This window comes from Curtobacterium subtropicum (assembly GCF_030362975.1).
GTDB classification, from domain to species: domain Bacteria; phylum Actinomycetota; class Actinomycetes; order Actinomycetales; family Microbacteriaceae; genus Curtobacterium; species Curtobacterium subtropicum.
The window spans coordinates 226993-278466 of record NZ_JAUCMM010000004.1 but is presented as its reverse complement, the minus strand read 5'-3'; the positions used below and the strand labels follow the sequence as shown (position 1 = coordinate 278466).

Below are 51474 nucleotides of genomic sequence, written 5' to 3'. Positions count from 1 at the left end.
GGTCATAGCGAGAGGGAAACGCCCGGTCACATTCCGAACCCGGAAGCTAAGCCTCTCAGCGCCGATGGTACTGCAAGGGGGACCTTGTGGGAGAGTAGGACGCCGCCGGACTCAACGTTCAGCAACACCAGGAAACCCCTGACCGTGACCGGTCAGGGGTTTCCTGCGTTCCCGGCGGCGATCATCGTGCTGAGACCTTCGTCGCGTGTTTGTAGTCGCGGGCGGCCGGCGGAGAGAATGGGTCTGTGGGGGCACTGGTGATCGTGATGTGCGTCGGGGCGGTGTGTGCCGTGGCGGGGGCGCTTGCGTACACCGGGCTCTGGCGATCGTGGATTCGACGGAACGCCTCGACGCAGATCTTCGGGCTGGGGTGGCTCGGGCTGTCGGTGCTGTCCCTGGGTGTTGCGATGACGCAGTTCGACGGTCCCTTCCTGACGCTGGCCGGTGTCCTCATGATCGTTTTCGTCGTGTCGGGCATCGTGGGGTTCTGTCTGTCGCTCGGCATGCTGCGATGGGCGACCCCGCGCTGGTACCGCGATCGGACACGACGGTGAGCCACGGGGAGCCGAGACTGCCGTGGCCGGACGTGCGGTGGGATCGTCTGGCGATCGTCGGTGGTCTCGTGCTCGAGGTCCCGGACGGCTGGACGGCGGTCGCACGCTCGGGAGCGGTCGAGCTCGCACGTGCCGGGTCGACCATCACCCTGTGCCCCGTCGACACCCTGGGAGCCGACCCTGCGCTCGACTTCGCAGCCGTGGCAGCGGAGGACCCGGACGCGTTGCTCGTGGAGGGCGTTCCGGACCGGCTCGTCGTCCTGGGGAGTACCGACACGTTCCAGGACGTCCGGTACGCCGAGGTCGGCCTCACAGCGGTGGGCATCACCGCACGCGGTCGGGTGCGCGAGTGGCCGGCGGTCACGCAGGTCGTCGACGGCGTACTGCGGTCGCGGTGGTCGTCCCCGTCGTCTCGGCGAACAGCGGGGAAGTCGGAGACCGGCCGCGACACCGGTGTCGGGCTCAGTGTCAGCGCGTCGAGCGGCCCCACCGCAGCGAAGGTGCGCGACCGGGCGGCTGCTCCGTTCACGGTGCGCGGCCCGAACGGGTTGTTCGAGCACCTCGTGCAGGTGGAGGACCGCGGGATCGTCCCCGGACGGCTGCGTCGATCCGAGGTGGGCATCGCTGCGCGCACGGCGGGACTCACGTGACGATTCGGCGCGCTGACGGCCACCGGGTCTGCACTGCTGCGCCCGGCGCACGGCCCGGACGACCTGCTCGTCGTCGAGAGCCGGACGCGCGACGTCGTCACGAGGCGATGGCGTGCGTGGCTCCGGGACGGTGACGCCCTCGTCGTCGAGGACGGCGACGGGGGGAGCGCGATGGGTGTGCTCCCTGACGGACAACTCGTGCGGGAGCTGCTCGGCTGGCTCGGCGTCGACCCTGCCTGGGTGGTCGCCGGAGCGGAGTCGGTCTCGGTCCCGCTCACTGCCCTGGACGACCGTGACGGCCCGTGCCCGTGCGACGTCGGGTGGATGCGGGCAGCGTGGCGCGTCCGTGACTGGCACACCGTCCGCGGTCAGGGCGAGCGACGTCAGTACGGCGTGCTGTCGATCGTGGTGCCGGGCATCGGGGTGTTCGATCGGGAGGTCGACGGCGACACGCTCACGCTGCAACCGTCGTCGCCGGCGGAGCTCGCACGGGACGTGGTCCGGTTCCTGACGGCCGAGCGGCGCGACGAGGCCTGAGCGCGAGCGTCTGCAGCTCCTCAGCGCAGGATGCCGAGCTCCATCGCGCGGGTCACGGCACGGGTGCGGTCGTTCACGCCGAGCTTCTCGAACACGTGCCCGAGGTGCGTCTTCACGGTGGTCTCGCTGACGAAGAGCGCGCGGCCGATGGCGGGGTTCGAGTTCCCCTGCGCGACGAGCTGCAACACCTCGAGCTCACGTGGACTCAGCGCCGGTCCGACCGGGGCCTTCGCGGTGGTCCGGCGGACGAGCGCCGCGGCCGCCGAGGGAGCGAGGGCTGTCTCACCCCGAGCGGTCGCCCGCAGCCCGGCGAGGATCTCGGACTCCGGAGCGGCCTTGAGCAGGTATCCGGACGCGCCGGCCTCGATCGCGGCGAGGATCTGGTCGTCGGACTCGTACGTGGTGAGGATGAGCACGCGGACGTCGGGCGCGCGCGCGAGGATGCGCGCCGTCGCCTCGTCGCCGGTGCACCCGGGCATCCGCAGGTCCATGAGCACGATGTCCGGCCGCTCGGCCAACGCGGTCGCGACGGCGCCCTCGCCGTCGCTGGCCTGACCGACGACCTCGACGTCGTCGGTGTCCTGCAGCAGGGCGACGATGCCCGCGCGGACGATGGGGTGGTCGTCCGCCACCACGACCCGGATCACCGTACGGCTCCGGTGACGGGAGGCTGCGCCGGCGCGGCCTGGAGGCCCGGCTCGGCTCCGGCGGGCACGGCTGCCTCGATCGCGGTGCCGGCGGGTACGGCTGCCTCGACCACGGTGCCGGCACCCGGTGCCGACGTCACCGCGCAGGTCCCGCCCGCCAGGGCGAGCCGGTCGTGGAGCCCGCGCAGGCCGCGCCCCGCGGTCGGAGCCGCGGCGTCGAACCCGGTGCCGTCGTCCTCGACACGGAGGACGACCTGCGGACCGTCAGCGTGCAGTGCGACGCGGGCCGAGGTCGCGCGGGCGTGCGCGCGGACGTTGGCCAGGGCCTCCTGTCCGACGCGGAGCAGGACCACCTGCGCGTCGCGGTCGAGCGGGCAGTCCGGGGCGTCGACCGCGACCGGGACGCCCGTCTCGCGGGTGAAGCGTTCGCCGAGCCGGTGCAGCGCAGCGCCGAGGCCGTCGCTGGCGACCCCGGCGGCGCCGGCCGCGACCAGGACCCGCGATTCCTCGAGCGCGGTCCGTGCGGAGTCCTCGAGCACGGCGAGGCGCTCGCCGAGCCGGTCGACACGGTCAGCAGCGAGGTCGGCCCGCGCCCGCTCCGTGAGCATGACGATGCCGGCGAGATCCTGCGCGACGGTGTCGTGGATCTCGCGGGCCAGGCGTTCGCGTTCGCTCGTGATCCCGGCAGCGCGGTTCGCCTCAGCGAGGGACTGCTGCGTCGCCTCGAGCTGCTCGATGAGCTGGCGGCGCTCGTCGGACAGCCGGGCGATGCGGGAGATCCAGAGCCCGAGCGCGCACGCGCCGAGGACGCTGATCGCCTCGATGACGATCGTGCCGGCGAGGGCATCGGGGCCGGATGCGATCTGCAGGCCGACGCCCGACGCGATGCCGATGGCGACCGAGACCCAGACGGCGGTGCGGATGCGCTCGATCTGGCACCATGCCACGGGGAACAGGACGGACTGGATGAAGGCGGTGCTCGGGACGACCGCGGGCAGCACGAGGGCGACGATCACGAGCAACGGCACGAAGGCTGCGGCGGCGCGCGGCTCGTCGTACCCACGCCAGCCGTACGTCACGTACGCCAGCGTGAGTAACCCGAGGGCGACGAAGGCCGGCCAGCGTGACGGCCAGGGCGACCAGTCGGTCGCGGCGATCACCGACACGAGCGCGACGGCGACTGCCACCGCGACGTGCAGTCCCCAGTTGCGGTGCCTGGTGATCCGGTCCATGCCGACAGCATCCCATCGAGTGCCGCCGTTGCGAGCGTTCTCCACAGGCACGGTCAGGAGTCCCGCCGGTTCCACCGGAACGTCAGGAGGCACGCGACGGTGCCGACGACCAGCCATGCTGCCAGGACGAGGGCCCCGAGCCCGAGGTGCCACGCGCCTCCCGGCTCGGCGGACGCGAACGCGTCCGGCAGGAAGACCGAGCGCATCCCCGATGCCATCCAACGCAGGGGGAACACGCTCGCGACGGTCTGCAGCCAGTCGGGCAGCTGGGTGAAGGGGAGGTACACACCGGAGATGAACTGCAGGACCAGGACGACGGGGACGACCGTGGCGGTGGCGCGGCGGCCCTCGCGGGGGAGTGCCGAGATCGCGATGCCGAGGACGCTCGCCGTCGCGACACCCAGGAGCATGATCCCGGCGAACCGCGCCCACGCACCGCCGTCGGTCGGCAGGTCGACGCCGAAGACGACGCTCGCGACGACGAGGAGCAGCGCGGTCTGCGCGATCGAGGTCACGAGGACCATGCCGATCTTACCGACGAAGTAGCTCACGACGGGGAGCGGGGTGCCGCCCAGGCGCTTGAGCGTGCCGTCGCTGCGCTCGCCGGCGATGTCGACGCCGAGGGCCTGCGTGCCGGAGAGCAGGAAGCCCGTGGCGACGAGTCCGGGCAGGTAGTAGGTGGCGTAGTCCACGCTGACGTCCGGGCCCGCCTGGATGTCGGCGGCGCTGCTGAACGCCACCGAGAACAGCGCGAGCATGACGATCGGGAAGAGGAAGGTGAAGAAGACCGAGTCGGGCGCGCGGAAGTACGACCGCAGCTCGTACGTGATGCGGTGGGCGCCGAGGCGGATGCCGAGTGCGGGGTTCATGCTGCGTGCTCCGAGATCATGGTGAGGTAGACGTCCTCGAGTGCGGGGCGGATGACCTCGAGTGCGTGCATCGGGGTCGTGGTGCTCCGGACCAGGGCGGTCGGGTCGGTCGTGCGGCGTTCGTGCCGTGCTCCGGTGTCGTCCTGCCACCGGACGATCGGTGTGCGTGCGTCCGGTCCGCCGATCGCGTCGATCGGCGCGACGTCGAGCAGGCGGCCGCCGGCGAGCACGGCAGCGCGGTCCGCGAGGTGCGCGGCCTCGTCGAGGTAGTGCGTGGTGAGCAGGACCGTGGTGCCCTCGGCGCTGACGTTCCGGATCAGCTGCCAGAACTGCCGACGGGCCTCGGGGTCGAAGCCGGTGGTCGGTTCGTCGAGGAACAGCACCTCCGGTCGGCCGATGATCCCGAGGGCGACGTCGACGCGGCGGCGCTGCCCTCCAGAGAGGCGACTGATGCGGGTGTTGCGCTGGGCCTCGAGTCCGGTGGCGGCGAGGAGTTCATCCACCGGACGGCTCCGCGGGTACAGGTGGCGGAAGTGCTGCAGCTGCTCGGCGACGGTGACGTTCGGGGACTCAGCACTGGTCTGCAGGACGATGCCGATGCGGGCGTTGTGGCTGCGACTGGCGCGCGCGGGATCGTGCCCGAGGACGCGGACCTCGCCGCCGGTGCGGGAGCGGAACCCCTCGAGGATCTCGACCGTGGTGGACTTGCCTGCGCCGTTCGGCCCGAGCAGGGCGAACGTCTCGCCGGGCTCGATCGTGAAGGAGACGTCGTCGACGGCCCGCTTGCCGTCGGGGTACTGCTTCGTGAGGTGCTCGACCGTGACGGCCGGTGTGGTGGTCATGCATCCAGCCTGACGGGCGGGCGGGCTCCGGCGCATCGGAGGGGCGGGCGGAGGTGCATCCTCCGATCGGGGGATGTCGTGTCCGGTCGAGCCGGCTGGCCCCACCGCGGCGGAGCCGTTCCGCGTCCGGCGCGTCGGTCGGCTGGTTCGGACGATCGATCTCGTCGGCGTGGTGACGATCCTGGTTCGCGCGACCCGGGTTCCGCGAACCAGGATCGTCAGTTGCCGTGTCGGAGATCGAGTGCCTGCGGGATTGCTCCCGGCAGTGGACCTGGACGCGGGTGGCGGACGGACGGGTGGCGGACGGACGGGTGGCGGACGGACGGGTGGCGGACGGACGGGAGGCGCGGGGCGGGCTGGTCGCGCGCCTCCCGTCCGTCCGGTGCGCTGACCGGTGTGCTCGGTCGCGCGGCCGCCCCTGTGGTCGCCTCGGCGTTCGTGTCAGTGGTCACGCTGACCGGGCTGCCCCGGTCGGCGTCCGAGTGCGGCCGGGCTGCCTCGGTCAGCGTCCGAGAGCGGTCCGCAAGTACGGCGCGGTCCGGCTCGCGGGGGACGCCGCGACCTCGCTCGGGGTCCCGGAAACCACCTGACCGCCCTCGTCACCGCCGGCCGGGCCCATGTCGATGACGTGGTCCGCCTGCGCGACGACGGACATGACGTGCTCGACCACGACGACGGTGTTGCCCGCGTCGGTGAGCCGCTGGAGCTGCGCGGTGAGGAGTTCGACGTCCGCCGGGTGCAGGCCCGTGGTCGGCTCGTCGAGCAGGTAGAGCGTGTGACCGGTCCGGGCGCGTTGGAGTTCGGTCGCGAGCTTGATGCGCTGGGCCTCGCCGCCGGACAGCTCGGGCGCGGGCTGCCCGAGCCGCAGGTAGCCGAGGCCGACGCTCCGCAGGGCGTCCAGCGCGCGGGCCGCTGCGGGCAGTTCGGCGAGGGCGTCCGATGCCTCGTCGACGGTCATGCCGAGGACGTCCGCGATGGTCGATCCGTTCCGGCGGACCTCGAGCGTCTCGGCGTTGTACCGCGCGCCGTGACACTCGGGGCACGGCGCCCAGCTGCCCGGCAGGAACAGGAGTTCGACGGAGACCGACCCCTCGCCCTGGCAGACCTCACAGCGGCCGCCCTCGATGTTGAAGGAGAACCTGCCGGCGGTCCAGCCGCGCTCCCGGGCATCATCGGTCGCGGCGAAGGCCTGGCGCACCGCGTCGAACATCCCCGTGTAGGTCGCGAGGTTGGACCGCGGCGTGCGGCCGATCGGCTTCTGGTCGACCTCGACGACGCGGGTCACGAGCGGGTGCTGCGTCGCGACCGACGGCAGGACCCCTCCGACGAGCGAGGACTTGCCGGAGCCGGAGACGCCCGTCACCGCGGTCATCACCCCGAGGGGCAGGTCGACGTCGAGCCCGTTCCCGTCCGAGCCGCGCAGGTTGTGCAGGGTGAGGTCACGGAGCTCGAGTGTTGCCACGGGTTCGCGCTGCTCGTGCTCGACGGGTGCGGTCCGGGGCTGCAGGTAGCGCCGTGTCACGCTCTCGGGGACGTCGGCGAGCCCCTCGGGCGGCCCGCTGTAGAGCACGCGTCCACCTCCCGAACCGGCACCGGGGCCGACGTCGACGATCCAGTCCGCACGTCGGACGATGTCCATGTCGTGCTCGACCACGAAGACGCTGTTGCCGCTCGCGCGCAGGTCGCCGAGGACCTGCACGAGCGACTCCGCGTCGGCCGGGTGCAGCCCCGCGCTCGGCTCGTCGAGCACGTAGACCACGCCGAACAGCCCCGACCGGAGCTGCGTCGCGATCCGGAGGCGCTGCGTCTCACCGGGGGAGAGCGACGGCGTCGCGCGGTCGAGCCCGAGGTACCCGAGGCCGAGTCCGACGAGCACCTCGACCCGGCCGAGCAGGTCCGCGGCGATCGACTTCGCGACCTCGGACCGCTCCCCGGAGGTCACCCGGCTCTGCGCGGGCGACGGGTCGGTCAGCTCGGCTGCCGGGCGCAGGACCGCGGCGACCTCGGACAGCGGCAGGGCGTTGAACTCCGCGATGGAGCGGCCGCCGAACGTCACGGCGAGGGCTGCCCGGGTCAGCCCGGAGCCGTGGCAGAGCTGACACGGGCCGGACTCGACGAAGCGCAGGGCCTTGTTCCGCTGGGTCTCGCTCTGCGAGTCGGCGAGGGTGTGCAACGTGTACTGCCGGGCGCTCCAGAACCGACCCTTGTACGGCTTCGCCACCCGGTCGCGCTTGGGGTGGACCTCGACGACCGGCTGCTCCTCGGTGAAGAGGAGCCAGTCGCGGTCCTCGCGCGGGAGCTCGCGCCACGGCCGGTCGATGTCGTAGCCGAGCACCGCCGTCACGTCGCGCAGGTTCTTGCCCTGCCAGGCGCCGAGCCAGGCGGTGATCGCGCCCTCGCGGATGGACAGCGACGGGTCGTGCACCGCCGAGGCCTCGGTCACCTCGTGTGCCGTGCCGAGGCCGTGGCAGCGCGGGCACGCACCGGCGACGGTGTTCAGCGAGAACGAGTCGGAGTAGAGCTGCTCGGCGCCTTCGGGGTAGGTGCCGGCGCGGGAGTACAGCATGCGCACCGAGTTGCTCAGCGTCGTCAGCGTGCCGACGGTCGAGCGGGTGCTCGGGGCTCCGCGGCGCTGCTGCAGGGCGACGGCCGGGGGCAGGCCGGTGATCTCGTCGACGTGCGGGGTGCTGCCCTGCGCGATGAGCCTGCGCGCGTACGGCGCGACCGACTCGAGGAACCGCCGCTGCGCCTCGGCGAACACCGTCCCGAACGCCAGGCTCGACTTGCCGGAGCCCGAGACTCCCGTGAAGGCGACGATGCGGTCGCGGGGGATGTCCACGTCGACGTCCTGCAGGTTGTGCTCGCGGGCGCCGCGGACGCGGATGAACCCGTCGTGGGACGGCGGCTGGTCGGCAGGGTGGTGCGGTGCGGACATCCGTTCGAGCGTAGGCGGAAGCGTCGCCCGGTGTTCCGGAGGCGACCGCGAGGCGGACGGGAGACGCGGGTCGGGCGGATCGCGCGCCTCCCGGCCGGCACGTGCGGACGGGAGGCGCGGGGCGGGCTGGGCACGTTCCTCCCGTCCGATCGGTACGGTGGTCGTGGGGAACGGGGGATCGATGGTCGACGACGTCGCGTGGTCGCCGCCGAGGCGGCGGAACGGCATCTGGTGGATCGTGGCGAGCGGGTTGCTGCTGCCCGCGGGGTGGGTGATGTGGCTGCTGGTCGCGCTCGCCGGGTACAACGGCGCCGGGAACTCGACGCACACGCTCTCGAACCAGACGATCGGGAGCATCATCGTCACGGTGGTGTGTGCCGGGGTGCCGCTGGCCGGGGTGGTCGTGCTGCTGGTGCAGCGGCGGCGGAACCGGTCGGTGACGCTGGTCGGGCCGGTGGCCTGTGCCGTCTTCGTGGTCCTCGCGGCCGTGTCGCTCGGGTACCCGACCATCGGGATCGCGCAGGCCTGGGCCGAGGAGGAGCAGCAACGGGCGCAGCCGCTGACCCCGCTCGAGACGAGCAGGACGCAGGCGCAGGCCGAGCAGGACCTCACGGCGGTGGGGGAGCGCGCGGTACGGGCGATGGGAGCGGACCCCGGTTCCGGGGAGATCGGGCAGTACACCGCGGCGTGTCCGCTGTCGAACCTCGACCAGGGCACGCAGTACCGGTGGCGGTGGTCCGCCTCCTCGGTGCCGGAGGACGACCCGCGATCCGAGGCGGAGCGCGAGGCCGACGAGCTGCCGGCGGCGGAGCTCGAACAGCGCATCGCCCCCGTGCGCGAGGTCTTCCGTGATGCCGGCCTCCGCGACGCCGACCCACTCGGGTGGGACGTCCGTGGGTACGGCGACGGATGGCTGCACGAAGCGTTCGTGGGCGTGACGAAGGTCTCGGGGGACGTGTCGCTCGAGACGAGCTGCCTGGCGGGCGGACCGGGCGACGGGTACGACGAGGATGAGTGAGCACGTGTCTGTCGGTGCGCCGAGGCGTCGGGCATCCGTGGGTGTCTGGATCGCACTCGTGGTGGCTGCCGGGTGCACCGTGTACGAGCTGCTCGCGGGTGCGCTCGTCGAGTGGACCGGGCTCGGCTTCGTGCCGCTGCTGTTCGTGCCGCCGCTCTACCTGGCGGCGATCCTGCTGCTGATCTGGGTCGGACAGCAGGGGATCCGAGTGGCGCGGACGCTGGCGGTCGTCGTGGGGGTCGTGCTCGCGGTGTCGTTGCCGGTCGCGGTGGTCGTGGCGATGCGGACGTGGAACTGAGGGGGAGACGTGACGGCGGACGACGGCGGGGCCATGGACGACGGCCAGCTGAGCGGCGAGGGTCGACCGCGCGGTGAGGACCCCGCGAGCACGGGGTGGGTCGCGGGCAGCATCGTCTCGCTCCTGATCGGGTGGTCGCTGGCACTGGCGTCGATCTTGTCCACGTCGGGTCCCTCGTCGAGCCAGTGGCCCGACGGAGGCAGGGTCCTCCTCGCCGTGATCGCCGTGGCGATGGGCATCGGGGTACCCGCCCTGGGATTGCTGCGCGTCCGGCGGCAGGAGCGGCTCGGCCGGCCGACGAGCGATGCGGTGCCGGCCGTGTGCGCGGTCGTCATGCTGCTGGGCGTCTGCACGCTCCTGCCGATGCTCGTCCTCCAGGTTGCCCAGGTGCTGTCCTAGCAGCCGCTGCCGCGGGTGTTCGCTCCTGCAACGTCCGCTGAGTCCGCACCGTCCGGAGCGCGTAGACCGGAGGGCATGAAGGTCGTCGGAGTCGAAACGTTCGGAGGGCCCGAAGCCCTCGCCGTCCACGAGGTCCCGGAGCCGCACGCCGGCCCGGGCACCGTCCGCATCCGGGTGCAGGCGTTCGCCGTGAACCCCACCGACACCGGGGTGCGTGAGGGGCAGCGAGACTCGTCCGAGGCCTCGCCGCCGTACGTGCCCGGGATGGACGCCGCCGGGGTGATCGACGAGGTCGGACCCGACGTGACGGACTGGCAGGTCGGCGACCAGGTCATGGCGATGGCCCTGCCGCTGTCCGAGCACGGTGGCGCGTACGTCGAGCACCTCGTCGCACCGGTCGGGTCCTTCACGCGGATCCCGGCGGGCCTGTCGATCGAGGAGGCCGCGACCGTGCCGATGAACGGGCTGACCGCGCTGCAGATCCTCGGACGCGCCGGACTCTCCGAGGGCGACACGCTCGCCGTCACCGGCGCCGCCGGGCTGCTCGGGAACTACGTCGTGCAGCTCGCGAAGCAGCGGGGGATCACGGTCGTCGCCGACGCTGCGCCGAAGGACGAGGACCTCGTGCGCTCCCTCGGGCCGGACCACATGGTGCGCCGCGGCGACGGGTTCGCGGCAGCCGTGCGGGGCATCGTGCACGACGGCGTCGATGCGCTCGCCGACGCCGCGGTGCAGCGGGACGAGGTCGTCGACGCGGTGCGGGACGGCGGGTTCTTCGCGGACGTGCGGGGGTGGGAGGGTAACGGCGCTCGCGGCATCCGGTTCGAGCGGATCATGGTGTTCTCGGAGTACACGTCGTTCGACCTGCTCGAGGAGCTGCGGCGGGCCGTGGAGGACGGGGTCCTCACGCCGCGGGTGGCGGAGGTGCTGCCCGCATCGCGGGCTGCGGAAGCGCACGAGCGGCTGGCCGCCGGTGGGACGCGTGGGCGGTTCGTGCTGACCTGGTGACTGCGGGTCGCGAACGCGACCCTGTGTCGGACGGGAGGCGCGGTGCCAGCTGACACCGCGCCTCCCGTCCGTTCCCCTCACAACTGCTCGATGTACCACACTTCGTGCTCGGTGTTCTGGTTGCTACGGTGGCGCGACCGACGGGAACACCCCCGTCGGAGTGAGGAGCAACCGTTGGGAAGAAATCGGTCATCGTGGCGGCTGCCGCGCTCGTCCTGGGGATCGTCGGGCCTGTCGGAGCAACCGCAGCGGTCGCGGCGGAGGCTCCGTCGTCGGCCGAGCACGTCGTCGAGGGAGGTGCACTCGCGGATCACGTCGGCGGCACCAGGAACGGGACGGCGTACCCGGAGGGCGGCACCTGGAGCTGGGGCGTGTGGAGCGGCGAGGTGCACTCCGTGTACCAGCACGACAACTCGACCCACCGCGCGTCGGTGAAGTCGAACGGCGTCGTGACGCGATCTGCGTGGCAGCCGCCGACGAAGGTCGCGTACGCCCACCGCCAGAAGGCGCTGTCCGGGAACCAGGCGTTCTGGGCCCGACGCGGATGAGGAACTTCGCGGCTGCCACCGTGCTCGCGGTGGCAGCCGTCCTCGCGCTCTCAGCGGCGCTCGCGGTGTCCGTCGTCCGCGAGGTCGAGGCACTCGGACTCCTCGTGGGGAGGGCGACGCTCGAGCTCACTGAGCTACCGGTCGGCGAGACCAAGGCTGAACACATCCGCGAGATCACCGCTGCGGCAGACCGCGCGGACGTCAGCGTCTTGCTCATGGCGCCGGACCGTGGCGGCCGACCCGGTGTGTGGACCGCCTACTCGTTCCGCGGAGTCGCTTCACAGCCGGGTACCGGGGCGACCATCAGGACTCGGCCGATCGGTGACGGCGGCACGCTCGACCTGTCGGGCCCGATGGCGGTCGACGGCGACAGGAGGTCGGTCCGACTCTTCACGGACGAGCTGCGGAGAGCCGGGTACACGAGCGTCGACACCACACCCGCTCCGATCGGGACGCTCGTCGTCGTCCTGACGCGGCCGACCGTTGCACCCGTCGCGGTGGCGGTCCTGCTCGGGCTCGCGATCGCGCTCGTCGCTGAATCGAGACGGCGGATCGGTCGGCAGGACCTCCGCTCACGAGCGGGCTGGTCTGCTGGGAGCGTGGTGTGCGCAGAGGCGCTGGATCTCGCTCTCGTGGCGGGACCGATGGTCGTCGCCGTCTGCGCGGGGCCTCTGGTGGCGCTCGCCGTGTGCGGGGCTGGCGCCCCGACGACCCGGTTCGCGGCGATCGTCATCGCGGTGTCCGTCCTCGCGGGGTTCCTGGTCGTCCTCCTGCTCCACGTCGTCTGCTCCTTGTTGAGCGTCGCGTCGGCGCCACGCGCTGCGGAGTCGCGCTGGCCGACGGTCCTGGTGTCGGCGGCGGGGATCGCGCTCGTCACGCTGACGGTCACCGACGCGACGCTCGTCGACGACGGGCACCGTGCGGCCGCCGGCGTGGAACGGTCACTCGTCGCCGAGGCTGCGCACGGGGACGACGTCGTCCTCGGTACCGCGTCGACGACCCTCGAACAGGACCAGGCGTTGGGACTCATCGCGACGGCAGCGCTCGAACGAGGGAACGCCAGCATGGCCTACTCGTCGTTCACCGACCGGTTCACACTCGTCGGGGACGCCAGCGCCGCCCTGCGCGGCCTCCTCCCGCGCACTCCTCCCCGGCACGGGCAACCGGTCCTGCTCGTCCCCGACGTGCTCGCCGCCGAGAGTGATGCCCTCCGCGCCGCAGCAGCGGCGGACATCGCAACCGGGTGGCAGGTGGAGGGGCGTCAGCCCCCGCGGCCGCTCGAGATCGGGATCCGACCGGTGCGTTCCACCGCGGCCGTCACCGAGTCCACGATCCTCTGGACGAACGGGATCGAACCGCTGCTACCGACGTGGCCGGACATCCCCGTGCTCGTCGTGCCCGATCCGACCGACCTCGCACCGAACCAGGTCGGGACAGGTGCCGCGAACGGGGAGGTGCGGTTCGCGGACCGTGCGGGGCTCGAACACCAGCTGCGGGCGGCGGGGCTCACGGACGTCGTCCTGCAGGTCGATCGCGTCGGGGCCCGAGTGGAACGGCAGCTCGGAGAGCTCAGGACCGAGCGCCACACGCTCCTGATGGCCGTGGGTGCTGCACTGGTGGCACTCCTGCTCGCGGCGACGTCACTCGTGGGCGAACACCGTGTCCGTACCGCTCGACCCGGGCGGGTGCAGTTCCTGGTCGGGAGACACCCGATGGTCCGGCACCGGTGGTTCCTCGTTGGCGCGAGCTGCACCGCCGCAGCGACCGCTGCCGGGACGGGAGTGTTGCTCGGTGTCCCGGCCGACGTGGTCCTCGCGGCAGGCACGGTCAGCGGAGTCGGGGCACTCGTGCTGCTCGGGGCCGTGCTCGTCGTGGTTTCGGACCCCGGTGCAGGAACCTGGAGGAAGACGTGGTGAGCGGAGCGCCGGTGCTCGAGGTCGACGGAGCGGGCTTCGACGTCGGGTCCCGGACGCTGTGGAACGACCTGTCGTTGTCCGTCCGCGCGGGCGACGCCGTCGCGGTCACCGGACCGTCGGGGCAGGGGAAGAGCACGCTGCTCCGCTGTCTCGGCGGGTTGCAGCCCCCGGCTCGAGGGAATGTCCGGTTGCTGGGCGAGGACGTGCACCGGAGTGCTCGTCGAACGCGGCGACTGATGCGGCGCGACCGTGTGGGGTTCGTCGTGCAGGACCACGCCGTCGTCCCACAGTGGACCATCGAGCAGAACCTGGGCGTCGTCCGGCCGAGCGGCGTCCCTCGGCGTGAACGCGACGAGCGGATCCATGACGCTGCGAACGCGGCGGGACTCGGGGGTCGGCTCCAGGTCCGGGCGGGTTTCCTCAGCGGTGGTGAGCAGCAGCGCGTCGCGGTGGCTCGGGTGCTCGTGCAGCGACCGGTGCTGGTGCTCGCGGACGAGCCCACGGCATCGCTCGACGAGATGAGTGCTGCGCTGGTGCGGGACGGACTCGAGCGGCTCCGGAGTGCGGGGAGCGCGATCGTGGTGGCGACGCACGACCCTGGGCTGCAGGAGTGGGCCGGCGCCGAGATCAGCCTCTGACGCGGGTGGAGTGTGGTCGGGGGAGGCGCGGAGTCGGGGCTCCGGGCCTGGTCAGCGAGAGTCCCCGACCGGCCGCACAGCATCGCCGGCGTGAGCCGGACGTGGCCCAGCTGCGTCGAGCCTCTGTCCGCGGTCGTCAGGCGGTGGTCCTCCGCGCGCGGAACACGCCCGCCCGGACGAGCCACACGTACATCAGGCACCCGATGCAGACGTCGAAGACGGCGTTGAGGAACGCGGCGACGAGCGCGATGGCGGCGCCGATCGGCGCCGCGTAGGGGACGCCGACCAGCGCCAGCACGAGGGCGAGTGCCGTGATGACCAGGCCGACCCGCTGCGCGAAGGTCGGGGGCTCCGGCGCCTCGAGTTCGGCGGGCGGACCGAGCCGCGGGCGGACGAAGCGGCGGAAGAGCACACCGTACGGGTGACGACGGATCCCGGCGATGCCACCGATGGCGAAGAGCACGACGATCACGGCGAGCAGGACGATGCCGACGGGCCACGTTGCGGGGACGAGGGTGAGGACGATCGTCGCCGCGAGGAGCACCGTCGTGATCGCGGCGCCGAAGCGGGGGGAGCGGGGGTCGATCCCGCGCGCGGTGTCGTTCGTGGTGGTCATCGTGTCTCCGGGGAGTCGGCGGTCAGGACGGAGTCGAGGGCAGCAGCGAGTTCCGCGGGGCGGCGCGGCCCACCGAAGCGCGTCCGGACGGTCCGCTGCGCGTCGAGGAGCAGGACCGTCGGTGTCTGCATGACGTCGAAGCGCTCGGCGAGCTCGGGGCGTTCGGCGAGGTCGAGTTCGATGCGACGGACACCCGTGTGCCGGTCAGCGAGGACGTCGAGTTGGCGCCTGGTGGCGGGACAGCGTGCGCAGGTGGGCGTGGAGAACTGCACCAGCGTCGCCGCGGTGCCGTAGTCCGCATCCGCAGCAAGGTCGTCGGCGGCGAGTGCGGCCGTGCTGCGGGCACGACCCGTCCGGCGTCGGAGCACCAGGCCGAGGACGGTCGCGAGGGCGAGCACCCCCACGAGGACGGCGATCGCTGCTCCGACGGTCATGCGGCGACGGTACGCCTGACCAGCGGCGCGCGCGACACCGTGACCCGATGTGACGGGTGCGGCTTCCGTGAGGGCCACGCACCTGTCTGCGGAGTGCTGCGCCTCGGACTGGGCAGGAGGAGCCGGTCCGTTGCCTACTCGGGGAGTCCGAGCCGCTCGCACTCCGCCCACTGCTCGGGCCGCCGCTCCGCCAACCACGCAGTGAACTCGTCGTACCCGCGGAAGTTCGTGAAGACCAGGAACTGTTTCTTCTTGCGGTCGTTCCAAGCGTTCAGGCCGACGAAGGTCGGACCACCGCCAGCCGACTGCGTGCTGTACCGGAGCACGTGGATGTCGTCGACCTCGCGACGACGGGCCTTCCCGAAGCCGGACTTCACGAGGTAGTGCCGGTCGAACACGGTCACACGTCCGGCTGCCAGCGCGCGACCGATCAACAGGAACACGGCGCCCATCAGGCCGATGAGCACGAACGCGGTGCTGTCCGCACCCGGGACGACCAACTGCTCGATGACAGTTGCGAGCAGCCCGAAGGCGGCCACGACCCCGCCGAGCACGATGAAGATCTGCTGCGGGAACCTCGGCCGCTGGACGACGAACAGCGGCTCGCCGTCCGCCTTCGCCTCGGTGCCACCCCACGTGTTGATGCTGTCGCTCATCGTTCCCCCTCCGCGGGCCACCGTACCGAACGGGTCCTCGGCTCGACCGCTCAGTCCTCGGGGATCGTCCGGACCCACTGCTCGAAGGCGACGGCGTCCTCGTCGCTGAAGACCGCGGACGGCCGAGCGTCCTGCTGGCCGGTGAAGAGGAACAGCGTGCCGTCCGCCAGCCCCGGTGTCGCATCGTCGAGCACTGACGACTTCGATGCAATGCCCTTGCGCGTGAGGAACGTCAGCTGTTCCCCGTTCGTGGACTCCGCGATGCCCTTCTCGCCGTCGAAGAACGCCGCGAGGTCCATCACGAGGAACACCGTTCGGCCGTCCTGCGTGGTCACGAGGACGGCGGGCTTCGCGTTCGGTCGTCCGAACGGGCGCTCCGTGACCGCCGCGGTGACGCCGGATCCCGACCAGGGGCGGACCTGGTCGAGGGGCAGCTTCGCGACCGAGGACGTCGAAGCGCGCTTCGCGGGGAAGACCGCCTCGGCGAGCAGCGCGCCGACGATGACGGCCAGGAACCAGGCGGGGGCGGAGAAGGTCTTCGTCGCGATCAGGAGGAAGAAGACGCCGAGGAACCCGACCCACACGAGGTTCGGCCACCACCCGGAGCCGCGCCGCATCCCGATCGGCCACACCACGGTGCCGTAGGCCAGGCCGACGAGCGTCGGCACCCAGAACGCCGACGGGCGGATCGTACCGGTGTGGAAGTGCAACCAGGCCGAGACCGCCGCTGCGACGAGCGCGATCACGGCGAGCACTATGCGCCCGCCGCGACGGTCCCGCTCCCGTGTGCTGAGCGTGGTCATGTCGTTCCCCCTCGTGCTGTCGAGCTGTCGCGCGTCGGCGCGCTGCGCCGCCGTCGTTCCCCCTGGTGCCTCCAGTCAAGCAGGACCCGCGGTGCTGGTCCGCCGGGTGGAACGCGACCGGGTGGCGGACGGGAGGCGCGGTGGCGGGCTGCTGCGTGCCTCCCGTCCGACGGGTGGTCACCTCTCGATGGCTGGTGGCGACGGGGAGGAGCCATACGATCGTGCGGGTGAGCAGCGACGTGACCCCTGGGCGGTACCGGCACTTCAAGGGCGGGGAGTACGAGGTGGTCCTCGTGGCGAAGGACGTCGAGACCGAGGAGCCGGTCGTCGTCTACCAGGCGCTGTACGGGGAGCGGGGGCACTGGGTGCGGTCGCTCGCGGACTTCACCGCGCACGTGTCGCGGGACGGGTACGAGGGGCCGCGGTTCGTCCGCCTCGACTGAGCGATGGCGGACGGGAGGCGCGGTGCCAGTTGGCACCGCGCCTCCCGTCCGTCGTGTGGTTCCGTACCGTCCGCGCGTCGGCGCCGGTCAGTCCCGTCCCGGTCAGTCCCGTCCGCGTCAGCTGAGCCGCGTGGAGGCGATGCCGCCGTCGACGTCGATGGTGCCGCCGGTGACGAACGCGGCCTGGTCGGAGACGACCCAGCGGACCGTGCGGGCGATGTCGACCGGCTGCACCGGGGTGCCCGCGGGGGTGCCCTTCGTCATCGCGGTGAGGACGTCGGCGGAGTCGGCGTTGCCCGGGGTGGCCGTCGCTCCCGGCGCGACGGTGACGACGCGGATGCCGCGGTGCCCGTACTCGGCGGCCCAGGCGCGGGTGAGCTGCTCGACGGCGGCCTTCGTGGCGGGGTAGAGCGCCATGAAGGGGACGCCGACGCGGGCCATCCACGAGCCGATGTTGACGATGTGGCCGCTGCCGCGCTCGGCCATGCCGGGGGCGAGGGTGGCGACGAGGACGTGGGGCGCGCGGATGTTCGTGGCGAGCAGGGCGTCGACGGTGTCGTCGTCGAGGGATTCGGTCGGGCCTCCCGGGTAGACGCCGGCGTTGTTCACGAGGACGTCGACGTGGCCGCCGAGCTGAGTGCGGGCCTCGATGGCGAGTGCGCGGACGACGTCGGGGCCCTGCGACAGGTCGGCGGTGAGGGCGACGGCGCGGCCGCCCTGGCGTTCGATGTCCTCGGCGACGGCGCGGGTGCGCTGCTCGTCGCGGCCGTGCACGGCGACGGTGCAGCCGGCGGCGGCGAGCTCGCGTGCGATGGCCTCGCCGATGCCGCTCGAGGCGCCGGTGACGAGGGCGGTTCGGGGTTCGGTCTGGGCGGTGGGTGTGGTGGTCATGGGTCGATGGTCCGGCGCTCCCGGTCGCTGCGGCTTGCCCGGATCCGCGAGGAGCTTGCCGGATCCCGCAGCGGGATGGCCGAGCGCTGTCGGGGTTGCTGGCGCATGGGTAGCGTGGCGGTGTGGACGAGCGGATCGCGCAGCACCTCGACCGTGCGGCGGCGACAGCGTCCGCGCATGCAGCGGTCCTCGGGCGGGACCGGCAGGACGCCGTCGCTCGTGTCGGATCGGCGCACCACGCGGAGACGCTCGGGCTGACCGTGTCGAGGGTGCACGAGTCGACCGGGTTGTTCGACCGGCGGTACGAGCCGTCGATGTCGGTCGTGCTGCGCGGGAGGAAGCGCTCGATCGTCGGGGACGACGACCAGGTGTGGGGGCGGGAGCGGTTCATCATCACGCCGGTGGACCTGCCGGTCGTCGCCGGGGTCGTGGACGCAGCGGGGGAGGACGGCTTCGTCGCCGTGGTGTGGCGGCTCGACCCGGCGGTGGTCGGGGAGGTCGTGGCGTCGATGACGGTGCCGGCTGGTGTAGCGGTTGCTCCTGGTTCTCGGCCGTCCGGTGCGGTGTCGTCGTTACCTCGGCTGGGCAGCTGGACGGCGCCGCTCGCGGACGCGTTCGCCCGGCTGGTCGGGTTGCTCGACGCGCCGGAGGACATCCCCGTGCTCTTCCCGCTCGTGTCGCGGGAAATCGTGCTGCGGTTGCTGCAAACGGAACAGGCACCTCGAATCAAGGCGGCGCTCGACGGGACCGGGCCTTCGGTGGTCGCCGGAGCCACGGCGCTGCTCACCGACCGGATGGCCGAGGGGTGGTCGATGGAACGGCTCGCACGGGAACTGCGGGTGAGCGAGTCCACGTTGTTCGCCCGTTTCAAGGAGGCGACGGGGATGACGCCGGCGCAGTACCTCAAGCGGACGCGGCTGGGGGAGGCCCGGCGGCGGATGGTCGTACACGGGGACACTGCGGCGCAGGCTGCGGCTGCGGTGGGGTTCCGGAGTGCGTCGCACTTTTCGCGGGACTACCGGGAGGCGTACGGGAGGCCGCCGGCGGCGGATGCGGTGGCGGTGCGGGGGCAGTTGGCGGTGGCGACGGCGCTGTAGTCAAGCGGGGACGGCAGGACGCACCGGAGGCGCGGGGCAGCGCTGCGGGCCGTCTTCGATCCGGCAGGTGGTGCGGCAAGCAAGGTCGCCGGGCGACCATGCGCGTGCCGGCAGGTCAGCCGTGTTCGCCGCCGGGGAGTGGGGCGCCGTCGAGGAAGGCCTCGTAGTCAGCGCGGGCATCGTTGTCGACGGCGGGGGCGCCGTGGCCGTACCGAGCGTCAGTGCGGTTGCGCTTCGGACTGGAGAGCCAGAACCACATGTCGGTGTCGTCGCTGCGTACGTTTGCGTCTGTCCCTCGCTCACGGCGAGGCTGCGGTCGTGAGAGTAGGCGGTGTTCCACATCTTCGTGAAGCGCACCCGCTGAGCCAGGCAGGCCGGCGTCGGTGGCACGGACCAATCATGTCCGGCCCTGCAAGAAGATCCGACCGTGCGGAACAGGCGAGGGATCCGTAGTCCAGCGTCCCCACTCAAAGAGCTCTAGGATGCGCGCAAAACGATCTGCATTAAGCCACGCGTGTCGAGAACGACGGTGCGCTTGCTCTCGAGAGAGGCAAAGTAGGCGGCATAGTCGAGGTGCTCGAAGCTAGCGCGCTTCTGTTGAAGCAGGAGTCTTGGCCTTGGGTGCTGAGTCCAGCTACCCGCCACAACGCGGTCCGAGAGCGTCGAACGCCTTGGAGGTGATGCCTTGAGGGCCAAGGCTGCCCAATGGGTGCCCATGTCGGCGAGCTGAGCGTGAAGAGTCGATTAAAGGTAACTGCCGCATCAAACTGTTGCCCTGCTTCTCACGCACCTGCGCTTGACGTTTTGGTGAGATTCATGGGTGGAACGCGTCCAGTGACCGATGCGAGTCAGCGGGAGCGCGTGAGGTCGTGGGCGCCCCCACTCTACGCCACCACGGAGACGGACAGCCGCCCCATTTCGTCGCTTCGGCGTGAAGGCAACGTGCTGATGCACGTGCCGTCCGCGAGGCCGGCGCGGTGTGCCGTCGCCTCTCGTCGCCATGCGATACTAGCGCGGATGAGCAGTGGGACGAGAGATCGAGAAGCGCAATGACGATGGTGGGGGACGAGTCGACTGTAACGGAACCCTCGATCGTCGATGGCGTCAAGCCCGTGTTGCGATGGGCCGGCGGTAAACGCTGGCTGGTACCGCGTCTCGAACCGTTGCTTGCTCAGGCAGACTTTGCTCGATATTTCGAGCCGTTCGTCGGCGGGGGCGCTGTTTTTTTCGGCGCAATTGCTGGAGTGCCAAGTCTACTGAGTGACGCTAATGAGGACCTCATTCGGACCTACCAAAGTATCAAAGACGATCCCGATGAGGTCTTCGCCCACTATTCGGTGCTCGAGAACGAAGCTACTAGGTATTACGAAGTGCGCAGTCGCGAGCCCTTCGATGCCGCAGAATCTGCGGCGCGGTTCCTGTATCTCAATCATCACTCCTACAACGGCATCTATCGAGTGAATCTAAGCGGGAAGTATAATGTCCCGTTCGGATCGCGAGCAGCGCCGAACATGCCAACGCTTGCTCACCTTCGAGAAGCATCCGCTCGGCTCGCATCAGCACAACTCACTGCTGGCGGATATCAAAGTCAAGTCGCCGCCGCCGGTGCGGGGGATTTGCTTTTCGTCGATCCGCCCTACGTTACAGCCGAAAGCTCGCAGGGCTTCACTAAGTACACTAAAGACAAGTTCGATTTCGAGAACCAGCGTGAGCTCGCAGAGCTGACTCTCGGAGCGGCGCGACGGGGTGCACAAATTATTTTGACGAACGCCGCGCATCCGTCGATATCGGCTCTGTTCCGCCCCTTGGGGTACATGTACCGTCTATCGCGCCGTAATTCTATCGGAGGTCGGAAGGCAACTCGGGGTAGTGCGGACGAGTACCTCTTTACAAACATCCGGGTCAAAGGAGGCATCTCGTGATCAAGGGACTGTTCACGGAGGGGGCTGCGCTAAAAATCGAGGCAACAAAACGTCTGTCGCTCGATGTGAAAGAATCTTTTCGGCCTTCCCTGGTCGAAGAGCTGCAAAGCGAAGGCTGGTTCGTCGACCGGCAGATGATAAAAAGCGTGCGAATGCGACGGCCTAAAGCGCATGACGTCGCTTTCGAGGATCGTGTTTGGGCCATGTTCGCTCGTCTGGGCTTCGAGCAGCTGAACAAGGGTCGCGATTTCCGCCTCGTGTGGGGAGAATCGGACAATGAATCTCGGCAGGTCGACGTCTTTGCGATGGATGCTGAAACTATCGTGGTGGTCGAATGCAAATCGAGCGGCGCGGCACAAGCACCTGCAGAGACCTTCAAAGACGTTGCAGAAATTATTCGCGGCAGTAGAGAGTCGCTTATGCGCAAACTGGCATCAGCCTTTCCTGGACGCAAAGTCAAGTTTGTGCTTGCCACCAATAACTTCTCCGTGTCGGCGGAGTCGATCGATCGCATAGAAGCAATGCAGATCGCCTATCTTGACGAGCTGGCCGTCGATTACTACCTCGAGCTCGCCAACCACATCGGTGTGGCAGCCAAGTATCAGCTTCTCGGGCACTTATTTCGAGGTATGAAGATACCAGGACTCGAGGGGAAGGTTCCGGCGATCCGTGGACGGATGGGTTCCAAGACCTATTACTCATTTATGATCGAGCCAGAACGCTTGCTCAAGTTGTCCTACATCCTGCATCGCAGTGTTGGCGGCGGTCGGTCGACGGACGCCTATCAGCGCGTTATAAAGAAAGCCCGTCTGAAAGCGGTTCAGAAGTTCGTTGACGGAGGAGGTTTCTTCCCCAACTCGATCGTGCTCAATATCGATGCCGACGTGTCGCGCCTCAGGTTCGACGATGCTGGTGTGCGCGAGGGCGAATCTCGCCTCGGTGTACTGCATCTGCCCCAGACTTACGCCTCCGCTTATGTTATTGATGGTCAGCACCGCCTTTACGGTTTTGCTGGCTCGAAACGGGCTGACAGCGAATTGGTGCCAGTGGTCGCTTTTGTCGACATGTCGCCAAGCGATCAGGTGCAGCTGTTTATGCAAATCAACGAAAACCAGCAGGCGGTCCCCAAGAATCTCCGCAATACTCTCAACAGTGACCTCTTATGGTACTCCCATAATAAGCGCGAGCAGGCAAAGGCGCTTACTTTGCGTGTTGGGCAATGGCTCGGTGAAGAGAAAACGTCCGTCCTCAAAGGGAGAGTGGTGCTTGGGGAAGATAAGGTTACCAACCTTCGTTGTATCTCTCTCGACGCGGTCAGGCGGGGGCTCGATAAGGGCGGGTTTATCGGCGAGTTCACAGCGTCAGAGATGCGTCGGGCGGGGACTTTCTACAGAGGTAGCGTCGAGCCGACGTTACGGCCGCTCTCGACCTTCCTCGAGCTTGCGTTTGAGCGACTCGCATCAGGCCTGCCCGTCCAATGGGACCTTGGAAAGGCCGACGGGGGTTTTGTCTTCATCAACAATGGTGTAGAGGCTTTGATTCGGATACTGGGTGAAATCATCCAGCAGTACGAGCGAGAGAATCGATTCAACGCGAAGCGGATTTCGCCGAAGGAAGTCTTCTTGCATCTCGAAGATAAAATCGACGCAATCATCTCAGGGCTCTCAGGGCTCTCCGCGGAGGAGGGTGCTGAATTGAAGAAGACATACGGCGGCAGTGCTGGAAACGTGTTTTGGCGGAAGTTGCAGGAATTTGTCAAAGCTGCCGATCCAGAGTTCGAAGCAGAGGGGCTGGAGGAATGGCAGCGAGCGCAAGCTAAGCAGTTCAACACCGAATCGTTTGCGATGATCCGGGATATTGAAACATTCTTGCATGACGACGTTCGGCTCAGACTTGAGAAGCAATACGGGGCGAGTTGGTGGAAGGTGGCAGTGCCACCGGAGGTGGTGCAGGACGCGCATGCCCTGAAGATCAAGAAGGAGCTATCGGGCGAGAATACTGAGCCCGTCGACTGGTGGGACTGCTTGCATCTCAGCGCTTACCATAGGATTCTTGCTTATAAGCAAAAAATTTGGGACGAATGCTTCAGTGCGGATTACACCGCTCCGAGTGCAAAGCGCAGCGGAGGCAGTTGGAAGGACAAGTCGTCCTGGATGAATGAGCTAATCCGAATTCGTAACACGAATTCCCATGAATATTCGGTCACTGAGGATGAGCACAAGTTCTTGGTAGCTTTGCATTCGTGGCTTGGTCTAGCTGATTCTGATTGAGAGCTCGACCGACCCAGAACGTTGCCGTCGGCGTCTAGCTGGGAGCGTGCGGCGTTGAGGCGGCCTCTGCGTGAGGCCTATTCGTGACTGATAAGAACAGCTCAATAGGCAGTGGGTCACCTGCTAGGTGGAAGCCGACGACGTGGCAGACCGGGCTTTGCCCCCGCTCTCGACTCGTAGCAGGTATTACGTGATTGGGTTCAGCGTGGGAGTGGAACACTCTTAGCTCGGGTCGCTGCGCTGTCCGCCTCCCTATCGTGTTGGTTGCGGGTGCCTCCCACCCAACCGGTTTCCCGGACCTCGCCGCTCCCGTCCGCGGCTCTGAACACCGGTACCAACGCTCACTGGAACGGGTCCGGCGGAACCGTCTCGTGCGCGACGATCTCGGCGACGTGGACGGATAGAATCCGAACCCCGCTGATGCCGCGCGCGGGAACAGCGACTTGATCCCCGTCGCAGCGGACGCAGGCGACGGACGCGTCCTCTGGCGCGTCGCGATCCGCCACGCGTTACTGCGGATGAGCTTGACACGCTACGCGGGCAAGTGTCCAGTGACGGCTACGAGGGACCGCGGTTTGTGCGGACCGAGCCCGTCAGCGGCCGCTCGTAGGCTCGTAGACGCACCAGACAAAGCGGGGGAGCCCATGCAGATCACCACCGACAGCCAGGTCCTGCTCAGTCCGAGTGACCTGAGCACGTGGGCGACCTGCGAGTGGGCGTTCCTCCGCAGGCTCGATGCCAAGCTCTGCCGCGGTGGCCCCTTGCCTGACGAGCACGACGACATGCTCGAGCGCACCGCCCGCCTGGGGGACCAGCACGAGCTCGATTACCTCGAGATCCTGAAGCAGACCCGCGACGTCGTCGAGTTCGACCGTCCCGCACCGCAGGACTACGCCCGAGCGGCCGCCGAAGCACGAGCAGCCTTCGCAACGGGCGCCGACGTCCTCTACCAACCCACCTTCCACGAGCCGCCTACCCCCGAGCACCCGGGATTCATCGGCTTCGCGGACTTCATCATCCGCAACCACCGCGGCGCGTACGAGGTCTACGACACCAAGCTCGCCCGACACGCCAAGATCAGCGCCCTGCTCCAGCTCGCCGCCTACGCCGAGCAGATGCAGGCGCACGGCATCCCGACCGGTGAGCAGGTCCACCTCGTCCTCGGCGACCGGACGACCACCACGCACGACCTCGCCGACATCGCCCCGGTCTACCGGACGCAGCGCGCCGAGCTCGAGCGGGTCATCGCCGAGCGCATCGCAGCGGACGAGGAGCTCCGTTGGGGTGACCCCCGCTACTCCAGTTGCGGCCGCTGCGCCATCTGCCAGACGCAGGTGCAGCAGCACCGCGACCTGGTCCTCGTCGCCGGGATGCGCCTCGACCAGCGCACGAAGCTGATCCGGCAGGGGGTGCGGACGATCGACGACCTGGCGGACCGCACCGCGGCCGTGCCCGGCATGCCGCGGTCGACGCAAGACAGGCTCGTGCGTCAGGCGCGCCTCCAGACCGAAACCGAAGCCGATCAGCAAGCGGGCCGAGCGAACAAGGCCAAGCCGCGCTTCGAACTCCACGACCCTCGCGCCCTCGACGCGATCCCGGAGCCGGACCCGGGCGACGTGTTCTTCGACTTCGAGGGCGACCCCCTGCACACCGAGGACGGCGTGCACTGGGGCCTGGACTACCTGTTCGGCCTGGTCGACGACCGCGCCGACTTCACCGCCTTCTGGGCACACACCATCCGCGACGAGCGGCAGGCGCTGACCGACTTCCTCGCGTTCCCGAACGCCGACGATCATCGCAAGCCGGCCGCTGCCCTCAGCGCGCGCCGATCTCCGTCTGCACCGTGAACGCCACGTCCGGGCACGTCGCCCGGACAGCGGCCGGGACGTTCGTCGCCCGGGTCAGGAGCACCGCGTCCGATCCGAGGCCCTCGAGGGTCCGGCAGACCTGCTCCGGTTCGTGGGCGGGTGTCCCCGCGTACTCCCGGACGATGTCGTCCGGGCCGTCCGCCACCGCGTCGGTCGTCCAGAGGTTGAGGAGGTCGTCGAACGCCGTCGAACCGTACAGCCACGCGATCGTCGGGCGACCGCTGTCGGCGACGCGGAGGACGTCTCGCGCTTCCTCTTCCGCCCCTGGTGCGATGCCGTTCGCGACCTTGAGCGCCGGCCACCGGTCCTCCGGGGTGGGGCCGTCGTCGACGGGCAGGACGACGAGCGTGACGGCGGCGACGGTGACAGCGGTGACGAGCACCCTGAGGGCGACCCACCGTGTGGCGTCGAGGGCGCCGGCGAGCACGAGCGGCACGGCGGTCACCACCAGGATCCACATGAGCTTCTCCGGGTAGTACGTCCAGAGCGACTGCCCCGCGGCCGCGGCCAGTCCGACGAACGCCGCGACGGATGCCCCACCGGCGAGCACCAGGACGACCGCGCGCCAGTCGGTACCGCCGTCGGGCACGGTGCCGTCGCTGCTCGGCTTGTGGAGCCACCGGCGCGTCACCGCGAGCAGGAGGGCGAGGCCGCCCACCACGAGACCGATCGTGGGCGACATCTCCGGGAAGCCCCCGCCCTGGGTGAGGTTGCCCCCGTCGGAGCGGAGGTCGGGCAGGACGACCAGCACGACGTACCCCAGACCTGCCACGAGCGTCAGCACGAGGGCGGTCAGCTGCACGGGTGCTCCACGGACGACCGCGAGGGCACCTGCTGCGCGGGACTCACCGCCGGTCCGCTGGCGCACGGCGTCGAGGACGGCCCGGACGAGCGCGACGACACCGAGCGCGGCGGGAACGACGGCGAGCGGCGCCCAGCTCGCGAGGAGCAGGACCGCTCCGACGACGAGCACCGCGATGCGCATCATGACCGTCGTCCGAGCGCCGCGCGCCACGAGGAGCACCGACCCGAGCAGGGCGACCGAGAGCGGCACGTTCGCGAAGCCGTAGGTCATCGACAGACCGAGGACGAACCACGAGTACACGAACCCACCCGCGACGAGTGCTCCCAGCAGTGCGACGACCGGCTGTCGCACGGACGAGGCGACGAGCGCAGCGGCCACGGCGGCGGCGAGGACCGTGCCACCGAGCCAGACGGCCTGGTACGACCAGAACAGGTCCTGTACGGAGGCATCGGGACGGACACCGAGTGCGACGAGCCCCTGGAGCAGGTACGCGGGGTTCGGGTGTCGGCCGGGATCGACACCCCCGTCCTCGAGGATGAACCGGGCGAACATCACGTTGTTCGCCGAGTCACGTCGGGTCGCCCAGGCGACCGCGGCCACCTTCGGCGCAGCGGCCACGACCGCGATGGACACGAGTCCGAAGAGGACCGGCACCGCGACGGAGACGGCGCGCACGACGGTGCTCGGCGCGGTCCGGGGCCGCCGACCGGCGACGACGTCGACCCACCCCACGAGCGTGACGGCCCACCAGAAGACGACGGCGAGGAGGCCCGGGTCGACACCGCAGACCGGTCCGAGTCGGAGCGCCAGCAGCGCCGGGGCGAGACCGACGAGCACGGCGGTGCCACCGGCCGCCGACCAACCGATGCGGCGTGCGGTGGCGAGCAGGACCGCCGCCGCGGCCGCGAGCGCCGAGGGCCAGGGCGAACCGGTGGACAGGGTCGTCGCGACGAGGGCCGTGGCCACGACGGCGACCACCGTCGCACCGACCGGGCCGGTGCGACGGACGGTTCGTCCTCGGTGGAGCGCAGCAGCGCGCGTGGTGACGGCGCGGGTGTCGGTCATCGGGTCGGGTCCTGTGATCTGATCCGTCGCCCTCCGGGTGGAACGACCGTTCGATGATAGTGGTTCCGCGGAGGACGCTGCTGTCGGACCCCGCCCCTAGGCTCGTCAGGGCACCAGACGACACGGGGGAGCGCATGCAGATCACCACTGACGGGCAGGTCCTGCTCAGTCCGAGTGACCTGAGCACGTGGGCGTCCTGCGAGTGGGCGTTCCTCCGCCGCCTCGACGCCAAGCTCGGTCGCGGGGGCTCCTTGCCTGACGAGCACGACGACATGCTCGAGCGCACCGCTCGTCTGGGGGACCAGCACGAGCTCGACTACCTCGAGATACTGAAGCAGACCCGCGACGTCGTCGAGTTCGAGCGACCCGCTCCGCGCGACTACAAGACAGCAGCGCAACAAGCCTTAGACGCCTTCCATGAAGGCGCCGACGTCCTCTACCAACCCACCTTCCACCAGCCGCCTACCCCCGACCGCCCGGGATTCATCGGCTTCGCCGACTTCATCATCCGCAACGCCGAGGGCGCCTACGAGGTCTACGACACCAAGCTCGCCCGACACGCCAAGATCAGCGCCCTCCTCCAGCTCGCCGCCTACGCCGAGCAGATGCAGGCGCACGGCATCCCGACCGGTGAGCAGGTCCACCTCGTCCTCGGTGACCGCACGACCACCACGCACGACCTCGCCGACATCGCCCCGGTCTACCGGACGCAGCGTGCCGAACTCGAGCGGGTCATCGCCGAGCGCATCGCAGCGGACGAGGAGCTCCGTTGGGGCGACCCCCGGTACTCGAGCTGCGGCCGCTGCGCCATCTGTCAGACGCAGGTGCAGCAGCACCGCGACCTGGTCCTCGTCGCCGGGATGCGCCTCGACCAGCGCACGAAGCTGATCCGGCAGGGCGTGCGGACGATCGACGACCTGGCGGACCGCACCGCGGCCGTGCCCGGCCTGCCGCGGTCGACGCAAGACAGGCTGGTACGGCAGGCGCGCCTCCAGACCGAGACCGAAGCCGAGCAGCAAGCAGGCCACACCAACAAGACCAAGCCGCGCTTCGAACTCCACGACCCCCGCGCCCTCGACGCGATCCCGGAGCCCGACGCGGGCGACGTGTTCTTCGACTTCGAGGGCGACCCCCTGCACACCGAGGACGGCGTGCACTGGGGCCTGGACTACCTGTTCGGCCTGGTCGACGACCGCGCCGACTTCACCGCCTTCTGGGCGCACACCATCCGCGACGAGCGGCAGGCGCTGCTCGACTTCCTCGCGTTCGTTCGAACACGACGAGAAACGCACCCGGGCATGCACATCTACCACTACGCGGCGTACGAGCGGACGCACCTGCTGTCCCTCGCGGCCCGCCACGGCGTGGGGGAGGACGACGTCGACGACCTCCTCCGCGCCGGCGTCCTCGTCGACCTGTACCCGATCGTCCGCAAGGCCCTGGTGGTCGGCAGCCACAGCTACTCGATCAAGAAGCTCGAGCCGCTGTACATGGGTGAGGACCTCCGCCTGAGCGACGTCACGAACGCCGCCGACAGCATCACCGCCTACGTCGAGGCGATCGAGGAACTCCGGAACGGCGATCCCGCCACCGGTCAGCGCATGCTCGACCAGGTCGCCGACTACAACGCCTACGACTGCCGCTCCACGCTGCGGCTCCGCGACTGGCTGCTGTCGCTCCGGCCCCCGCGCACGGAGCCGACGACCGAGGACACGGAACTCCTGCCGCCGATCCCCGTCGAGCGCGAGCCGAACCCGGTGTACACGGCGCTCGCCGCGCAGATCGCGGACGTCGACCTCCTCGACCGCGACGCCGACCAGACCGCCCTGGCCCTCGCCGCCGCCGCGATCGACTACCACCGCCGCGAGGCCAAGACCTTCTGGCAGGACCACTTCGACCGCCTCCGCAACCCCGTCGACGACTGGGCCGACACCCGCGACGTCCTCGTCGTCGAGCGTGCGTCCGTCGAGCGGGACTGGGACACGCTGCCGCGTGCCCGCTCGCAGTCGCGCGAGATCCGCCTGTCCGGGACGCTCGCGCCCGGTTCGCGGATCCGGCCGGGAGGCACGCCCCACCTCGTCTACGACGACCCACTCCCGCCGTCGGTCAGCGCTCCGGCGCCCGGTTCGAAGGGCGCGTCGGCTCGCGCCGTCGTGCTGGAAGCGGCCGACAACGGCGACGCGTTCGAGGTCCTGGTGAAGGAGAGCCTGCCGGTCGGCGGCGGCGAGCCGCACCACGACTTCCCGGTCGCGCTTTCGCCGGCCTCCCCGCCGCGGGCGAAGCCGCAGCCGGAGGCGATCGCCGAGTGGGGGCAGGAGGTCCTCGACGCCCTCCCGTCGATGCTGCCCGATCCGGCGCTCGACCTGCTCCGCCGGGTCCCGCCCCGTGGTGCGCTCGCGCCCGTCGCCGGCGATGACACCGTCTCCGCGGTCGTGACCACGCTGCTCGGGCTCGACCGGTCGTACCTGGCGATCCAAGGCCCTCCCGGCACGGGGAAGACCTACGTCGGGTCGAACGTCGTCGCCCGGCTCGTCCGCGAGCACGGATGGCGCGTCGGGGTCGTCGGCCAGTCCCACGCGACGAGCGAGAACTTCCTGTCGTCGGTCGTCCGCGCCGGGGTACCCGCCGACCGCGTGGTCAAGGTGCCGAAGTCCGGTGCGACCGAGGACGAGCTCGAGGCCGCCGAGTGGACCCCGGTCAAGAACAACGCCGCCGTCTCGGCCTTCCTGTCGTCGTGCGCCGAGACCGGCACCGGGGGAGTCGTCGGCGGGACGGCGTGGACGTTCGCGAACGAGGGCACGATCCCGCGGCGCTCCCTCGACCTCCTCGTGGTCGACGAGGCCGGGCAGTTCTCGCTCGCGCCGACCATCGCGTCCTCGATCGCCGCGCAGCGCCTGCTGCTGCTCGGCGACCCGCAGCAGTTGCCGCAGGTCTCGCAGGGCTCGCACCCGGAGCCGGTCGACCAGTCGGCACTCGGGTGGCTGGCGGACGGCGAGCACGTGCTCCCGCCCGAGTTCGGTTACTTCCTCGCGCACACCCGGCGGATGGAGCCCGCGCTCACCGCATCGGTCTCTGGCCTGTCGTACGACGGCCAGCTGACGTCGATCGTCAGCGGGCGGCACCTGGACGACCTCGACCCGGGCGTCCACCCCGTGCCGGTCGTGCACAGCGGGAACACGACGTCGTCCGAGGAGGAGGCCGCGCGCGTCGTCGAACTCGCGCGGAGCCTGATCGGCCGCCGGTGGGTCGACGGCGAGGTCTCGCGGACGCTCACGGACGAGGACGTCATCGTCGTCGCGCCGTACAACGCGCAAGGCGCCCTGATCCGCGAGGCCCTCGACCGCGCCGGACTCCGCGGCACCCAGGTCGGCACGGTCGACATGTTCCAGGGCCGCGAGGCCGTGGTGTCGATCACGTCGCTCGCGGCCTCGAGCGCGGCGGACATCCCGCGCGGCCTCGACTTCCTGCTCATGCCGAACCGGCTCAACGTCGCGCTGTCCCGGGCGCAGTGGGCGGCGTACCTCGTCTACTCGCCGGCGCTCACGACGGGGCTGCCGCCGACGATCAGCGGACTGTCGCTGCTCTCGCGGTTCATCGAGCTGGTCGAGCAGCCCCGCTGACAAGCTCCTGGTCAGCCGACCTGCACGGTTCCGACGGCGGAGCTGTAGGTCACGACCGAGCCGTGCTGCGCACCCACGAGCGTGACCGACCACGCGGTGCGGTTCGCTGCCACCGAGTAGAGCACCCGGGTGCCCTCGGGCAGCGAGGCCAGCCCGGTCCCGTCGATGAGCGTGAGCCTGCTCGGCTGTTCGGCGACGACGAGCTCCGTCGGGTAGACGCCCGAGGGGAAGTGCTGGCGCATGACGAACGACAGCGTGCCAGCGCTCTGCGTCAGCGCGTTCCGCTCGCCCTCGAGGGTCGACGTCCCTGATGACTGCCCGCCGGAAGACTCGGGAACGGCCGCCGGGTCGGCTGCGGGAGGCAGCGCGGCGGTGCCGGTGTCGGACTCAGCGACCGCTGGAAGGTCCTGGCTGTCCCCGGCTACGGCTCGGTCGGTCGAGTCGAGGTCGACACCGGCGACAGAGGGTCCGAGGTTCGTCGTCGACGGCAGTGACGGGAGGGAGAGCGCGGGCAGCTGCACTCCGACGCTGACCAGCCCGAACGCCAGCAGTGCGTAGAGCATGAGCGCGGACCCGACCGAACCGAGGATGATCCCCACGCGGCCGAACGCCCTCGACAGGACCGAGCCCCAGCGAGCGCGCCGGACCGCTTGGACACCGCAGGCGATCGCGGTCACGCCGATCGTGCTGACGATGAAGCCCGACGGCACACCCTGGTGTTGCGGTTCCACGAGCGCGAGCACGACGCTTCCCAGGCCGAGCAGCATCGACAGGGTCGCGAAGGCCCACGGGCGGGCGCGGCGCGGTACGCAGTCCGTTGCCGAGGAAGCAGTGAGGAGCGGCGACGGCGCGTACAGCGGCGGCATCCCTCGACGTGTCCGCGTCGGTGGGGTCGACGGCTCACTCGGTGACCAATCTCGTGGTCCGGGTCCACCCAACTGCACGTGCGCCCCCTCGGTTCGGCAACCATCCCATGGTGCCGATCGAGCGGATACTGAAGAATCCCCAGAACTGGGTCAGTCCGGTGGTCAGGCGCGGACAGCGACGCCACTACGATCGCGATCCGGCGCGTGACGATTCCGGTACGCGATCGCCGGCTGTCCTGAACCAGGATCGTCAATCGCGAATCGGAGTCGCCACGTCGGGGACGGCCGCCCTCGCCAGGGTGGCGAGGCCCAGGACGACCGATGGACTAACCCCGAGCGGGCTCCGAGCCCTCGGCGTCGTCGGCGTCGTCGTCGCCGGGGACCTCGCCGCGCATCTGCGCCCGGATCCCGGCGAGCACGTCGGCGTGCAGGAAGTTCGCGTCCTCGGCACTGGTCGGGTCGACGACGATGCCGAACTCCTCGGGCACGGCGGTGACGAGCTCGGCCATCCGGACCGGGCGGGCCTCGGTGCCGGGGACACCCTCGGTGAGCTGAGCGGGGTCGGTGAACACCGGGACGAACGGCAGGTCGCGGATCATCACGTGCGCGATGCTCCCGCCTTCGGGGTCGCCCGCCGGCTTCCACGGCACCCAGGCGGCGCTGCCGAGGAACCGCTGCGCCGATGATGCCATGCGGCGCCGCAGGGCTCCGGCGGGCGACTCGGTCTTGCCGGCACCGGGGCCGAACGCCGACCCGCTCGTGTCGCTGCTGCTCATGGGGTTCCCTCCGCGGTGGTGTGCCCGGCCATGCTCCCACGTCACGGGAGCGGAATGCGCACTGCGGCCACCGGTGTCGGCGCTCGCGTCTAGAGTCCGAGCAAGTCCGCACCTCCAGGTCAGGAGCACCGTGCCACCACTGCAGTTGACCCGACGGTCGCTCCTCGCGGGCGCCCTCGGGCTCGGCGCGGCCACCGCCCTGAGCGGGTGCGTCGCGAACAACGGTCCGCAGCCGAGTACTGCGGCGCCCGGGTCGAAGGCCGACATCGGCGAGGTCGAGGGGACGCTGCGCTTCGCGTTCTGGGGCGGCAGCGACGGTGAGAACAGCGGGTTCGCGCGCGCCAAGGTCGGGTTCGAGAAACGGCACCCGAAGGCGACGATCGAGCTGCAGACCCTGCCGTACGACGGGTTCTTCTCGGGCATCGACCGGGGCATCCTCTCGCGCACGGCTCCCGACGTCTTCCGGGTCGACTACACGAGCATCGGGAAGTACACCTCGCACGGGGTGCTGCTCGACATGACGCCGTACCTCAGCGCGACCGAGGCGAAGGGGTTCCTGCCGGCGCTGTACGACGCCGTGCGGTTCGAGGGACGGACGTACGGTGTGCCGCACCAGACCGACACCTCGGCGATCGCGTTCAGCCGGGAGGCCCTCGACGAGGCGGGCATCGGCGCCGTGCCCGACCGGCTGGAGGACGCGTGGACGTGGGAGGAGTTCTCCGACGTCAGCACGAAGCTCCGAAAGACCCTGCCCGATGACAAGTACCCGTTCGCCTACGACTGGACGGCCGCCGGCGCCTACCGCTGGGCGAGCTTCTTGTACCAGGCGGGCGGATCGCTGCTCACTGAGGACCTGCGGCACTCCGCGGTCGACGGGGATCCGGCGCGCGAGGCCATGGCGTTCACGCAGCGGTTCTTCGACGAGAAGTGGGTGCCGGCGAACAACACCATCAAGACGACGGTCTACTCGGACAACTTCTTCCTCAACCAGACCGTGGCGATGACGTTCATCGGCGACTTCCTCGTACCCGAGCTCGCTGACGGAGCGAACGGGTACCAGGGCGGCGAGTGGGCGACGACCTACATGCCGCGGGACCGGGCGGCGGCGTCCGACCTCGGCGGCAACGCGATCGTCGCGACGCGGGACACCGAGAACCCCGAACTCGCAGCCGCGTTCCTCAAGTTCCTCGTGGAGGAGGACCAGATGCGCGACTTCTGTCAGCTCGCCAACGAGCTCCCGACGCTGCAGACCCTGGCGGACCAGACGCTCGACTACGCGGTCCGCCCGGACGTGATGGGGGTCTTCACGCAGCAGGCCACGACGATCACCGAGACGGCTGTGCGCGAGACCGTCGTGCCGGGCTTCGCGTCGATCAACACCGCGCTGCAGGACCAGCTCGAGCTCGCGTTCCACGGCCGGGGCACCGAGCAGGCGGTCCGCGCGATCGACGCCGCGGTCGACCGGGCGGTGTCCGCGTGACGGGCGCGACCGAGCGCATCGGCGGCGCCACGGCGGGCGGAGCCGTGCGGCGCGGACCGCGGCGGTCGGCCGGGGTCTTCCGTGCCTCCAGTACGGCGGCCGCATCTGCGTTCCTGCTGCCGAACGTCGTGCTGATCGTCGTCTTCACGCTGCTGCCGCTCGTGTACGCGCTGGTGATCAGCTTCCAGGACCTCGACTCGCTGGGCGGGACGAGCTGGGCCGGTCTCGGCAACTACGTGCAGCTCGTCACCGACCCGGTGTTCTGGCAGTCGGTGTGGAACACCGGCGTCTTCACGCTGTTCACGGTGCCGGTCGGCATGGCGATCGGCCTGGGGATCGCGGTGCTGCTGAACGGCGTGCTGCCCGGTCGGACGGTGTTCCGGACGATCATCTTCCTGCCGCTCGTCGTTTCCGGTGTGGCCACGGGCGTGCTCGGCGCGTGGATGTTCGACCAGAACAACGGGTTCATCGACAAGTTCCTCGCGACGCTCGGGCTACCGCAGGTGGACTGGCAGTCGAGCGGCGGGTGGGCGATGACGGCGGTCATCCTCATGACCCTCTGGCAGCGCATCGGCTTCGACATGCTCATCTACCTGGCGGGTCTGCAGGGCGTCGATCCCGCGGTGCAGGAGGCCGCGTCGACCGACGGTGCGACCGGATGGCAGCGCTTCCGGCTCATCACGTTCCCGCTGCTCGGGCCGTCGACGTTCTTCCTGCTCGTGATGAACCTCATCTACTCGTTCCAGGTGTTCGACACCGTGTGGGCGATGACCCGCGGCGGGCCCGGGTACGGCACGACGACGGTGGTGTCCTACGCCTACCGGGTGGCCTTCGACGAGCACGGGCCGCAGCTGCTCGGCTACGGAGCGGCGGTCGGCATCGTGATCTACCTCGTGACGCTCCTCATCACGGGACTGCAGTGGCGCTTCAACGCTGGACGGGACCAGACGGACTGATGACCTCATCGACGTGGGACACCGGCGCTGCGGCGTCCGGTCGGTCCGCCCGAGCCACGAGCACCACCGCCACCCGATCGCCCCGGAAGCGCGGCAAGCTGCTCTGGCTCCGCCTGACCGTCGCGATCATCGTCACCGTGGTGATGGCGTTCCCGCTGTACTGGATGGTGCTGACGGCGTTCTCGACGCGCGCCGACCTGTACGCCCCCGGGCTGCAGCTCTGGCCGCAGCACCCGACGCTGCAGAACTTCGTCCGGCCGTTCCAGGAGTTCCCGGTCTGGCGGTGGTTCGCGAACTCGCTGCTCGTGGCGGTCGTCGTCACCGTCATCACGGTGTTCTGCAACCTGCTCGCCGGGTACGCGTTCGCCAAGTTGCGGTTCCGCGGGCGCAACGCCCTGTTCCTCGTGCTGCTGTCGACGCTGATGATCCCGCCGCAGGCGATCATCGTGCCGCAGTTCTTCATCTCGATCGGGCTGCACCTGTACGGCGGGCTGTGGGCGGTGATCCTGCCCGAGGCGGCGGCGATCTTCGGGGTGTTCCTGGCGCGGCAGTTCTTCCTCGCGGTGCCGGACGAGCTCATCGAGGCGGCACAGCTCGACGGCGCCGGACGCTTCCGCACGTTCGTGTCGGTGGTGCTGCCGCAGTGCCGGCCGCTCCTCGCCGTGCTCGTGCTGCTGACGTTCATGGGGGAGTGGAACGCGTTCGGGTGGCCGCTCGTGGCGCTGTCCGGCAACCAGGACCTGTTCACGGTGCCGATCGGGATCGTCGGGACGCTGCAGGGACAGTACACGTCGGACTACGGTGCGATCATGGCCGTCAACCTGCTCATGATCCTGCCGATCGTCGCGCTCTTCCTCGCCTTCCAGCGCTACTTCGTCGAGGGTCTGTCGCGGAGCGGCCTGCGGTGACGCCGGGGAGCCGTCCGACGTCGGACGACGTCCGGCGCTGGGTGTCCGAGGACTTCGGCGTGCACGCCGTCGTCGTCGACGAGGTCACCGGCGGCACCGACACCTCCGCGGCCGTCTGGCGGGTCATCGACGGCGAGGGCACCGCGTGGGCGGCGAAGTGGACCACCCGTCCGAGCCGCACCGGCACGAGGCTCGTCTCCTCGATGGCGGCCGCCGGCCTCGAGGGCACGCCCGGCACCCGCACGACCGCCGACGGACGGCGCCGCAGCCGCCGGGCCGGCGGCAAGCTCGCGCTCACCCGGTGGTCGGACGGCGAGGACGCGGCCACCGTCGGACTCGGCCTGGAGGCATGGCGTGCGTACGGCGCGCTCCTCGCGGACGTGCACGCCCACGCCTTCCCCGTGCCGCCCCGCCGGCAGGGAGCGCGCCGGGGCATCCGCCGCCGCAGGCGCCGGTACCGCGCCGAGATCCGCGCGCTCGACGCGGCGGCCGATCTCGCCGGACGCTCGGCGGTCGCAGACGCCGACGCAGACGCCGACGCAGGCGCGGCCGCGGGCGCGGCCCAGGCGACGGCCGCGGCGGCGGCGCGCTCGGCCGACCCGGTGCTCGACCTGTGGCGGGACGCCCGCGACCGGGTCGACCTGCTGCTGCGCGGGACGAGGCTCGAGCCCGGCGCGGCGGGAGACCCCGTGCCGTGCCACGGCGACCCGCACCTCGGCAACGTGCTCGTCGAGTCGGACGGCTCGCTGCGGCTGGTCGACTGGGACGAGGCCGTCGTCGGACCGCGCGAGATCGACCTGCACCTGGTCGAGTTCAGCGTGCTGTTCACGCCCGCGACGCCCGAGCAGCTCGCGGCCTTCCGCGCCGGGTACGGCCCGGTCGAGCTCGACGAGCGCCGGCTCGTGCGGTACGCCTGCATCCGGGCGCTCGAGGACCTGACCTCGACGATGACGGCTGCCCTCACGAGCACCGGTGCCGACCGGGACGAGGCACTCCGGGTCGTCACGGGCATCCTCGCACCGGCGGGCTCGGCCTCGCTCGTCGAGCCACGGCTGCGGCAGGCCCTCGACCTGCAGGGCATCTGACGATCCCGGTGCTCGATCGTCGGGGTCGGTGGACCGAGATCGTCACGGCTCCAGGGAGATCCGGGCGCTCCTGCGTGGGGCGGCGCCGGCCGGACACCTGCGGAACCGACGGACCGCGACGGAGGTGGGGCGTGCCTCGGGCCGGCCATCCGCGCATCGGGCAGAGCGCGACGGGGGTGGGGCGTGCCTCCAGACCGACGACGGCGCCCGCCCCACCGGGTGGGCCGGGCGCCGGACAGATCACGCTCAGTACTTGGCCGACTGCCCGCCGTCGATCGGGACGACCGTCGCGTTGACGTACGAGGCGTCGTCCGACAGCAGGAAGGCGACGACCGCGGCGATCTCGGGGGCCTCGCCGTAGCGCTTCGTGGGGTTGACCTGGATGAACTCCTCGGCGGCCTTCCGCGGGTTCTCCGCGTCGAGCTGCTTCATCGAGTTCTCGACCATCGGCGTCCAGATCGCACCCGGGGCGATGGCGTTGATGCGGATGCCGTACTGGCCGTACTCGACGGCGGAGTTGCGGGTGAGGCCGACGACGCCGTGCTTGGCCGCGGCGTAGCCCGACTGGTTGCCAATGCCGCGGATGCCGCCGACGCTCGCAGTGTTCACGACCATGCCGGAGCCCTGCTCGCGCATGACCCCCAGGACCTTCTCGAGGCCGAGGAACACGCCCCGGAGGTTGATCGACACGACCTTGTCGAACTCGGCGGCGGTGAAGTCCTCGGTGGGGTTCTGCTTGCCCTCGATGCCGGCGTTGTTGAAGAAGCCGTCGATGCGGCCGAAGCGCTCGGTGGTCGCGGTGACGTAGGCGTCGACCTGGGCTTCGTCGGAGACGTCGGCGACGGTGGTCAGGACCTGGGCGTCGGGGGTCGCCTCGAGGACGGCGGCCTTCGTAGCCTCGAGTCCCTCGGCGGAGACGTCGACGAGGGACAGCTGCGCGCCCTCGGCGGCCAGGCGGACGGCGGTCGCGCGGCCGAGCCCGGAGCCGCCGCCGGTGATGAGGACGACGCGGTCGGTGAAACGGGTGGTGGATGTCATGGATGGCCTCCTGCGGTCTTCGACGGTGAAGGGCTCGGGTCCAGCGGTGGGTCGACGAGTCCGCTCAATGCATCTGCATCGATGCCAATTAGGCTACACCTGTCGTTCAGAGGGCGCGACTCGTCTTCAGCAGCGGGAAAGCACCCGCTCCATAGCATCGTGCTCGGCCGGCGCGACCCAGAGCCGGTAGGTGGTCTTCACCGCGATCTGGTGCTCGACGTACGTGCAGCGGAACGCGGTGTCCGCGGGCAGCCAGGTCGCGGCGTCGCCCGAGCGCTTCTGGGCGTTCGAGTGCCCGTCGACCGCGAACAGGTTCGCAGGGTCGTTCGCCAGGGCCTCCCGCTGCTCCTGGCTGAGCTGCTGCGCACCGGTTCGCCATGCGTTCTCGAGCGCGACGACGTGGTCGATCTGCACGAGCGTCGAGGTCGTGTTCCCCCGCACGAAGTCGACGCGGTCGCCGGTGTACGGGGAGACGAGGGTGCCGCGCAACACCTTGCACGGGCCCTGGCGTTCGACGTCGGTGAGGTCGCGGGCGAGGACGTCGTTCCGGGTGTCGCAGCCGTTGTGGTCGACGTCGAGCCAGGCCGTGCCGAAGCGGGCTTCGCGGTCGTAGCCGGTGGCGGGGGCCTTGCCCTTGACCGGCAGGGCGGCGAGCCGGCTGCGGGCGGTGGCGGCCGCGGTCGCGTCGGTGGGGCTGGTCCGGTCGGTCGGGTCGGTCGCGTCGGCGGTGATGGTCGGTGCGGCGGTCGACGAGGGCGCTCCGTCCGTTGCCGCATCAGCGTCGCCGTCGGTCACGCCGGTGGTGTGCAGCAGCCAGCCGGCCAGGGCGACCACAGCGATGAGTCCGAGCGACGCGAGCGAGGTCCGGGCCGTGCGGCGCGAGGAGGTGGGACGGGAGGAACGCGGACGGCGTCGACGGGACGTCATGGGGAGAGCCTTCGGTGGTGCGGTGGAACGGGCCCGGGTGGACCGTCGTCGATCATCCCGTGAAGCACCGACGGAGCACGGCGTAGACACGGGGCATGACCGATCACGCGAACCCCTCCGTGCCCGTCACCGGTGGGTCGATGCCGCTCCTCGGCTTCGGCACCTGGCAGATCCCGGACGCCGACGCCCCCGCCGCCGTCGGTGCCGCGCTCGACGCCGGCTACCGCCACATCGACACCGCTACGGGCTACTCGAACCAGCGCGGCGTGGGGAAGGCGCTCGGCGACTCCGGACTGGCGCGCGACGACGTCTTCGTCACGACGAAGCTCCCGCCGGACAACGCCGATCGGGTCCGGCAGACCATCGAGGAGAGCCTCGAACAGCTCGGGCTCGACCACCTGGACCTGTGGCTCGTGCACTGGCCCCCGAACGGCGAGGCCCGACCCGACGTGTGGGAGCAGGTCGTGCAGGCGCAGGCCGACGGGCTCACCCGGGCCGTCGGCGTGAGCAACTACTCGCTCGCGCAGATCGACGAGCTGACCGACGCCACCGGGACGACCCCGGCCGTGAACCAGATCCGGTGGAGCCCGGCGGAGTACGACGCCGAGGTCGCCGCAGGGCTGCACGAGCGCGGCGTGGTGCTCGAGGGCTACAGCCCGTTCAAGGCGAGCAACCTGCAGGACCCGACGCTCGTCGAGATCGCCGAGGCGCACGACGCCGACAGCGCGCAGGTCATCGTCGCGTGGCACGTGGCGCACGGGTTCGTCGTGATCCCGAAGTCGTCGAACCCGGAGCGCATCCGGTCGAACGCGCTCGGGGCACACCTCGAGCTGAGTGCTGACGAGGTCGCGCGGATCGACGGCCTCGCCGGCTGATCCGCGTCCGACGGCGGGCTCAGGTCGGGAGCGGACGTCGTCGGGGCGGTCCGGAGTCGCCGCAGGTAGCCGCGCGGGTACATCCCGGAGTAGACGCCGAGTGCGCCCACCAGTGGGAACTCGGCGCCGTTGCGCAGGCGGAACGTGGACGTCGCGGTGGCGCGGTCGCGGTGGACGACCCCCGGCGGAGCGAGCTCGGGCTCGAGGTCGGGTTCGACCTCTGGATCGGCGTGGGTGCGTGTCAGGAGGCCCGTGACCGGGACGTACGGAGCGGAACGTGGCTGGGCGGAGCGGCTGTCGTCGACGAACATGCGGTGACGGTACCGGCGCGGACGTCCGGTTTCGAAGGAGTTCGTACGTCGCCGCTCAGGTGAGCAGGGAGCGGATGTCCTCGGCGGTCAGGTCGTCGGCGAACAGGGCGTCGTCGTCGATCATGGTCGCGAAGAGCTCCGCCTTCTTGGCCGCCAGGGCGAGGACCTTCTCCTCGATGGTGTCCTCGGCGATGAAGCGCTGCACGTTCACCGAGCGGGTCTGCCCGATGCGGTGCGTCCGGTCGACCGCCTGGGACTCGGCGGCCGGGTTCCACCACGGGTCGAGCACGAAGACGGTGTCCGCCTCGGTCAGGGTCAGCCCGAAGCCGCCGGCCTTCAGCGAGATGAGGAACGCGGGCGCGCTGCCGGTCCGGAAGCGATCGATGACCTGCGGGCGCTTCCGGGTCGACCCGTCGAGGTACTCGTAGCCGATGCCCCGGGTGTCGAGCGCCTCGGCGACCATCCTCAGGAACGTCGTGAACTGGCTGAAGACCAGGGCCCGACGGCCCTCCGCGGCGAGCTGTTCGAGCTCGTCGAGCAGCAGGTCGAGCTTCGCCGAGGGGATCGGCTCCGCGGCGGTACCGGTGTCGACGTCCGGGTCCTGGTCCGCGTGCTGCACGAGCGCCGGGGAGAGCGCGAGCATCCGGAGGAGCGTCAGCGACCGGAAGACGATCATCCGGTTGCGCGCCAGGTCGTCGATGAGGTCGAGGACCTTGAGGCGCTCCCGGTTCAGGGTCGTCTCGTACAGCGCGCGGTGTGCGGGGTCGAGCGTCACCCGGACGACCTGTTCCTGCTTCGGGGGCAGGTCGGCGGCGACGCTCTCCTTCGTCCGCCGGAGCATGAGCGGGCGGATCCGCCGCCGGAGTCGATCGGTGAGCTCCTTGCGGGCGTCCCCGCGGAGGTCGGGGGAGCCGAGCGGCTTGACGTAGTCGTCCCCGAAGCGCGACCAGGACGACAGCAGTCCGGGCGCGACGACGTGGAACAGCGCCCAGAGGTCGGTCAGCCCGTTCTCGAGTGGCGTGCCGGTGATCGCGAACTTCACCGGCGCGGGCAGGTCGGCCGCGACGCGGTGGGTCTGCGACTGCGGGTTCTTCACGAACTGTGCCTCGTCGAGCACGAGCGCGGACCAGGAGACCCCGGTGTACTCGGCGGCGTCGAGGCGCAGCAGGGCGTACGACGTCACGACGACGTCCGACGCCGCGGCGGCACGGGCGACCCGGGCGTGGTCCTTGAGCGACGTCGCCGTCACGGTGGTCACGCGGAGCGACGGCGTGAAGCGTGCTGCCTCGTCCGCCCAGTTGCCGACGACCGACGTCGGCGCGACGACGAGGAACGGCGGCGCGTCGGGCTCGGAGGCGCGTGCGGCGGCGATCATCGCGAGCACCTGCAGCGTCTTGCCGAGGCCCATGTCGTCCGCGAGCACCCCGCCGATGCCGTGCTCGCGGAGGAAGCGGAGCCACGCGTAGCCGGCGTGCTGGTACGGCCGGAGTTCGGCGTGCACGGTGTCCGGGACCGGCACCTCATCCGGTGGCGCGGCGTCGAGCAGGCCCGCGGCGATCCGCTGCCAGCGTTCGTCGTGCTCGACCTCGTCGGCGAGCTGGTCGAACTCGGACCACAGCCCGGCCTGCAGCGGGGTCACGGTCAGGGCCTGGTCGGGCTCCCACTCGTCGAGCTCGCGGGCTTCCTCGATGAGCTCCTTGAGCCGGTCGAACGTCGGGTCGGCCAGCGACAGGTACGACCCGTCGATGAGCTTCATGCGGCGGTCGCGCTTCGCCAGCGCACGGAGCAACGGGGTGAAGGGGATCTGCCGCCCGTTCACGGTGACGAAGATGCCGAGGTCGAACCAGTCGTGCTTCTCGGACGGCATCGTCGTGACGCGGATGTGCGGCCGACCGGTCAGTCGTTCGTGGTCGCCGGGTTCGCCCTGCACCACCGTCCGGACGCCGTGCGCGGGCAGGGCCGGCAGGAGCTCCGTCGCGAAGACCGCGACGTCCGCACCGTCGACCGTGCCGTCCTCGTACCAGGCGAGTCCACCGCCGGGGCCGGGGCCGGGAGGCGCGGCTCGCCCGCCGTCGTCGGCCTGCGGCGACGGGTCGGCCGGGTCGTCCGCGGCGCGCACCCCCGACAGGTCGGGGAGCGGGCCGTGCAGGGCGATCGGGTCCTTCCGCCCGTCGACGTGCCAGCGCCACTGCAGGTGCAGGCGGTCGTCGGTGCGCGGTGCCCGGGCGGGCTCGAAGGTCGCCGTCAGCACGAGCTCGGGCGGGGTCCGCTCGGGGAGTTCGACCGAGCCGTCGGAGCTGACGAGACCGAGTGCACCGCGGAGCCGCGGTGACCAGTCGGCGAGGAACTCGTCGACCGAATCCGCCGGGACGGTGATGCGTGCGCCCTCGACGAGCATCCGACGCTGGTCCGCCGGGACGGGCGTGGCGGTCGGCGCGAGGGTGACGTGGAACTCGGGGCTCTCGCGGAAGGCGTAGACGCCGTGGTCGCCGATCGTGCGCGCCGACCCCTCGGGCACCGGACGTCCGTCGACGACCGCGCTCGCGCCGATGACCAGCGCCCCGTCGTGCCGGGCTGCGTCGAGGAGCACACGGGCCTCGGCCCCGAGGACCGCGCCGCCCTCGCGCTTGCCGGTCACGAAGGCGATCCCGAGGCCTGCCGCCTGCTGCAGGAGCGGCCAGAGCAGCGGGCTGCCGAAGTCGTCGAGGTGGATCCAGTCGCTCTCGCCCGGCAGCCCCGCGAGCTGACCGGCGCGGTGCAGCGCGGAGAACTGCAGGAACCACGCGTGCTGTTCGGGTGCGATGCCGAGCCGGTTCATCGAGTAGGGGAGCGTGCCCCAGGTGAGCTGCCCGCGGACCCAGTTGCCGGCGGTGCTGCGGGTGACCGGGCGGACGCCGAGCCGCACGCTGCGGGCGCGCGACGGGAGCGGCCGACCGGCGGCTCGCGCACGGGAGGCGAGCGCGGCGGGGACCGCGTCGCGCAACTCGAACTGCAGACCCATCGGCGTGCCCTGCGGGGCGACCACCTGGTCGTCGTCACCGGCGAGGCGGGCGAGGTCGAGCCTCCAGTCCGGGGCGGGAGGAGCGGCGACGGTCGTCGCTGCCCGTGGTTCGGCGGCGAGGGCCCGCGCGTTGATGGTGAGGAGCGCGGCGGCGACGTGCTTGCAGTCGCCGCCGAGGGGGCAGGAGCACGTGCTGCGGACAGGGCGGACGAACTCGCCGCGGGCGACGGTCGTCTCGACGCGGAGTTCGTAGGGGTCGTCCGCGGATCCGGAGACGGTCGCGGTGACCGTGCCGTCGTCGTCGTGCCAGGTGGCGTCCTCGACCAGGCCGGCGCGGACGACGTCGCGGGCGCGGCCGAAGGTCTGCGGCCCGACGAAGCGGATGACGTCGACGGCGTCGATCATCGGGGCGGCGGGCACGTCACCATGCTGCCAGTCGCCACCGACCTCCGCTGCTGGCGCTCCGCGCTGGCCCTCCGCTCCTGGCGGTCCGCTCTGGCCCTTCGCTGCTGGCAGTCCGCTGCTGGCGGTCCGCTGCTAGCGTGGAAGGGCGCCGGACGGCGCGCGACACGAGGGGGATCGCATGGGGAACGCAGCGCGCGGCGCAGTCGTGGTGGCAGGGGCGGTGGCGACGGTGGTCGCCCTGTCGGGGTGCAGCGTGCTGGGCACGGGGGCGCGGACGGCCGAGGCGCCGCCCCCGAGCGCGAGCGCGACGACGGCGGCGACGCCCGGTAAGGCGTCGTGCGACCTGGCCTCCGGTACCGGTTCGGTGTCCATCGAGGAGACCGCGGACGCCTACCGCGTCGAGTGGTCCGGCGTGCCGACGGTCGACGAGGGGGTGCGACAGGAGTACCAGGTGCAGCTCGGCACCGCGTCGCAGGACGATCACGTCACGATGCTCATCGAGTTCGACAGCATCAGCGGCACGGCCTACGGCTGGTTGGACCCGGACACGCTCGAGGTCGCGCCGGTGCCCGGCGAACCGGACACGTCGGCGGGCACCATCGTCGGTACCTTCCCCAAGCAGCACGAGATCGACGCGGCGTGGTGGTCGCCGACCTGGTCGAAGACCGGCGGCGGGGACTCGACGACCACCTACTGCAGCGAGGACGGCCAGGTCCTCGACTGGACGCCGCTCGGCTGACGGCCGGTCTGCCGCTCGGAGGACGGGGCGTGTCCGCGTCCCGTTCTGGGGGCGTCGCTGACAGCGGCTCAGGAGCAGGATCGATGCGTGCTGCAGTCGCTGGTCTACATGAGTTCCGCCACCGAGCCCTTCGACGAGGGCGACCTCGAGGCGGTGCTCGACCACGCCCGCACGCGGAACACCGCCGACGGTCTGACCGGGATGCTCGTGCACCGTGGCGGACGCTTCATGCAGCTGCTCGAGGGGCCCTACGACGCCGTGATGGCGACCTACGCGCGGATCGTCGCGGACGAGCGGCACGACGACGTCCGGCTGCTCGTCGAGGAGTCGATCCACACGCGGCGGTTCCCGGAGTGGTCGATGGCGTACGACCGCGAGACCGACGGTGTCGAGGTGCCCGAGGGATTCAGCACGTTCCTCGACCAGGGGGACCAGAGCGCCGACCAGAGCCGGCCTCGCGAACTGCTGCGGTGGTTCCGGAACCACCCGATGGCCGATCCGACCGCGGCGAAGGGCAAGCACCGGCGCGACGCCTGACGCGGTTGCCGTCGCCTCCATCGTGCTCGGGTACCCGGATCGGTCGGGTCATACTGGTCCGGTGACGACACTGCGAGGCACCATCCGCTCGATCGAGACGCGCGAGGCCGAGGGCTACGCCGACTCCGTCGTGGCCGCCAAGGAGGCAGCGATCGCCGCACTCGACCTGGACGGCTTCGAGCTGATGCAGACGAACGCGGTCGAGAGCAAGGCGACGGGGGAGACCACGATCAAGGCGACCGCCCGCTCGACGGAGACCCGGGAGCACGAGGCGTCCGGGCCGAACTACCAGGCGGCGCTGGCGGCGTACCGGAACACGGTGCCCGAGGGGTGGCAGGCACAGCACGTGTGGGTGGTGGCGGAGTAGTCGCTCCGGCGTTCTTGCGCCGTCGTCAACCGGTGGTCGCGCCCACTGGCTGATCGACGCTGTAGACCGTCGGCTCCGGGACGGGCACGGACGCGTGCTGCCGGAGCCAGAAGCTGCCACCACCGACGGTGAGCCGGTAGGGGCCCGGGGCGCGGTCGTACTGCCGTGCGACGGCGTCGCGGTTGTCGGAGAAGATGCCCCGCGACAGGGTCAGGTGCCCGCAGTCCGTCGTCTCGAGGGACACGGCCGGGTGCGAGGAACCGGCACCCTTCGTCGAACGGTTGGACACGGTGACGGCGCGCGCTGACGTGATCGTGCAGGTCACCTGCTCCTGGTGCGCGTCGTCGTACGCGACCAGGACGAACAGCCCTGGGATCATCGACAGCGTCGTGACGAAGAAGCCCACGGAGAACAGCGAGAACAGCACGTTGCGCACTCGCCTGGGCTTCCGGTCAGCGGTGAGCTTGTCGAAGAAGGCCGTGAACTCCGTCCACGGCTCCGTGGCGTTCTGTTCGAGCCAGTGGACGAGGACGTCGTGGTTGCGGTGGAACCGGTCGGTGGAGAAGCCTCGACCACGCGCGGTCCGGCCGCGGATGGTGGTGTTGCCCGTTCCCGATGCGCTGAACTCGACGAGCTCTCCGGGCGAGATCGTCCGGGTCCGCCGCAGGTGCGGCACCACCTCGAGCCGATCGGGGAACACCCGGATGCAGTTCCGGATGCTCCCGGCACTCATGAACAGGCCGAGGAGGCCGAAGGCGAGCAGCAGGCCGCTCGTCCACAGTTGGGTGAACCAGGCACCGCCGAAGACCGCTCGGGTCGACGCCAGCAAGATCCCGAGCGCGACGACGCCTGCGCACAACGCCGTCCAGGCGATCGGCGCGATGACACCCCCGCGGACCGTCACCGGACGCATGTCATCGGCGCCCCGTGTTGCTTCCCCCATCACGGGTCGACACTACTCAGCGAGGAGCACGGACGATGCGTCCGGTCGGCACGGGTGCAGCGCGCCGCCGATCAGGCTCACGTCGCCGCGAGGTGAGCGCTTCGGCCTCCTGCGCCCTGCGGTTCGGAGTCTGCAGCCAGATCCGGCGATGGTCGTCGAAGTCGGGGTGCGCCCGTGAGTGGCGGTGCTGGTTTCGCGCAGGCCCGCCTCCGCAGGTGTGCCGTGACGAAACCGGCGAAGCGCGCCCAGTCGTTAGAGTTGCTTCGCGCAACAGCGCCGAGGGGCGGCGTGTTGCAGCAAGAACAGGGGAACCATGTCCAACCCATCAACTCATCAGCGGCACATGCCCTGGTGGAGGCTCATCGCCTTGCTCGCGGCCGTCGTCGTGCTCGCGGTGTCAGCGGTTGTGTCCACTCAAGCGTCCCGGGCCGAAGCCGCAGGAGCGTGCGGCTCGTCGTGCGAGGGGATCTCCGGCGATCCGAAGACACTCGCGCAACAACTCGGGCAGTTCGTGGCCGCAGGCACCTTCCGCGCCACCGCCGGCGGTGCGGGGAACACCAACGACCTGTACCGGAACGAGATCCTGCCGATCGCGAACGGCGGTCCCACGCCGGGGTGCCAGGTCGACACCCGTGTCCTCCAGACCATGGTCATCGTCGTGAAGCGTTTCGGGTCGTTGCAGATCAACGACCTCAACCGTGAGTGCCCCACGATGAGTCACCCGTACACGTGTGCGCAGAACGAGAGCTCTCTGCACTGCATCGATCCGAGCGTTGCGTTGGACTTCGGTTCCGTCGGTGGGCAGACCGTGCAGGGCTCCAACGGTCGCACTCAGGAGCTCCTGAACTTCCTCGACACGTTCGTGCCGCGTGGCACGCAGGCCGGGCAAGTGCAGTGTCGATCTGCGATGTCGTTCACGAACATCACCCGTCAGTTCGATGACACGTGCAACCACCAGCACATCGACTTCAGCAGCGTCACCACTCCGCTGGCCATCGGTCAGAGCTCGTACGCCACGACGCCTGCCGTCGGCTTCGCGACGAACACCGGCGAACTGTGGACCTGGACGGGGACAGCTGGGACGCTCGGGTACGGCACCGGCACCAAGCTCGGTGTCGCCGCGAACACGAGCCCGTCCGTCGAGACCTCCGGTGACACGACCGCGGCGGCCTTCAACTCCACCAACGGTTCGCTGTACACCTGGACGGGCAAGGCGGGCACCACCGGCTTCGGTGCGGACGCGAAGGTCGGCATGCGGGCAGGGACCAGTCCCGCCATCGCCCGGATGCCGAACGGGCAGTACGCTGTCGCGTTCCAGGCGAGCGACGGTGGCCTCTGGACGTGGACCGGTGCACCGGGGACGACCGGCTACGCGGCGCCCGCCAAGGTGGGCATGAAGGACGGGACGAGCCCGTCGATCACCGTCGTGGGGACCAAGGCGGCCGTGGCGTTCCAGGCGAACACCGGGGCGCTCTGGACGTGGACCGGTGACCCGGGAACGACCGGCGGAGCCACGTCCACCACGGAGGGGATGGCATCCGGAACGAGCCCCGCGATCACCACGATCGGTTCGAAGGTCGCGGTCGCGTTCAACAGCGGGAGCGGCCTGTGGACCTGGAGCGGGACCCCCGCGACCATCGGCGGTGGGAGCAGCACCAAGCTCGGGATCTGGCCCGGGTCGAGCCCGTCCATCACGACCGTGGGCTCGAACGTCGCAGTGGCGTTCCAGGCGTCCGGCGGGGGCAGCCTGTACACCTGGACCGGTCAGCCCGACACCGTCGGGTTCGGCGCGAGCACGAGTCTCGGCATGAAGGACGGCACGACGCCGAGCATCACCACGGTGGGGAGCAACGTCGCGATCGCGTTCGAGGCGAACTCCGGATCCCTGTACACGTGGACTGGTGCACCCGCAACGACCGGCTTCGGTGCCGATTCGCGTCTCGGCATGGCTCCGACCGCAGGGCCCTCCATCGGCTGACCCCGAGGAGGTAGCTCGCACGTGACCGACGAGAGCGACTGCTCGTCGCCACGAGAAGGCCCCGCCGACGCGCAGAGCGTCGGCGGGGCCTTGGGCTTCCGGGCCCCACGGTCGGACTCGACAGGGCGTTGCCCCTCTGTGCGCGTCGGTTCGGTCATCCTCGACCACATCTGCTGCTACTCGTTCTGCTGACCCTCGTTCGGGGGGCAGACAGGCCGGTTCAGCAGTGCCATCGTTCGAGGACGCACTCATCACGAAGGGGGTTGCAGTGAGTGGACCAGATGACGACGAACACGTCGTGAAGGGACTGAGTCGGCGACAACTGCTGGGGTACACAGCAGCGGCTTCAGCCGTGGCACTGACGATCGGAGGTGGGCGAGCGACGGCAGCGACGGTGTCACCGGTCGTCGATGCCAACCTGTACGACCTCGGCGCGTCCATGCCCGAAGGAGATGGCGCTCGTGCGACCGCCAGGGCTGCGGCGACGTCCGCCTGGGGTGGGTACTCGAACGGGCAGATTCCCGCCTCGGCCATGACGAAGGTGCCGGTGAGCGTCGGACAGCCGTACCTCCGCGGCGACGCCGCTGCGGCGTACAACGACCTCAACCGCGCGTTCCAGGCGCGCTTCGGGAAGTCGCTGTCCATCACCGAGGCGTACCGCGACCTCGCACGGCAGCGGGCGCTCTACGCGGCGTACCAGGCGGGCACGGGCAGCAAGGCTGCAGTGCCGGGCACCTCCGTGCACGGCTGGGCGCTCGCGTGCGACTTCGGCAGTGGCGTCGCCAGCGGCGGATCTGCCGAGAAGCAGTGGGCAAACGCCAACGGACCGAAGTTCGGATGGCAGCCGGTCGGCGACAGCTTCGGCGAGGCCTGGCACTTCGAGTACGACGGGAGCTACCAGGGGTCCGGTTCGGGTTCCGACCGGTCGACGGACGACGACATGCGCGTCATTCAGTCCGCAGGCCGGGGGATCGCTCTGATCGGCTCCGGCTACTTCTACCAGCTCCCCGAGGGCGAGTTCGTCTCCGCCGCCACCAAGCTCTGGGGTGACCCGTTCATCGGGAACGACCGTCAGTTCGATCTCTGGCGGGCGATGGTCCTCCAGGGCACGACGGCCTGATCCACACGACATCCACGACACGTTCCACTGAAGAAAGGCCCACAACGATGAAGATCATCTCCTCCCCGAGCCGCGGCGCTGCACTCGTCGGTCCCGGGTACTTCCGAGGACTCAACGAGGAGTCGCTCGCCGCAGCCAAGATCCTCTACGGCGACCCGCAGCCCGGGAACGACCGTCAGTTCGACCTGTGGCGCGCGATGTCGCTGCAGGGGACCACGCCGGCGAGCTAGAGCCGCGCAGAGCTCATCGACACCGGCGCAGCCGGTCAGCGCGTGCTGGCCGGCTGCGCCAGCTTGCTGTGCTTCCGTGAGTACCCGAAGTACACCCCGAGTCCGATCGCGAACCAGATCGCGAACCGCACCCACGTCTCCCACTGCAGGAACGTCACGAGCCACAGCGAGGCCACGACGCCGATGATCGGCACGACGGGCATGAAGGGCAGCTTGAACTGCCGGTCGAGATCGGGCTGCCGGTACCGCAGCACGATCACCGCCGAGCAGACGACCACGAACGCGAGCAGGATCCCGATGTTCGTCAACTCCGCGACGACGCCGATCGGCAGCACGCCCGCGAGCACCGCCGACGCGATGCCGAGGATCCACGTCACCCGGGTCGGCCCGTGGCGCTTCGGGTCGGTCTTCGCGAACCACTTCGGCATCAGCCCGTCGCGGCTCATCGAGAACCACACGCGCGAGGCACCGAGCATGAACGTCACGAGCACGGTCACGATGCCGACGATCGCCCCGATCGCGATGACGTTCGCCACCCCACCGAGCCCGACGGACGCGAACGCCGACGAGAAGCCCGAGGCCGGGTCGATGTCGGTGTACTTCTGCATGCCGGTGAGCACCAGGGTCGCCAGGACGTAGAGCACCATCGCGATGCCGAGGGACAGCAGGATCGCCTTCGGCATGTGCTTCCGGGCGTCGGTGGACTCCTCGGCGGCGGTGGACATCGCGTCGTAGCCGAACACGGCGAAGAACACGGTGGCCGCGCCGGTCATCACGCCACCGAAGCCGAACGGGAAGTACGGCGAGTAGTTCGCGCTGTTGATGTGGAAGACCCCGAGCACGACGATGAGCACGACGAGGCCGACCTTGATCGCGACGGCGACGAGCTCGAAGCGGGCGGCGCTCCGGATGCCCCGGGTCAGGACGAAGGCGGTCAGCAGGCAGAGCAGGATCGCGAACACGTCGACGACGTGGCCGTCCCCGGTTCCGGGCGCCCCGAGCATCCATGCGGGCAGGTCGACGCCGAACTGCCCGACCAGGAACCCGACGTAGCCGGAGATGCCGATCGCGACCACCGCGACGATCGCGGTGTACTCGAGCAGCAGGTCCCAGCCGATGAACCACCCGACGACCTCGCCGAGCACCGCGTACCCGTACGTGTAGGCGCTGCCGGCCTTCGGGATGAGCCCGGCGAACTCCGCGTACGACAGTGCTGCTGCGGCGCTGGCGACCCCGGCGATGAGGAAGCTGATGAGGACGGCGGGCCCGGCGACCCCGTTCGCGACGGTGCCGGCGAGGGTGAAGATGCCGGCGCCGATGATTCCGCCGATGCCGATGGCCGTGAGCTGCCACAGCCCGAGGTGCCGTTTCAGACCGCCCTCGCCCTCGGGCCCGTCGTCGATCGTGTCGATGGGCTTCCGCCGGAAGATCCCCTGTGTCGTCGTCGTCACGCGCCCACTCTGCTCCTTCTGCGGCGGCGGTGGTAGACCCGGCAGCATGCGTCGTGCAGCTCGTGTCGAACCCGGTCCCGGTCAGGAGTCCGTCTGGGACTACCCGCGTCCTCCTGCGGTCGAGGCGGTCCCCGAACGGGTCGTCGTGCGGCTCGGCGGCGAGGTCGTCGTCGACACGACCGATGCGGTACGGGTGCTCGAGACCTCGCACCCGCCCGTCTACTACGTGCCGATGGCCGAGGTCGAGCTGCGTCCGGCGCAGGGGTCGAGCATGTGCGAGTTCAAGGGACGCGCCCGCTACTTCGACGTGGTCGGCGGTGACGGGGTCGTCGCACCCCGGGCGGCGTGGAACTACCCGACTCCGGAGCCCGGGTACGAGGACCTGCGCGACCGGATCGCGATCTACCCGTCCGCGATGGACTCGTGCGAGGTCGGTGGCGAGGTCGTGCAGGCGCAGGAGGGCGACTTCTACGGCGGGTGGATCACCTCGCGGGTGGTCGGACCGTTCAAGGGCGGGCCGGGCACGCTCGGCTGGTGACCGCACGCCGGGCCGATTCGAGCGAGCCAGGCCGGACCAGACCGAACCACGCCTGGCCGGACGGAGCAGCGTCGGGCCGAGCAGGGCCGGACCGGCGGGGCGGACGCGCCCCGGTCCTCTAGGCCGTCGCCGAGCGGTGCGCAGCCGCCGTCAGCGGCGCGCGTAGGGCGACCAGAACGGCGGCGGGAAGGACCCGTCCGTCGCGAAGGTGAGGAGCTGCCAGCCCATCATCACCAGGCCGAGTGCGCCGAGCACCAGGCCGATCCACGCCCAGGCGCGCACCGCGCGTCGGCGCCCGGCGAGGTGCGCCGCACGGAGACCGCAGAGGACGCAGACGACGCCGAACACGACCTCGAGGGTGA

At 70.3% G+C, this 51474-nt stretch carries 48 protein-coding genes and 1 rRNA gene (1 of these 49 only partly in view); 29 read left to right on the top strand and 20 right to left on the bottom strand.

Going from position 1 to position 51474, the window contains the following annotated elements:
• The 4 genes from rrf to QUG98_RS08725 form a co-directional block, all read left to right on the top strand.
• Positions 1–111 (top strand): 5S ribosomal RNA (gene rrf, locus QUG98_RS08740); the annotation flags it as partial.
• Positions 112–245: 134 nt separating this feature from the next.
• Positions 246–554 (top strand): hypothetical protein, encoded by a 309-nt coding sequence (locus QUG98_RS08735; RefSeq protein ID WP_289470165.1) that lies wholly within the window; start codon positions 246–248, stop codon positions 552–554.
• Positions 551–1204, top strand: coding sequence for a hypothetical protein (locus QUG98_RS08730; RefSeq protein WP_289470164.1), 654 nt, complete (start codon positions 551–553; stop codon positions 1202–1204). Before QUG98_RS08735 ends, QUG98_RS08730 begins: the two co-directional genes overlap by 4 nt.
• A 171-nt stretch (positions 1205–1375) precedes the next feature.
• Positions 1376–1741 carry a hypothetical protein gene (locus QUG98_RS08725; RefSeq protein WP_289470163.1) on the top strand — a complete coding sequence of 122 codons (366 nt, stop codon included), beginning with the start codon at positions 1376–1378 and terminating at the stop codon, positions 1739–1741.
• 20 nt (positions 1742–1761) lie between these two features.
• On the opposite strand, the gene QUG98_RS08720 is transcribed toward QUG98_RS08725, so the two are convergent.
• The 5 genes from QUG98_RS08720 to QUG98_RS08700 all read right to left on the bottom strand — a co-directional run bounded on the left by QUG98_RS08720 (position 1762) and on the right by QUG98_RS08700 (position 8266).
• Positions 1762–2388 (bottom strand): response regulator transcription factor, encoded by a 627-nt coding sequence (locus QUG98_RS08720; RefSeq protein ID WP_289470162.1) that lies wholly within the window; start codon positions 2386–2388, stop codon positions 1762–1764.
• On the bottom strand, positions 2385–3620 hold the full coding sequence (locus QUG98_RS08715; protein ID WP_289470161.1) for a sensor histidine kinase: 1236 nt from the start codon (positions 3618–3620) through the stop codon (positions 2385–2387). Before QUG98_RS08715 ends, QUG98_RS08720 begins: the two co-directional genes overlap by 4 nt.
• A 53-nt stretch (positions 3621–3673) precedes the next feature.
• Positions 3674–4489, bottom strand: a complete 816-nt coding sequence (locus QUG98_RS08710; protein WP_289470160.1) for an ABC transporter permease — start codon at positions 4487–4489, stop codon at positions 3674–3676.
• The gene (locus tag QUG98_RS08705) at positions 4486–5331 is read right to left on the bottom strand and encodes an ABC transporter ATP-binding protein (protein WP_289470159.1); all 846 of its coding nucleotides are present in this window, start codon (positions 5329–5331) and stop codon (positions 4486–4488) included. The genes QUG98_RS08710 and QUG98_RS08705 overlap by 4 nt, the downstream gene beginning before the upstream one ends.
• A 502-nt stretch (positions 5332–5833) precedes the next feature.
• Positions 5834–8266, bottom strand: a complete 2433-nt coding sequence (locus QUG98_RS08700; RefSeq protein ID WP_289470158.1) for an ATP-binding cassette domain-containing protein — start codon at positions 8264–8266, stop codon at positions 5834–5836.
• A 163-nt stretch (positions 8267–8429) separates the two neighbouring features.
• Between QUG98_RS08700 and QUG98_RS08695 the strand changes: the two genes are divergently transcribed.
• The 7 genes from QUG98_RS08695 to QUG98_RS08665 all read left to right on the top strand — a co-directional run bounded on the left by QUG98_RS08695 (position 8430) and on the right by QUG98_RS08665 (position 14091).
• Positions 8430–9284: a hypothetical protein gene (locus QUG98_RS08695; RefSeq protein ID WP_289470157.1), complete on the top strand. Its 855-nt coding sequence runs from the start codon at positions 8430–8432 to the stop codon at positions 9282–9284.
• 37 nt (positions 9285–9321) lie between these two features.
• Positions 9322–9582, top strand: coding sequence for a hypothetical protein (locus QUG98_RS08690; RefSeq protein WP_289470155.1), 261 nt, complete (start codon positions 9322–9324; stop codon positions 9580–9582).
• A 9-nt stretch (positions 9583–9591) separates the two neighbouring features.
• Positions 9592–9981 (top strand): hypothetical protein, encoded by a 390-nt coding sequence (locus QUG98_RS08685; RefSeq protein ID WP_289470154.1) that lies wholly within the window; start codon positions 9592–9594, stop codon positions 9979–9981.
• A 75-nt stretch (positions 9982–10056) separates the two neighbouring features.
• Positions 10057–10989 carry an NADP-dependent oxidoreductase gene (locus QUG98_RS08680; RefSeq protein WP_289470153.1) on the top strand — a complete coding sequence of 311 codons (933 nt, stop codon included), beginning with the start codon at positions 10057–10059 and terminating at the stop codon, positions 10987–10989.
• Positions 10990–11183: 194 nt separating this feature from the next.
• A complete protein-coding gene (locus QUG98_RS08675) occupies positions 11184–11537 on the top strand; it encodes a lactococcin 972 family bacteriocin (protein ID WP_289470152.1) in 354 nt (117 codons plus the stop codon).
• A gap of 29 nt (positions 11538–11566) precedes the next feature.
• Positions 11567–13453, top strand: a complete 1887-nt coding sequence (locus QUG98_RS08670) for a hypothetical protein (protein WP_289470151.1) — start codon at positions 11567–11569, stop codon at positions 13451–13453.
• Complete coding sequence (locus QUG98_RS08665; protein WP_289470150.1) at positions 13450–14091, top strand: ABC transporter ATP-binding protein; 642 nt, start codon at positions 13450–13452, stop codon at positions 14089–14091. Before QUG98_RS08670 ends, QUG98_RS08665 begins: the two co-directional genes overlap by 4 nt.
• Before the next feature lie 136 nt (positions 14092–14227).
• Here QUG98_RS08665 and QUG98_RS08660 read toward each other — a convergent pair whose 3' ends face one another.
• From QUG98_RS08660 to QUG98_RS08645, 4 genes are all read right to left on the bottom strand, one after another.
• The gene (locus QUG98_RS08660) at positions 14228–14707 is read right to left on the bottom strand and encodes a DUF4395 domain-containing protein (RefSeq protein WP_289470149.1); all 480 of its coding nucleotides are present in this window, start codon (positions 14705–14707) and stop codon (positions 14228–14230) included.
• Complete coding sequence (locus QUG98_RS08655) at positions 14704–15141, bottom strand: thioredoxin family protein (RefSeq protein WP_289470147.1); 438 nt, start codon at positions 15139–15141, stop codon at positions 14704–14706. Before QUG98_RS08655 ends, QUG98_RS08660 begins: the two co-directional genes overlap by 4 nt.
• A 134-nt stretch (positions 15142–15275) precedes the next feature.
• Positions 15276–15797 carry a hypothetical protein gene (locus tag QUG98_RS08650; RefSeq protein WP_289470146.1) on the bottom strand — a complete coding sequence of 174 codons (522 nt, stop codon included), beginning with the start codon at positions 15795–15797 and terminating at the stop codon, positions 15276–15278.
• 50 nt (positions 15798–15847) lie between these two features.
• On the bottom strand, positions 15848–16600 hold the full coding sequence (locus QUG98_RS08645; RefSeq protein ID WP_289470145.1) for a hypothetical protein: 753 nt from the start codon (positions 16598–16600) through the stop codon (positions 15848–15850).
• A 227-nt stretch (positions 16601–16827) separates the two neighbouring features.
• Between QUG98_RS08645 and QUG98_RS08640 the strand changes: the two genes are divergently transcribed.
• Positions 16828–17043 (top strand): DUF1653 domain-containing protein, encoded by a 216-nt coding sequence (locus QUG98_RS08640; protein ID WP_289470144.1) that lies wholly within the window; start codon positions 16828–16830, stop codon positions 17041–17043.
• 117 nt (positions 17044–17160) lie between these two features.
• On the opposite strand, the gene QUG98_RS08635 is transcribed toward QUG98_RS08640, so the two are convergent.
• Complete coding sequence (locus QUG98_RS08635; protein ID WP_289470143.1) at positions 17161–17934, bottom strand: SDR family NAD(P)-dependent oxidoreductase; 774 nt, start codon at positions 17932–17934, stop codon at positions 17161–17163.
• A 122-nt stretch (positions 17935–18056) separates the two neighbouring features.
• Between QUG98_RS08635 and QUG98_RS08630 the strand changes: the two genes are divergently transcribed.
• Complete coding sequence (locus QUG98_RS08630; RefSeq protein WP_289470142.1) at positions 18057–19031, top strand: AraC family transcriptional regulator; 975 nt, start codon at positions 18057–18059, stop codon at positions 19029–19031.
• Positions 19032–19146: 115 nt separating this feature from the next.
• On the opposite strand, the gene QUG98_RS08625 is transcribed toward QUG98_RS08630, so the two are convergent.
• Positions 19147–19290 (bottom strand): hypothetical protein, encoded by a 144-nt coding sequence (locus QUG98_RS08625; protein ID WP_289470140.1) that lies wholly within the window; start codon positions 19288–19290, stop codon positions 19147–19149.
• A 790-nt stretch (positions 19291–20080) separates the two neighbouring features.
• Between QUG98_RS08625 and QUG98_RS08620 the strand changes: the two genes are divergently transcribed.
• The 3 genes from QUG98_RS08620 to QUG98_RS08610 all read left to right on the top strand — a co-directional run bounded on the left by QUG98_RS08620 (position 20081) and on the right by QUG98_RS08610 (position 25070).
• The gene (locus tag QUG98_RS08620; protein ID WP_289470139.1) at positions 20081–20953 is read left to right on the top strand and encodes a DNA adenine methylase; all 873 of its coding nucleotides are present in this window, start codon (positions 20081–20083) and stop codon (positions 20951–20953) included.
• A complete protein-coding gene (locus tag QUG98_RS08615) occupies positions 20950–23223 on the top strand; it encodes a DGQHR domain-containing protein (protein WP_289470138.1) in 2274 nt (757 codons plus the stop codon). The genes QUG98_RS08620 and QUG98_RS08615 overlap by 4 nt, the downstream gene beginning before the upstream one ends.
• Positions 23224–23867: 644 nt before the next feature.
• Positions 23868–25070, top strand: coding sequence for a PD-(D/E)XK nuclease family protein (locus tag QUG98_RS08610; RefSeq protein WP_289470137.1), 1203 nt, complete (start codon positions 23868–23870; stop codon positions 25068–25070).
• On the opposite strand, the gene QUG98_RS08605 is transcribed toward QUG98_RS08610, so the two are convergent.
• Entirely contained in the window at positions 25039–26961 is a 1923-nt protein-coding gene (locus QUG98_RS08605; protein WP_289470136.1) for a hypothetical protein, read from the bottom strand. The genes QUG98_RS08610 and QUG98_RS08605 overlap by 32 nt on opposite strands.
• A 134-nt stretch (positions 26962–27095) precedes the next feature.
• On the opposite strand from QUG98_RS08605, the gene QUG98_RS08600 reads away from it, so the two are divergent.
• Positions 27096–30581: a TM0106 family RecB-like putative nuclease gene (locus QUG98_RS08600; RefSeq protein WP_289470135.1), complete on the top strand. Its 3486-nt coding sequence runs from the start codon at positions 27096–27098 to the stop codon at positions 30579–30581.
• 11 nt (positions 30582–30592) lie between these two features.
• On the opposite strand, the gene QUG98_RS08595 is transcribed toward QUG98_RS08600, so the two are convergent.
• Positions 30593–31447 carry a hypothetical protein gene (locus QUG98_RS08595; RefSeq protein ID WP_289470134.1) on the bottom strand — a complete coding sequence of 285 codons (855 nt, stop codon included), beginning with the start codon at positions 31445–31447 and terminating at the stop codon, positions 30593–30595.
• A gap of 326 nt (positions 31448–31773) precedes the next feature.
• Positions 31774–32223 carry an SseB family protein gene (locus tag QUG98_RS08590; RefSeq protein WP_289470133.1) on the bottom strand — a complete coding sequence of 150 codons (450 nt, stop codon included), beginning with the start codon at positions 32221–32223 and terminating at the stop codon, positions 31774–31776.
• Positions 32224–32353: 130 nt separating this feature from the next.
• Between QUG98_RS08590 and QUG98_RS08585 the strand changes: the two genes are divergently transcribed.
• Genes QUG98_RS08585 through QUG98_RS08570 form a run of 4 tightly spaced genes read left to right on the top strand, consistent with a single transcriptional unit; the run spans position 32354 to position 36652 of the window.
• Positions 32354–33703, top strand: coding sequence for an ABC transporter substrate-binding protein (locus QUG98_RS08585; RefSeq protein WP_289470132.1), 1350 nt, complete (start codon positions 32354–32356; stop codon positions 33701–33703).
• On the top strand, positions 33700–34659 hold the full coding sequence (locus QUG98_RS08580) for a carbohydrate ABC transporter permease (protein ID WP_254678364.1): 960 nt from the start codon (positions 33700–33702) through the stop codon (positions 34657–34659). Before QUG98_RS08585 ends, QUG98_RS08580 begins: the two co-directional genes overlap by 4 nt.
• Positions 34659–35567 carry a carbohydrate ABC transporter permease gene (locus QUG98_RS08575; RefSeq protein ID WP_289470130.1) on the top strand — a complete coding sequence of 303 codons (909 nt, stop codon included), beginning with the start codon at positions 34659–34661 and terminating at the stop codon, positions 35565–35567. The genes QUG98_RS08580 and QUG98_RS08575 overlap by 1 nt, the downstream gene beginning before the upstream one ends.
• On the top strand, positions 35564–36652 hold the full coding sequence (locus QUG98_RS08570; protein ID WP_289470129.1) for a phosphotransferase family protein: 1089 nt from the start codon (positions 35564–35566) through the stop codon (positions 36650–36652). Before QUG98_RS08575 ends, QUG98_RS08570 begins: the two co-directional genes overlap by 4 nt.
• A 246-nt stretch (positions 36653–36898) precedes the next feature.
• Here QUG98_RS08570 and QUG98_RS08565 read toward each other — a convergent pair whose 3' ends face one another.
• Both QUG98_RS08565 and QUG98_RS08560 read right to left on the bottom strand, forming a co-directional pair.
• Positions 36899–37690, bottom strand: coding sequence for an SDR family oxidoreductase (locus tag QUG98_RS08565; protein ID WP_289470128.1), 792 nt, complete (start codon positions 37688–37690; stop codon positions 36899–36901).
• Between the two features lie 126 nt (positions 37691–37816).
• On the bottom strand, positions 37817–38617 hold the full coding sequence (locus QUG98_RS08560) for an HNH endonuclease family protein (RefSeq protein ID WP_289470126.1): 801 nt from the start codon (positions 38615–38617) through the stop codon (positions 37817–37819).
• Positions 38618–38712: 95 nt separating this feature from the next.
• On the opposite strand from QUG98_RS08560, the gene QUG98_RS08555 reads away from it, so the two are divergent.
• On the top strand, positions 38713–39492 hold the full coding sequence (locus tag QUG98_RS08555; protein WP_289470125.1) for an aldo/keto reductase: 780 nt from the start codon (positions 38713–38715) through the stop codon (positions 39490–39492).
• Between the two features lie 366 nt (positions 39493–39858).
• On the opposite strand, the gene QUG98_RS08550 is transcribed toward QUG98_RS08555, so the two are convergent.
• Positions 39859–43224: a DEAD/DEAH box helicase gene (locus tag QUG98_RS08550; RefSeq protein ID WP_289470124.1), complete on the bottom strand. Its 3366-nt coding sequence runs from the start codon at positions 43222–43224 to the stop codon at positions 39859–39861.
• Positions 43225–43387: 163 nt separating this feature from the next.
• On the opposite strand from QUG98_RS08550, the gene QUG98_RS08545 reads away from it, so the two are divergent.
• From QUG98_RS08545 to QUG98_RS08535, 3 genes are all read left to right on the top strand, one after another.
• Positions 43388–43948, top strand: coding sequence for a hypothetical protein (locus tag QUG98_RS08545; RefSeq protein ID WP_289470123.1), 561 nt, complete (start codon positions 43388–43390; stop codon positions 43946–43948).
• Between the two features lie 87 nt (positions 43949–44035).
• Positions 44036–44485: a BLUF domain-containing protein gene (locus QUG98_RS08540; protein ID WP_289470122.1), complete on the top strand. Its 450-nt coding sequence runs from the start codon at positions 44036–44038 to the stop codon at positions 44483–44485.
• A gap of 61 nt (positions 44486–44546) precedes the next feature.
• Entirely contained in the window at positions 44547–44852 is a 306-nt protein-coding gene (locus QUG98_RS08535; RefSeq protein ID WP_289470121.1) for a hypothetical protein, read from the top strand.
• A 25-nt stretch (positions 44853–44877) separates the two neighbouring features.
• Here the strand turns inward: QUG98_RS08535 and QUG98_RS08530 are convergent, their stop codons facing one another.
• The gene (locus QUG98_RS08530) at positions 44878–45795 is read right to left on the bottom strand and encodes a hypothetical protein (protein ID WP_289470120.1); all 918 of its coding nucleotides are present in this window, start codon (positions 45793–45795) and stop codon (positions 44878–44880) included.
• Positions 45796–46138: 343 nt separating this feature from the next.
• Here QUG98_RS08530 and QUG98_RS08525 point away from each other — a divergent pair, with 343 nt between their 5' ends.
• The 3 genes from QUG98_RS08525 to QUG98_RS08515 all read left to right on the top strand — a co-directional run bounded on the left by QUG98_RS08525 (position 46139) and on the right by QUG98_RS08515 (position 49123).
• The gene (locus QUG98_RS08525; RefSeq protein ID WP_289470119.1) at positions 46139–47773 is read left to right on the top strand and encodes a hypothetical protein; all 1635 of its coding nucleotides are present in this window, start codon (positions 46139–46141) and stop codon (positions 47771–47773) included.
• 352 nt (positions 47774–48125) lie between these two features.
• Entirely contained in the window at positions 48126–48893 is a 768-nt protein-coding gene (locus QUG98_RS08520) for a M15 family metallopeptidase (protein WP_289470118.1), read from the top strand.
• A 47-nt stretch (positions 48894–48940) separates the two neighbouring features.
• A complete protein-coding gene (locus QUG98_RS08515) occupies positions 48941–49123 on the top strand; it encodes a hypothetical protein (protein WP_289470117.1) in 183 nt (60 codons plus the stop codon).
• Positions 49124–49158: 35 nt separating this feature from the next.
• Here QUG98_RS08515 and QUG98_RS08510 read toward each other — a convergent pair whose 3' ends face one another.
• A complete protein-coding gene (locus QUG98_RS08510; RefSeq protein WP_434533424.1) occupies positions 49159–50622 on the bottom strand; it encodes an amino acid permease in 1464 nt (487 codons plus the stop codon).
• Here QUG98_RS08510 and QUG98_RS08505 point away from each other — a divergent pair.
• Entirely contained in the window at positions 50621–51112 is a 492-nt protein-coding gene (locus tag QUG98_RS08505; protein ID WP_289470115.1) for a DUF427 domain-containing protein, read from the top strand. The two genes, QUG98_RS08510 and QUG98_RS08505, sit on opposite strands and share 2 nt — an antisense overlap.
• 150 nt (positions 51113–51262) lie before the next feature.
• Here the strand turns inward: QUG98_RS08505 and QUG98_RS08500 are convergent, their stop codons facing one another.
• A protein-coding gene (locus tag QUG98_RS08500; RefSeq protein ID WP_289470114.1) for a hypothetical protein crosses the window boundary here: on the bottom strand, positions 51263–51474 show its 3' portion. It continues 121 nt past the right edge of the window; the window shows 212 of its 333 coding nt (coding positions 122–333); its start codon lies beyond the right edge, outside the window; it ends in the stop codon at positions 51263–51265.

Coding starts and splice junctions, on each gene's coding strand:
- QUG98_RS08725 (WP_289470163.1), top strand. CDS start 1,376: ATGGGTGTGCTCCCTGACGGACAACTCGTGCGGGAGCTGCTCGGCTGG.
- QUG98_RS08715 (WP_289470161.1), bottom strand. CDS start 3,620: ATGGACCGGATCACCAGGCACCGCAACTGGGGACTGCACGTCGCGGTG.
- QUG98_RS08710 (WP_289470160.1), bottom strand. CDS start 4,489: ATGAACCCCGCACTCGGCATCCGCCTCGGCGCCCACCGCATCACGTAC.
- QUG98_RS08705 (WP_289470159.1), bottom strand. CDS start 5,331: ATGACCACCACACCGGCCGTCACGGTCGAGCACCTCACGAAGCAGTAC.
- QUG98_RS08700 (WP_289470158.1), bottom strand. CDS start 8,266: ATGTCCGCACCGCACCACCCTGCCGACCAGCCGCCGTCCCACGACGGG.
- QUG98_RS08680 (WP_289470153.1), top strand. CDS start 10,057: ATGAAGGTCGTCGGAGTCGAAACGTTCGGAGGGCCCGAAGCCCTCGCC.
- QUG98_RS08660 (WP_289470149.1), bottom strand. CDS start 14,707: ATGACCACCACGAACGACACCGCGCGCGGGATCGACCCCCGCTCCCCC.
- QUG98_RS08655 (WP_289470147.1), bottom strand. CDS start 15,141: ATGACCGTCGGAGCAGCGATCGCCGTCCTCGTGGGGGTGCTCGCCCTC.
- QUG98_RS08650 (WP_289470146.1), bottom strand. CDS start 15,797: ATGAGCGACAGCATCAACACGTGGGGTGGCACCGAGGCGAAGGCGGAC.
- QUG98_RS08645 (WP_289470145.1), bottom strand. CDS start 16,600: ATGACCACGCTCAGCACACGGGAGCGGGACCGTCGCGGCGGGCGCATA.
- QUG98_RS08635 (WP_289470143.1), bottom strand. CDS start 17,934: ATGACCACCACACCCACCGCCCAGACCGAACCCCGAACCGCCCTCGTC.
- QUG98_RS08625 (WP_289470140.1), bottom strand. CDS start 19,290: ATGTGGTTCTGGCTCTCCAGTCCGAAGCGCAACCGCACTGACGCTCGG.
- QUG98_RS08620 (WP_289470139.1), top strand. CDS start 20,081: ATGACGATGGTGGGGGACGAGTCGACTGTAACGGAACCCTCGATCGTC.
- QUG98_RS08610 (WP_289470137.1), top strand. CDS start 23,868: ATGCAGATCACCACCGACAGCCAGGTCCTGCTCAGTCCGAGTGACCTG.
- QUG98_RS08605 (WP_289470136.1), bottom strand. CDS start 26,961: ATGACCGACACCCGCGCCGTCACCACGCGCGCTGCTGCGCTCCACCGA.
- QUG98_RS08600 (WP_289470135.1), top strand. CDS start 27,096: ATGCAGATCACCACTGACGGGCAGGTCCTGCTCAGTCCGAGTGACCTG.
- QUG98_RS08595 (WP_289470134.1), bottom strand. CDS start 31,447: ATGCCGCCGCTGTACGCGCCGTCGCCGCTCCTCACTGCTTCCTCGGCA.
- QUG98_RS08590 (WP_289470133.1), bottom strand. CDS start 32,223: ATGAGCAGCAGCGACACGAGCGGGTCGGCGTTCGGCCCCGGTGCCGGC.
- QUG98_RS08575 (WP_289470130.1), top strand. CDS start 34,659: ATGACCTCATCGACGTGGGACACCGGCGCTGCGGCGTCCGGTCGGTCC.
- QUG98_RS08565 (WP_289470128.1), bottom strand. CDS start 37,690: ATGACATCCACCACCCGTTTCACCGACCGCGTCGTCCTCATCACCGGC.
- QUG98_RS08560 (WP_289470126.1), bottom strand. CDS start 38,617: ATGACGTCCCGTCGACGCCGTCCGCGTTCCTCCCGTCCCACCTCCTCG.
- QUG98_RS08555 (WP_289470125.1), top strand. CDS start 38,713: ATGACCGATCACGCGAACCCCTCCGTGCCCGTCACCGGTGGGTCGATG.
- QUG98_RS08545 (WP_289470123.1), top strand. CDS start 43,388: ATGGGGAACGCAGCGCGCGGCGCAGTCGTGGTGGCAGGGGCGGTGGCG.
- QUG98_RS08530 (WP_289470120.1), bottom strand. CDS start 45,795: ATGGGGGAAGCAACACGGGGCGCCGATGACATGCGTCCGGTGACGGTC.
- QUG98_RS08525 (WP_289470119.1), top strand. CDS start 46,139: ATGCCCTGGTGGAGGCTCATCGCCTTGCTCGCGGCCGTCGTCGTGCTC.
- QUG98_RS08515 (WP_289470117.1), top strand. CDS start 48,941: ATGAAGATCATCTCCTCCCCGAGCCGCGGCGCTGCACTCGTCGGTCCC.
- QUG98_RS08505 (WP_289470115.1), top strand. CDS start 50,621: ATGCGTCGTGCAGCTCGTGTCGAACCCGGTCCCGGTCAGGAGTCCGTC.
- QUG98_RS08510 (WP_434533424.1), bottom strand. CDS start 50,622: ATGCTGCCGGGTCTACCACCGCCGCCGCAGAAGGAGCAGAGTGGGCGC.